Raw genomic sequence first — 57,671 nt, 5'->3', positions numbered from 1 at the left:
TGGGTCGAAGTCCTATACAGTCAATGGACAAGAGAAGACTTCAGATGCTGCTCCTTTCATTGACCAGAATGGACGAACCCAATTACCCGTTCGTGCGGCAGCCGAAGCTTTTGGAGCCATTGTTGGATGGGATCCCGAAGACCAAATTGTAAGCATCTTAAAAGACGGAAAAGCGATCTCTGTACCAGTCGGCGGCTGGGTGATGAATGTTGGCGGAGTATTTTTGCAAATGGATAGCCCAGCTGTCATGAAGGATGGACGTGTCTATTTGCCATTACGAGTCCTATCCGAAGCACTTGGCGCGACAGTTAACTGGGATGCAGAAAATCAAACTGTATATTTGAATTAGTTGGAAGGACTGCCGCTAAGGGCGGTCCTTCATTTTTTTAGAACTAATAATACAACGCATTGACTTTATGACACTTGATACAAGTTTCGTAAAGCAGCCCCCCTTGATATCGGTGATCGCAATCCCTCTGAATTTCATTTACTTCATTTTTTAATTCATCAAGCCGGTTCTGCAATTTACGAATCTCCTCTTCAATCTCTTGGATCTCCATGCAAATAGCCTCCTCGCGGGTTAATTTACTTGTAAATCTTGCCACCAGATTCTTTAAACTCTGCTGCCTTTTCCTGCATACCTTTTTCAATTGCATTCATTGTATCCAGACTGTTTTCTTTCGCATATTCGCGGATGTCTTGAGAGATTCTCATACTACAAAATTTCGGTCCACACATGGAACAAAAATGGGCAGTTTTTGCTCCTTCCGCAGGTAGCGTTTCATCGTGATATTCGACAGCCCGCTCCGGATCCAGGGAAAGGTTGAACTGATCGCGCCAACGGAATTCAAAACGGGCTTTGGATAAGGCATTATCTCTTGTCTGTGCTCCCGGGTGACCCTTTGCCAAGTCCGCCGCATGGGCAGCAATTTTATAGGTGATCACGCCTTCTCGAACATCATTGCGATTGGGCAGACCTAAATGTTCCTTCGGCGTAACATAACAAAGCATCGCTGTCCCATACCAGCCTATCATCGCCGCTCCGATCGCCGATGTAATATGGTCATAACCAGGTGCAATATCTGTTGTTAGCGGCCCAAGGGTATAGAATGGGGCTTCTTGACATACCTCTAACTGCTTCTCCATGTTTTCTTTAATTAGATGCATCGGCACATGTCCTGGTCCTTCCACCATCACCTGGACATCATGCTTCCACGCAATTTTCGTTAATTCACCCAAGGTTTCCAATTCGGCAAACTGTGCTTCGTCATTGGCATCTGCAATCGAACCTGGACGCAGCCCATCCCCTAAAGAGAAAGCCACATCATAGGTTTTCATAATTCCACAGATTTCCTCAAAGTGTGTGTATAAAAAGTTTTCTTGGTGATGATATAAACACCATTGTGCCATAATCGAACCCCCACGGGATACAATCCCGGTTAACCGCTTCGCTGTTAAGGGAACATAGCGTAACAGAACGCCAGCATGAATCGTGAAATAGTCCACCCCTTGCTCAGCTTGTTCGATCAGGGTATCGCGAAAAACTTCCCAAGTCAGATCTTCAGCGACCCCGTTTACTTTTTCTAGTGCCTGATAAATGGGGACAGTCCCAACAGGAACAGCGGAATTACGAATAATCCATTCCCTCGTCGTATGGATGTTTTTTCCGGTCGAAAGATCCATAATTGTATCAGCTCCCCAGCGTGTAGCCCATGTCATTTTTTCCACTTCTTCCTCAATAGAAGAAGATACTGCCGAGTTCCCGATATTCGCATTAATTTTCACATGAAAATTACGCCCAATAATCATTGGCTCTGATTCGAGATGATTAATGTTCGCCGGAATGATGGCCCTCCCTCTCGCTACTTCACTCCGCACAAATTCCGGATCCATCTTTTCGCGGATAGCGATAAACTCCATTTCCGGAGTGATGATCCCCTTTTTGGCATAATGAAGTTGGGTGACATTCTTACCATGTTTTGCCCGCAATGGGTTCCGCTTTAGACCGGGAAACACTTTATGGTTAGCACGGGGATCACTCTGGTCTTGATATCCATTATCCTCCGGTTTAATTTCTCGTCCCTCGTATTCCTCTACATCCATGCGTTCCCGAATCCAAGCACTTCGTAGAGCAGGAAGACCTTTTGTAATATCAACCGAATAACTGGGATCTGTGTAAGGACCACTTGTGTCATATACCCGAACAGGCGGATTTTCTTCTTCACCAAAACTTCCCGTCGTTGGGCTCAACTCAATCTCCCGCATTGGAACTTGGATATCAGATCTTGAGCCTTCCACATAGACTTTTTTACTTCCTGAAAAATTGGACATGATTGAAATGCGATCCTCGTTTAATTGGTTTGTGGACATGCTGAAATCTCTCCTTTTTGGATTATGATTTAAAAAGGACAAGATCTGGAACACCTAACGAAGAAAGCAATAAAAAAACTGGGTCCATTTATAAAAATGGACCCAGTTTGATATGCATATAGATGTCTATACATACATTCAAGAATTCTAACTTCCCTACGCTGGCATGATCCAGATCAGGTCCAAAGGGTCAAAAAACCTCATCGCGTTTTTTTCTCAGCCCAACTCTTTGGACTCCCCTAGTTATTGCTATTAGATTGTGTCTTTAGTATACATCAGTATGTTAAAGATTGGAAGCTCCTTAAAATAATTTATTTGCGATACGAGAGTTTTCTAGAAGCTAGTTTGATAACCTCGACAATTGGAATAATCGAGAAGGAAATAAACAAGACGATTCCCCATTGCTGTAAGTTTAGTGGACTTACCTTAAAGATTGGGTTAAGCCCCGGAAGCAAGATCACGATGCTTTGCAAAAAGGCCGAGATGCAGATTGCCCCAATTAATAATTTGTTCTTAAAGAAACCGATGGAAAAAAGAGATTGACGATTCGAGCGGATATTCAACGAATGACATAATTGAATAAATCCAAGCGTCGCAAAGGCCATGGTTACAGCAACTTCCGTTGAATAATAGCGTAATCCAAGGGAATAGGAAATTAGCGTAAGCAATCCCTGCAAGATTCCTTGATAGATAATACTGCCCCCTACCCCATCCGAGAAAAAGCTGCTATTCGCTTTCCGCGGTTTTTGCTTCATAATGCCTTTTTCTTCTTTTTCTAGACCTAAGGCAAGTGCCGGCAGCGTATCTGTCACTAGGTTAATCCACAAGATATGAATCGGAAAGAGCACCGTCCAACTTAGCATGGTTCCCACAAAAAGAGTAATGATCTCTCCCAGATTCGACGAGAGAAGAAATTGGATCGACTTTTGGATATTTCGATAGATCTTCCGCCCCTCTTCCACGGCAACCACAATGGTAGCGAAATTATCATCTGCCAAAACCATATTTGATGCACCCTTCGCCACATCTGTGCCGGTTATTCCCATTCCGATTCCAATATCTGAGGCTTTCAGAGCAGGGGCATCATTGACCCCATCCCCTGTCATCGCGATTACTTTCCCACGCTTTTTCCATGCCTTGACGATGCGAACCTTATGTTCTGGAGATACACGGGCATAAACCGAACAGCTTTCGATTTGTGTCTCCAGCTCCTGTTCACTCATCTGATCTAGTTCGCTTCCTGTAACCGCGATGTCTCCCTCTTGGTAAATATGAAGCTGCTTGGCAATGGCAAGGGCTGTATCTTTGTGATCCCCGGTAATCATAATCGTCCGAATCCCTGCCCCAATACATTTTTCAACCGCTTTCTTGGCCTCATCCCTCGGTGGATCAATCATCCCAACCAATCCGACAAAAATCAACTGATTCTCGACCTCTTCTGAAGTTAAGATATCTGGCAGGGTATCCATCCTTCGATAAGCCACGGCAAGAACCCGTAATGCCTGATCGGCCATTTGTTTGTTTGCGGAACGAATCTTCTCTGCCCTCGTATCACTGAGTGGTTCCACTTCTTCGCCGATCAATTGATGGGTGCATCTGGCGAGAAGCATATCAGGAGCCCCTTTTGTCATGATCAGGTATCCATCTGAACCATGATGGACCGTTGTCATTAATTTCCGCTCAGAGTCAAATGGAATCTCATTCATTCGTGGAAGTTTCGTTTGGATTTCCTCTATATCCATCCCGCGATCTAACGCAAACATCGTTAGGGCTGTTTCAGTTGGATCCCCAATGAAGGAAACAGACTGATCTTCTGATTTGCTTCGTTTAGAGTCATTACACAAGATCAGAGCGTTCACAAACAGCTTTTTGCTGCTGCCAACCTTTGGATCATACTGCTCTCTTTTTTCAATTGAACCATCAATGAAAACTTCTTGAACCGTCATACGGTTTTGTGTCAAAGTCCCCGTTTTATCGGAACAGATAATTTCTGTACTCCCTAACGTTTCTACAGCGGATAACTTGCGAATAATAGCATTCTTGCTAGCCATCTTCTGTACACCCAAGGCCAGGACAATCGTAATTACAGCCGGCAATCCTTCGGGAATGGCGGCAACAGCCAAACTAATGGAAGTTAGAAGCATGTCCAAATAATCTCTTCCTTGATAGATCCCCGCTACAAAAATAATGAGAGAGATAACCAGAACAGCTATGGTAAGATATTTACTTAGTTCAGCAAGTTTTATTTGCAGAGGTGTCAGTTGATTCTGGCTGCTTGAGAGGTGCTCGGCAATTTTTCCAACCTCCGTGTTCATCCCAGTAGCCGTTACCACTCCCAACCCTCTTCCATAAGAAACACTACTACCAGCAAACACCATATTTCTGCGATCTCCAATCACCAAATTAGACTGATCTAATCGGTTCGTGGTCTTCTCTACGGGGAGAGACTCCCCGGTTAAGGCTGCCTCCTCCACTTTTAAACTGGAACATTCAAGAAGTCTCAGGTCGGCCGGAACGAGGTCCCCTGCATCAAGCCATACTATATCACCAGGTACAAGTGATGATGATTCCACTTGCTGCACATTTCCATTTCTGCGTACTTTGGCATGTGGGGAAGACATCTGTTTTAGAGCCTCAAGCGCTTTTTCGGCCCGATTCTCTTGAACAACCCCCAGAATCGCATTTAACAATACAACAACTAAGATGATTAGCGAATCGGTTATACTATGGGTTAATCCTGAGATCACAGCTGCAATCAGCAGAATGATGATCATGAGATTCTTAAATTGTTCTATGAACTTCTGGAGTAGAGTCTGTTTTTTCTCCTCGACCATCTGGTTCGGGCCGTACAGCTGAATCCGTTTTTGCACTTCCCCCTCTGTTAGCCCTGTTTCAGTGGTATGAAGATTGGTAAGGACAGCGGAAGAATCCAAAGTATAAAATTCTTTTTCTTTCTGAATCACTCATTCCACCCCCTTTTTTCTAATTATTAGCCTATAGATCCGCGAGAGTAAAGTGAAGGAATTAAGAATTGTTGGTGGCGGTATTATAACCGTAGTAAGGAGAAAATTTATATTTATGAATGAGCTTATAGGAACGGACCTTCAAATTAAATAAGTCTTAGATTAGACCGAATCATTCTGTACAAAATAATCATGGTAGGAATAAAATCTTGTAAGTGCTTGGGCATGTTTACGTTATATTCAATCTTCTGATCAGATAAGAGGTGACAGGTGAGAACATGAAGGGTCTATTCATTTGTTGTGTTTGTGCCATTTTCCTTGGAATTTCACCGAAATACAGTTATGCAGAAAAAGAAATTATGATTAATCTTTGGCATCGAACCCTACAACTCGTTGATGATGGAACGGTTATAAAGACTTATCCGGTTGGCCCAGGGGCAAAGGATACCCCTACTCCCATTGGACAGTTCACAGTTATCGAAAAATCCAAAAATTGGGGAAAGGGCTTTGGTACTAGGTGGATAGAAATTAATGTTCCTTGGGGAACCTATGGAATTCATGGAACGAATAAACCCGGTTTAGTTGGAAATTATGTTAGCCATGGTTGTATACGAATGAAGAATAAACACATTGAAGAACTTTATGGTCTTGTTAATGTAGGAACAAAGGTTACGATTGATGGCCCGTTAACAGGCCATAAGGATTTGACTTACCGTATTTTAGTCTTAGGTTCAAAAGGCAGCCTGGTTCAAATCGTTCAGAATCGTTTACAAGCTGCCGGGTATTATAAAGGAATTTGTCATGGGAAATTTGATCGTTTAACTGAAATTGCGGTTTCCCTCTATCAGAAGGATCATCGTCTTCCAATTACTGGGCAAATTTTTTATTCTGATCTATTACATATGGGGATAATGGAATAACAATAATAAAATGATCACGTTCTATTTCAGAAAATGAGGTGCAAAAGCAACTCTTTTAAGATCATTCAACTTTTTACATACTCCCAAAGGCACTTTAGTATCATGTACAAGTGTGTATCCTGAATTAAAAATTTTCTCTGCTGACTCATCATGATGATGTATCTCATTACAGGCCAGACAGTGGTACATTTTGGTTTCTCAGCTCCGCTTTTTTTGACTATTTAAAAACACAAATGTTATTCTATGCTAATATATTAGATATTTCTACAAATTTCATTCGACATTTTTTGCAAAGTTTGTTTTATAAATTGTTTGTTTTATCTAAATAAACAATAGAATGGCTCGTATTCCATATATAAAATTTACTCCTTTAGGCAGAACCTGTTCCATTTTTGGGATAGCCTTAATTTTTTTCTCTCACCTTTACTCGCTTCCGCATGAATTCAATAAAATAGGTAATCAACAAGATCCCTAGAGCCTGCACAAAAACAAATTGGAAGATCATTTCATTTATGTATGTGGCGGTAAACATTTCGGAGAGACTTGCAGTCAGGGAAGAGAAAATAACCGAAAAGCTTACTGCCGTAAACAGCTTTTGTGCAATAGTAAGCTTCGTGTACCAAGGAGATAGAAACGGAAGGATCAAGAAGATTAAAGTAACGGTGATAAAGCTAATATAGACCCCGTCCCCACCTAGCAGGAAACGGTAAGTGAAAACACCAATATACAGCCAAGCGCTGACCCAGTGCCCTCCATATAGTGCAGCCAAAATCAAAGATATCTGCCTTAAATCAAAAAAGAATCCTGGAAAAAACTCAACCGGATAACTCATACAGAGAAATGCTGCGATCATGGCGATGAACGTAACTACCATTTTATTCCATTGTGACTCTAGTTTTCCCTGATCCACCCAAAATACTTTATAAATAAAGAGGGGAAATATTAGGAATAAAACATTAATTAAAAGCTCCTTTACATGCTCCAAAATAACACCTGCTTTCAAATATCGAGAAAGAATGATATTTCTACGCAAATAGTATAACTAGATCTTCTCTATTGCCGTGACTAACATCACAAGCCACCAAATATTATCTGAATATTACCACTGTTAATATGTTAAAATACGTTTGAATTGGATACTATTTGTTAAAAGCTCTAAAGAACTATCCTGAATGTGAAACAAATTTGGTCATATCCCAAGGGGCTGAGCGCACCTTCGAACTGGAAACCAATTTAAAACTATCAGAAGTTGAAGCATTGGCGGATTTTGTGCACAATAATAAGAATATGGCTGCAACAATTGCTAGCGGTTCATTTAAGACAGATGGAATGATCGTCATTCCATGCAGCATGAAAACCTTGTCCGGAATTGCAACAGGATATGCTGACAACCTATTGCTTCGGGCAGTGGACGTCTGTCTCAAAGAAAATCGCCGGGTGGTATTGGTCCCCCGCGAAATTCCCTTTGGTAAAGTTCACATTAAAAATCTAAAGGAAGTTTCCGATCTCGGTTGTACGATTGTCCCCCCGTATTGACCTTCTACAATACACCGCAGACGTTGGAAGATCAAATCAACCATATTATCGGGAAAATCCTGATGCAATTTGGCTTAGATCACAAAAAATTCATGGCATGGAAAGGCGCTGATCTTGAATGAAAAGCATGACAGCAAGTGTAGGAAGCGGTAAATACATCGTGGAAGCGACCGCCGTGTTCTGTGGAAAAGACATCAATATCACCATCGGTGGCGGTGAAAGCTATCACATTGGCGCGGTGGCGATCGCTGAGCCGGGAATTGTGATCACCAACGGAAAAAAGCGATGTGCCACGACAAGCGTGATTTGCCTAATGGATCATAAAGAGGACGAGCTGGCACGCTATGCTGCAAGGCATCTCGCTTCGGTACTAGATTGTGTCGTTACAGTAAGCGCGGGGATCCATATTGATAATATATCTGTTGAGGAGATCAAAATTTTTGACGAAATTTTTAAGCAGTTGATTAACCAACTCGAGAAATCCTTGGCAGCTGGGGATCGGTAGTTGATGGCAGTATACGGTTGCCTACCTTGGTGGACCGTAGATCCGTTAATTCCCGAAAAATAACGGATCCTCGGTTCGCTAAAACCCTTCAATGAAAAGACCGCCAAAATGCACCGTTCATATCTATCATACTCCCTATTTCCTTGAAGGGTATCTTGAAGGTTGGAAATCCTGCTGCGAAGGGAGCAATTTCGTAGGGAAGAAAATAGATGTAGAGGGCTTCATCCTTCACATAGAAGGGCTGATCGACCTTAATTCCCTTGTAGGTATTAGGAAATACATAGGAATATTGTGGATCGTTCTTGATTTGGTTGGCAATGATATCACTAATCACTTTAACGTAATCGCTTCCGGGAATAAATAAATCCCGTAATTGATAAACTTCTCCTGTAACTAAATCGACAGGAGCAAAAACTCTTGAGGGCATCCCATGTGCTGCACCAAACGGAAAATGGTACCCATCCAACTCGAACTCAAGCAGATTTTTCTTAGAAAAGAAAATCGAGAAATCTCCCGTATAACTATAATCAAGTTGTGTATTCGGAGTGATTGGCACGACCTGGGAGAGTTCTTTTAATCTTTGATTCACTTTAGCCTGCGCCGACCTGCTTTGCATTCCTTCTATTTGTGGATAATAGACAAGATAATCTTTGTTCGGCTTATACTTCCCTTCTCTAACAAGCAGACCCTGATGGATCTGAACCACGCTATTTTGTCTCCACACCAATTGACCTGCATAGTTATAGTAAGATACTCGTTGATCCACATCTGCCCGAATTAAATCACCAACAAATGCTAGCGTCCCACTCCCAGGAAGGATAGGTAATTTCCGTGCCACCTGTCCTGTTCGATTGATAAAAAATGTATTTTGATCGGTATTTGCCGATGCATACTCATGGACGTACTCGGAAATCTCTCGGAAGACAAATCCAGTAAGAAAGTGTCCAGCTGTATCTGCCAGCGAATAGTTGGACCCCATATAGGGCCTTTCTTCATCCTTTGGCTTCCCCACAGCTACACGGTCTGATGAAACAAAAAGAATGTCATTGTACTTCGGCTCGATGAGATAATTCCCATTTTTATCGATTAGACCGTATTTGTTTTTGTAATCATTAGATATGTTCACAATCGCCCTGCCATGTTGAAAAGGCTGTGCCCACGTATATTGTGGGGAGATCACTACGGTGCCTGTTTGATCAATATACCCGTACTTTCCATCACTTGTTTGTTTAAAAGGTAACAGTCCGTCACCCAAACTACCGACAAAAGGATATTTATAGGTTTGAAGAATCTTACCCATTGAATCGATCAGCACATATTCTTCGTCCGGTTTTTGAACGGTTGCTCTTCCACTAGTGAAGTCTGTCGCCGATTCATACTGTACAGGAATAATCTCCCTTCCTTGGAGATCTAAATATCCATAAAGATATTTTCCTTCCCGCGTATCTGCAGCTTGTGCCCTGCCCTCCGTATAAGAACCAATATACTCATAGGACTTCGTTGTAATCTCATTTCCCCGCTCATCTATAACCTTGAACTTTCCCTGGTCAATAACTTGGGCCCGCCCTTCAGAAAAAGAACTAATCATCTCATACTTCGGCCGCACAACCCATTGACCAAACACATTCATGAGACCGCTTCGATTGTTTACTTGCACTACGGCAAGGCCGTTCGGCTGAAAGTTCTCGGCTCCATCAAACTGTGGAGGGATAAAAAATCGCCCTTGATTATTGATATACCCCCACTTAACACCCGATGTCGTTCGCACAGAAGCTGGAAAAAGGTAAATCGCTCTCCGCATCATTCACTAACTCCCTATCCATTTTATTATAGATAGCATATGGGACTTTGGGTGGGGGTGTGCCTAGAAAAGGGCTGTTGCTTACGAACTAGTTCGTTCGTTTTGCAACAGCCCCATTTTAATTCGACGCCAACATATTTGTCGGTATGCGATCTAGTTTTACAAGGTCATCCATGGTTTCCCTGGCGATAACAACCTCTGCTTGCCCATCTTTAACAAACACAACAGCTGGTCTAGCGATTCGGTTATAGTTGTTTGCCATGGCATAACCGTAAGCTCCTGTACAGGAAACGGCCAATAGATCCCCTGGGGAAACTGTCGGCAACTTAATATCCCAGATGAGCATATCTCCTGATTCACAGCACTTCCCGGCGATGGAAACCACTTCTTCAGCTTCATCCTTTGCACGATTTGCCAACATCGCTTCATAGCGTGATTGATAAAGGGCAGGACGAATATTATCGGTCATTCCTCCATCAACGGCTACGTATTTGCGAATGCCAGGAATGGTCTTTACTGACCCAATCTTATACAAAGTTGTTCCGGCATCCCCAACAATGCTACGTCCCGGTTCAATCCAGATTTCCGGAAGAGCATAGCCTGCAGTCTCGAACTGCTTCTTCACTTCATCTGTCACTGGAAGGATGTATTGATCAGCCGTTAACGGTGTATCTTCTTCTGTGTAGCGGATTCCAAAACCTCCGCCTAGATTGAGTACTTTAATCTCATAGCCAGTCTCATCGCGAAGGTGGAGTAAAAAGTCTGATAACTTCCGAACAGCTTCGACAAAACCAACAGTCTCAAAGATTTGCGATCCAATGTGGGAGTGAATCCCTAACACGTTATAAAATTCCATTTTCAACGCTTGCTTGATGGCTTCGAGAGCTTGCCCATTATGAATACTGAAACCAAATTTCGAATCTTCCTGACCTGTTGAAATGTATTCGTGCGTATGTGCTGAAACACCAGGAGTCAATCGTAATAGGATATTCACTTTCATACCGCGCTCTTGCCCTAAAGCGTGCAACACCTCAAGCTCGTGAAAATTGTCTACTACAAAGCAGCCAATCCCGGCATCCAAAGCCATTTCCATTTCTTCAATCGTTTTGTTGTTCCCGTGAAAATGGATTCTCTCTGCAGGAAAATCCGCTTTTAGTGCCGTATAAAGTTCCCCGCCGGAAACAACGTCTAGAGATAATCCCTCTTCAGCAGCTAATCTGCACATCGCAAGTGACATAAAAGCCTTACTTGCATAGGCAACCTGATAGGAGAAACCTGATTTTTCAAAGGCTTTCTTATATGCTCTGGATTTTTCCCTAATTAGATTTTCATCGTAAACAAATAATGGAGTACCAAATTTGTTAGCTAAATCTGCGGTATCACAACCACCTATTTCAAGATGGCCTTTTTCGTTAATTCTACTGTTTCCGTGTAAATACATGAGCGTCCTCCCAGAAATCTACGTTTCTATTAGTATTGCGACATATACTGTTCTCGTTCCCAAGGGTGTACGGTCGTACGGAACATATCCCATTCAATTTCTTTTGCTTCCACAAAATGTTCTAAAATATGACTACCTAAAGCCGCTTTGATGACCTCATCTTCTTGTAAGTTCTTCAGAGCATCTGCTAGTGTAGCAGGTAAGTCAATGATCCCATTTTCTATTCGTTCTTGTCTTGTCATTACATAAATATTACGGTCGACCGGTGCCGGTGGGGTTAATTTCTTTTTCACTCCGTCTAAGCCTGCAGCAAGTTGAACGGCCATCGCTAAATAAGGGTTGGCTGACGGATCTACACTGCGAACCTCAACACGAGTACTTAGTCCGCGTGATGCCGGGATTCGAATCAGCGGGCTTCTGTTTCTTGCAGACCAAGCCACATAACAAGGTGCCTCATAACCTGGTACTAACCGTTTGTACGAATTCACCGTTGGATTGGTGACTGCCGTAAAATTAGGTACATGGGCCATAATTCCAGCGATAAAATGTCTAGCTGTATCACTAAGCTGAAGTTCACCTTCTTCATCAAAGAAAGCATTTACCTCATCTTTAAACAGGGATAAGTTACAGTGCATGCCAGATCCATTAATTCCAAACAATGGTTTCGCCATGAATGTAGCATGCAATCCATGTTTGCGGGCAACCGTTTTAACAACCAGTTTAAACGTTTGAATATCATCACATGCTTTCAGAGCATTTTGATACTTAAAATCAATTTCATGCTGCCCTGGTGCCACCTCATGGTGCGACGCTTCGATATCAAAGCCCATCTCTTCAAGCTCTAATACAATATCCCGGCGGCAGTTTTCACCCAGATCGGTTGGAGCAAGATCAAAATATCCGCCTTGGTCATTTAATTCAAGGCTAGGCTTACCTTCCGCATTCAACTTAAAAAGGAAGAATTCAGGTTCAGGCCCCACATTAAAATCTGTAAACCCAAGTTCCTTCATTTCATTTAATACTCTCTTCAAGTTGTTGCGCGGATCCCCTTCAAACGGACTTCCATCCGGATAATGGATATCACAAATCAAACGGGCAACTTTCCCTTTTTCTGCTGTCCAAGGGAAGATAACAAAGGTATCTAAATCAGGGAAAAGGTACATGTCTGATTCCTCAATACGAACGAACCCCTCAATGGATGAACCGTCAAACATCATTTTGTTGCTTAGTGCTTTATCCAATTGGCTAACTGGGATTTCAACATTCTTAATCGTTCCAAATAAATCTGTGAATTGCAAGCGGATAAATCGTACATTTTGTTCTTTAACCATTTCTACAATTTGTTCTTTTGTATAAGATACTTTCATTTGATTTCCCTCCAATTATTTTTTAAGTACTCAACCTACGATTGCTTCACTTATTTAAATTAACTCCCCGTGACAAATATAAACAGCCTCACCCCTTTTCCAAACATGGTTGTCTTCTCCCCATCTGACTAACAAATCTCCTCCGGGAAGATGAACAGTGATAGGTTTATATTTATCAATCTTATTGTTTAACGTGGCGGCCACTACAGCAGCACATGCTCCAGAACCGCACGCCATAGTGATCCCAGACCCCCTCTCCCATACACGGTAATTAATCTCTTGACGGTTGATGACATCAACAATTCCGAAATTAACCCTTTCAGGAAATAGATCCGAATGTTCAATCACTGGACCTATTTTCTCTAAAGGCACTTCACGAACATCATCGACAAACATAATCGCATGGGGATTTCCCATTGAAACACATGTTAAATCATATTCTGCACCGTTAATTCTAAAAGGCTCATTCCTTGTAGTAGAGTCTGGTTCCCCCTTCATCGGCACCATCCCCTTTAATAGGCCAGGTTCACCCATATCCACGTTCACAAAACTTTTTTCATATGTGCCATTTTCCTCAACTTTAACGGTTACAACGCCAGCCAAAGTCTCAATCTCAAAAGTGGTTGTATCAGCATACATATTATCGTAAACATACTTGGCAACACATCGTAAACCATTGCCACATGTCTTTCCTTCTGAACCATCTGCATTGAATATTCGCATTTTGAAATTTGCATGATCTGAAGGTGCAATGAGGATAATCCCATCCGAGCCAATTCCATGGTTTACATTGGATATTTGTCTCGAGAGTTCTTCAAAATCTACATTGTCCATCTGTGATTCCAATAGGTTAAAAAAAACATAGTTATTGCCTAGACCATGCATTTTTGTAAACTGCATCGAATCCAATCTCCTTTTTTTAAAAAGTGTGAGCTAGAATAAGGCTCTTATTTAAAAATAAATTTTGTCTTGCTCAGTCTGGTTTTTACCTCATCCAAAACTTGTTTTTCTTCCTCTATCCCATCCGCCTCAAAGGTAACAGAAAATCGTACATAGTGACCGACATCATCCCATGGAACAGTGGATATTAAATGTTCTAGAATTAAGAATTGGCTAAACTCCTCTGCTGATTGAAAAGCAGGACCATTTTCAACTCCAACCGGTGCCTTAGTATATAAGAAAAAGGACCCTTTTGGTTTTACAGCATCAAAACCGCATTCAGATAAGATCTGTGCCAGCATTTCGTGGCGCCGTGAATATTTTTCAGCCGTTTCTTCCGTTATTTCTGGATGTGCTAGTGCATAAGCAGCAGCTTTTTGAATCGCTATAAACTGCCCTGAATCATTATTATCCTTAATCGTTGCAAAGGCTTTGACGATCTTTTCATTTCCTGCAATAAACCCAATCCTCCATCCTGTCATGTTGAAAGATTTGGAGAGGGATTGAATCTCCACCCCTACATCTTTGGCCCCTGGAATGGATAGAAAACTAAGGGGTTTTTCACCATCAAAGACTAAGGCAGCGTAGGCAGCATCATGAACAACAATGATCTGATGCTTTTTTGCAAACTTGACTACCTTTTCAAAGAAAGCTACATTCGCCACTGCCCCAATCGGGTTATTGGGATAATTTAAATAGAGAAGCTTTGCTTTCTTAAGAACATCTTCCGATATAGAATCAAGATCTGGGAGAAATTGATTTTCTTCCAGAAGAGGGAGACTCACTACTTCACCACCATAGTATTTGGTATGGGTACCTAAAACAGGGTAGCAAGGCGCAGGCATCAAGGTGATATCGCCCGGATTGATGAAGGCTGCTGGAAGCATAGCCAAGGCTGGTTTTGAACCAATCACATGATTTACTTCCGTTTCCGGATTTAGACCGTCTACACCAAAAACTTCTTTCATATAACTAACTGAAGCCTCATTAAATTCCGCGATACCGTTATCGGAGTAAAAACGGTTTTCCTTTTTTCCGGCTTCCTCTGCCAATTTTTTTACTACTCTTTCATCGGCCATAGCATCGGGTTCCCCAACCCCTAAGTCGATCAATTTGACATTTGGATTTGCCTTTGCCGCTGCCCTTTTAGCCCTTTTAATTTTTTCGAACTTAAATATTTCGTCTCGAAGACCAAATTCTGCGCCACCGATCCGATCGGCAAACAACTGTTGGATAAATTCGATTTTTTCCATGTTTGACCTCTCTCTTAAACTTTTATTTCAATCGTTCTATAAAGCATCTACTAGATTGAGCTGCATGATTCGCTTATATTCTTTCGGAATGACTTTTACCCATTTTGGTAGGTTTTCCTTCCAATGATTCAGCATATAAGCTGCACGGGTACTTCCTGTATATTCATAATGATTTTGAACAAGCTGTCTAAGTTTTGCTTTGTCTTCCTCTTCTTCCAAAGGATCCAAGTCGATTAATTCTATATTGCACTGCTTCCGGAAATCTTCTTGATCATCCGCAAATACGTAAGCTATTCCGCCCGACATCCCAGCCGCAAAATTTTTGCCCACAGAACCGAGTACAACCACACATCCGCCTGTCATATACTCACAGCCATGGTCACCGATCCCTTCCACAACTGCTTGAACCCCACTGTTTCTCACACAGAAACGTTCACCCGCAAGTCCGCGAATATAAGCTTCTCCGGAAGTAGCCCCATAAAAGGCAACATTGCCTATAATCGTGTTTTCTTCAGGAACAAAAAGAGAATTTTTAGCTGGAGAAACGATGATTTTTCCTCCGGACAATCCCTTACCAATATAGTCGTTTACATCCCCTTCGAGAGAAAGTGTTACCCCATGTGGCAAGAAAGATCCAAAGCTTTGCCCTGCTGAACCCGTAAATTGAAGATGGATCGTATTCTCCGGCAGCCCTTTTCCACCATATTTTTTAGAAATCTCACTTCCTAAAATGGTTCCAACCGTTCGGTTGACATTTTGAATAGGGAAACTTGCACTTACTTTTTTCTGGCTTTCCAGTGCTGGTCTACAAACTTCTAATATACTTTTATAATCAAGCGAGCTTTCAAGTCCATGGTTTTGTTGCTTCTGATGGTATAAACCGGTTTCGGAAGAAACTGTTGGTTGGTAAAGAATTTTTGATAAATCCAGATCTTTCGCTTTCCAATGAGACTTTGCTTCATCACTCTGGATCAGTAAATCTGTCCGTCCGACCATTTCATTTATTGTACGGAACCCTAATTGGGCCATGATTTCACGTACATCTTCCGCGATAAATCGCATAAATGCTTCTATGTCCTCCGGTTTTCCACTAAACTTCTTGCGCAATTCCGGATCCTGCGTTGCAATCCCAACAGGACATGTATTGAGATGACACTGCCGAACATGCACACATCCCAAAACCACTAAGGCTGTTGTGGCAAATCCATATTCTTCGGCTCCGAGTAACGTCGCCATGACGATATCTCGTCCGGTCATCAATTTCCCATCGGCTTCTAGTACCACCCGATCCCTCAATCCATTTAACACAAGGGTTTGATGGGCTTCTGATAAACCAATTTCCCATGGCGTTCCAGCATGTTTAATGCTTGATCTTGGTGCCGCACCTGTTCCGCCATCATAACCACTTATCAGGATAACGTCTGCTAGACCTTTGGCAACTCCTGTTGCAATCGTTCCTACCCCTGCCTTGGAAACAAGCTTGACACTAATCCGAGCTTTCGGATTTGCATTTTTTAAATCGTGAATTAATTGAGCCAAATCCTCAATCGAATAAATATCATGATGCGGCGGTGGTGAAATTAAACCGACACCTGGAGTTGAACCCCGGACTTCCGCAATCCATGGATAAACTTTATTCCCTGGAAGCTGTCCGCCTTCACCCGGCTTAGCTCCTTGCGCCATTTTGATTTGAATTTCATCCGCGTTCACTAAATAATCACTGGTTACACCAAATCGTCCGGAAGCTACTTGTTTGATTTTACTGCGCCTGGAATCCCCGTTTGCATCCGGGCTATAGCGATCCGGATGTTCTCCGCCTTCCCCAGAGTTACTTTTTCCACCCAGACGATTCATAGCAATTGCTAAGGTTTCATGAGCTTCCTGACTTAAAGATCCATAGGACATGGCCCCCGTTTTAAACCGGCGAACAATGGAATCAACAGATTCGACTTCATCTATTGAAATGCTTGAATTTGTGGTTGTGTTATTAAATTTAAATAGATCTCGAATGAAATGAAGCTGACCCTCATTTGCTTTTTCTGCATATTTTTTATACAACCCATAATCATTCGTTTGGCAAGCCACTTTCAGCATACGGATGACTTCAGGGTTCATGGCATGAGTTTCTCCATTTTTCCGATATTGAAATTCACTTCCTGCATCAAGAGGCCCCTCTTCCTCAGCAAATGCCAATTGATGCCTCATTAATGTTTCTTCTGCAATCGTCTCTAACTTAATCCCGCCTATGGCTGAAGCTGTTCCTGTAAAATACTGATCAATGACTGTTTGATCAATCCCAATGGCTTCAAAAATTTGGGCGCCCCGATAACTTTGAATGGTAGAAATCCCCATTTTTGAAAGAATTTTGACCATGCCATTTGTCGCAGCATTTACGTATTTTCGCACAGCATCAAATGCATCATTTTGTTCGCCAAATTCTCCACTTTCAACCATCTGTTCAAGGCTAACCTGGGCAAGATACGGATTGATTGCATCTGCACCGTAGCCGACAAGCATAGATAAGTGATGAACATCGCGCGCTTCACCCGTTTCAACAATCAGACTTACTTTCGTTCTGGTCCCTTGACGGATTAAATGATGGTGAAGTCCACTGACCGCTAGTAAAGCGGGAATAGGGGCAAATTGACGATTTATCCCTTGATCAGACAAGATAATAAGGGAAACACCTTGCTCGATGGCTTCATCTACTTTCTTAAATAACTGATCCAATGCCAGTTTCAGTTCTTCCTCCCCATTCTTAGCTACGAATAGAATTGGAAAAGTCATTGTTTTTGCAGATTCGTTTTTACGAATCTTAGCCAATTGCTGATTTAAAAGAATGGGAGTTTCTAGTTTTATCCGACTGCAGCTTTCAGCCTTTGCATCCAATAGATTACGCTCGGCTCCAAGATAGGTTTTCGTTGATGTAACAAATTGTTCACGGATCGCATCAATCGGTGGATTTGTCACTTGTGCAAATAGCTGTTTAAAATAGTTGTATAAGAGCTGTGATTGATTGGAAAGGACTGCTAAAGGCGTATCACTTCCCATTGAACTTATAGGCTCTTTTCCCCCTTCAGCCATTGCTCCAAGAACCTTCTTTAATTCTTCTACCGTATATCCAAATGCTTGCTGGTATTTAAATAATGGTAAATCTTCGCTTGTTTCTTCCTCTTGGGGAGATTTTAATTCCTTTATAGAAACTGAATTTTCATACAACCAATGTCGGTATGGGTTTTCCTGCGATATCTTCCCCTTAACTTCTTCATCTGGGATGATGCGCCCTTCCTGTAAATCAACAAGAAGCATTTTCCCCGGACTTAATCTTCCTTTTTCGAGGATCTGATCGGGCTCAATATCGATGACACCGACTTCCGATGCAAAAATTATGGTTCCATCAACAGTTACATAATAACGGGCTGGTCGAAGGCCATTACGATCCTGCATTGCTCCAATTTGAAGGCCATCTGTAAAAGCAAATGCCGCCGGTCCGTCCCAGGGTTCCATTAAATGACTGTGAAATTCGTAAAAAGCTTTTAAAGAATCATCCATGGAATCATCTTTTTCCCATGGTTCGGGAACCATCATCATGGCTGCGTGGGGCAAAGATCGGCCTGCTCGGACTAACAATTCCAGGCAGTTATCAAAAGAAGATGAATCACTTCCATTTTCATCAATAATCGGCATGATATCTTTTAACTTTTGACCAAATAAAGATGATTCCATCCTTTGTTCCCGTGCGCGCATCCAATTGATATTCCCATTCACCGTATTGATCTCTCCGTTATGAATCAACATCCGGTTCGGATGGGCTCTTTCCCAACTAGGAAATGTATTCGTACTGTAGCGGGAATGAACTAGAGCAAAGGAGGATTGATAGGCTTCATTTTGCAAATCCAGATAAAATTTCCCTAATTGATCTGGGGTCAGCATCCCCTTATAGACAATCGTTCTTGCTGATAGACTGGCAACATAAAAGGTTTCATCTTTAGCCAGCCCACTTTCTTGAATCCTTTTCTCTGTTCGCTTTCGAATGATATAAAGCTTTCTTTCAAAGGTTTCTTCGTCTTCAATTCCCTTGCCCTTTCCGATAAACACTTGGCGGATGAAAGGCTGACTTAACTTCGCTGTTTCCCCTAGGCAAGAATCGTTAACAGGAACGGTACGCCAGCCTAGGAGCTCTTGACCTTCCTCTTTTATTACTTGATTCAATACTTCTTCACATTGAGCACTTGTTTTTTCATTTTGGGGCAAAAATACCATCCCCACACCATAGCTTCCTGGTTCCTTCATGCCAAAATGCGAACAATCTATTTGAAAAAATGAATGCGGAATCTGTGTTAAAATACCTGCTCCATCACCGGATCCTGAATCCCCCGCTTGAGCTCCTCGGTGTTCCAACCGACAAAGCATGGAGATTCCTTGCTGTACGGGTTTATGTGAAGCTCCTTCTTTTAAATTAGCAATAAATCCAATACCACAGGCATCATGTTCAAAAGAGGGATCGTAAAGTCCCTGTTTCATCGGTAGTTTATTATGTTGCATACTTTCACCTCTCGTTTTGCATTATTTATCCATTCGAATTAATGCATTTTTCCAATATAACAACGGAATTATTCTTGTTTTTATTGTATTAGTTTAATAACGTTCTTAACAATATCGATTATTTATAAAATTAATCTAATTTTGATATGATTTGTCAAAAAAAGAAGAGCATCTGCCGTTTTCAGCAGATGCTTTTCTATATCACTTCATCTTTTCAATACTTCCGTAATGGGGTATGAAAAACCCCTAATTCTCTGTGAAAATCAGGGGTTTTGGTAATTATCATTCGGCATTTTTCAACTATAAAACTAGCCACTATGGATTAGCAAGTGCGATCGTGTTTCGCTATCCTTGTTCAATGCACCTTATGCTTTAATCAATTTCCAACTAGTGTCTTTTCCTGTTGATGGGCAAGCCGGAAAAGTATCTCCAGCCGCAAGGTCCACTTTTTTACCCCAGCGGTTTTGGTAGCTCCCTTTTTCCTCCGCCTCTTGTCCAGTCGTCCATTCACGTTCCATTCATTTCCCTCCATTTGTATGATATTCATTTATATTTCCCCGTTTCTGGGGCTCTTTATACGAATGAATAAAGGAAATGAATAAACTAGATTCGAAAACCTTACAGAGAAAAACAAGGCTATCGGATTTTTCTAGATCTGCTCCTGTCACCCAGCTCCCTCATATCAGATCCCGGTTGGTTCTGGAATGACCTAAAATCAGACCCCGTAGGATTTTGGAATAGTCTTAGTCCAAACGCAGGCGCCACTGCTAAAATATGGTCGAATAGATCCGCTTGTATGGATTCGTAAACTCCCCACCTCACATCGTTGGTAAATGTATAGATCTCTATAGGAAGACCGTTTTCTCCAGGTGCTAGCTGCCTAACAAGCATGAGCATATTCTGATTGATTCCCGGGTGATTTTTAAGATAGTTCTGGATATAGATCCTAAAAACTCCAATATTCGTAAGTTCTCGACCATTTACTTTATTGGATTTATCTATGTTATTTTCGAGATTGTAAGCTTTTATTTCATCCTCTTTTTCGATGATATAGTCTGATAGGTAATGGATAGTTTTAAAACTCTCAAGCATTTCCTCCGTGCAAAAAACAATGCTGCTTGTATCAATATAGATGGATCGTTTGATCCGTCGCCCACCGGAGTTTTGCATCCCTCTCCAGTTTTTGAATGAATCGGATATGAGTGCATAACTTGGTATCGTTGTGATCGTCATATCCCAATTTTGAACCTTTACGGTGTTTAAAGAAATATCAATAACATCCCCATCCGCGCCATATTTAGGCATCTCAATCCAATCACCAACCCGCACCATATCATTGGAAGTCAATTGAACGCCTGCCACAAGTCCTAATAAAGAATCTTTAAAGACCAGCATGAGAACCGCGGAAAGCGCACCAATACCACTTAATAGGATAAAAGGGCTTTCTCCCATCAGGTTCGCAATGACTACGATCCCACCAATAACGAAAACAAAGATTTTAACGACCTGGATGTATCCTCTTATAGGTTTAACCTTGGATATCTCGTAAGTCCGGTAAATATCATTCATTGCGTTTAATAAGCTGTCAACAACCATTAACCCTACGATAATGATATAGGTACTGGCTCCCTTTTCAATGATATGTTGATAATCTGGAAAGACGGAAGAAAAGTAATAGATGATGATGGCAGGAACCACATGTGAAAGCTTATGAAAAACCTTTTTTTCCAAAATAATATTGTCCCATTTAAAGCTGTTATTGTTGATATAATGGGTTAGTATTTTAATCACTACTTTTTTTGTAATGAAATTGGCCAATATGCTAAGCCCGATTATAAAAATAATCGTCATAAAATGTGCAATATAGCTTGCTATATCGGTATTCACTCCAAATTTCATAAGCTGTTCTATAACTGTTTTCATAATCATCTCTCCTTACTAGTATATCTATCATAGCTCGACGAGATCATTATTCATTATAACAGGGGAAATTACGTGTTTACAATTAAGTTACTAGAATTACAATTATGGGATAACATTAGAAGTGTTCAAGAAGGCTTTGGCCGAGTATGAAAAGGATAAAAGGGCTTTTTCCAACAAACATGGGAAAGAAGCCTTTTTTGTTTTTTACTGGACTATTGAATAGCTTAGTAATTAAATTTTTTTAATTTATTGGTTTTTATTTTGCGTTTTGTTTAGAGTATCAACCACGATCTTTACTACACAAGCAATGAATGTATAAATGGGAAATGAATAGATGTGTCTCCAATTATACATTTGATAAATTCCCATCCAAGTGAGAATTGGTTCTGCTACAAATGAAAATACACCAGATACCAACAAAGAACCGATCATAAATTTTCTCCAACTGTGTCCATATTTTTGGTAAATCAACATAAAACTAACTGGGATGTATGTTAAGTCGAAAGGTAATAGAGGTGGAATGAAGGCCCAGTATAATCGAATAGGATAACCCCAAGCCATATGATTGATGCCAACCATATCAAAAATGAAAGCAATGATTCCAATAATTAAACCAAAGTTTAAAACTAAATGAATTCGTTTTTTATCAACAAATTTGTACCATAATATCCAGAATAATAGTGTAAGTATGAGCAATACCCACCACTGCCAAGTCAGGAAAGCGTGTTCATACCAATATTCAAGATATGCATCCAAAAAATCTCTTCGCAATTCATTGACATCTTCAAATGACGAATTATTTTTCAAAATTCACCCCCTCCTTTCAAATTCGTCCACGCCCTAAAATTAACTGTAATTAAAAACATCTGGTTTTATTATTCGGCATTTTTTGCGGTATTAGACGATATCACCCCATTTTTTATTAGAAAAAATAAAAAGCCCATCAAGGGCCTGATCTTCATTTATGAAAATATGATTTAATTCAATAATGAAATCTTCAAAAAAACTTACTGGCAAAGCTATACCATTCCCCACCAGACAACCAAGAAGGATATAAATGGCAAAGTCAACAAAGACAATACAGTCGAGTACACCGTTGTCAGCACGGCCTTATCCTCATCCCCACTGGTATATCGTGAAAATAAAATAGCAGCCATCATTAACGTTGGCATTGCCGATAGAATCGTGATTAAGTTTTTAATCAGCGGATCAATCGGTGTTAAAGACAGGGCAAACATGGTCAGAATGGGAATGATTAATAACCGCATGGCTAAGGGGAACCCTATTTGCGGATAAAAAAACATTTTTTGTTGCCGAAAAAGCGGTGGAAGCAACATCCCCGTATAGAGCATCGCCAGTGGTGTAACAAGTCCCGAAAGCATTCCCGCCAGTTGCTTTACAAATGCAGGTGGTTCATATCCTATAAAGGCAATAGACAAACCAACTACAATAGCTAAAACGGGTAAGTTAAGCAAAGCTTTAAATTGCCGTATATCAAATCGGGCTCCAGACTGAAGCATAAAAACGACAATTGTAAAAAACACGATGTCGATCCCCGCATCAAAAATCGCTGCTAAAAGTCCTCCTGATGGACCAAAAAGTGTTGTACAAATGGGAATTCCAATAAACCCTGTATTTCCAAAAGCACAAAGAATCGCCATTTTTTTTGCAAATATGCTTTCAAAACGAAACAGCTTCGCAAACATCCAGGATATAAAAAGGGCCAATGTATGGAATACAATGGACAACCCAAATACGATGTATACATGTCGCAATAATAGATCCATAGACTCTGTTTTAAACACACCGTTTAGAATAATGGAGGGTATTCCAATGTTAATAATTATTTGAATTAGAACCTGCTTAGTCTCCTCTGTAATATGTACCTTATAAGCAAACACTGATCCTATTAACATTAATAGGCCCATAACCGTAATGGATGTTACAACAACGCTTATATCCATGGGAGGCGATCTTCCTTTCAATTTCTCCTCTGCTTAACCTTTTATAAATATTTATAAACTATCATACTATCAAAGGGACTAAATGGGGCGTAATAAGTTCGACAAATTCCGACTTCTCGCTTTCAGGTCAATATCCGCTTAAATCTAGGTTCCACATAATTCTCTCCTCTCCCGGACAAACTATTTTGCGGGACTGCGCATTCCCAAATTCAAATAAAGGAGTGAGAGGATATGAGAGAAAACAAGGAACGTAATCGAAATAACGAAGTGGAAAACGATGTGACCGATGCAGCAGACATCGATGCAGGAGAAGCTGTAGGAACGGTTGGCGGTGCGGCTGCGGGGGCTGTAGTAGGGTCGCTGTTAGGCCCCATTGGTACGGCAGCTGGTGCAGTTATAGGTGGTGCTTTAGGAAATCAAGCCGGTGATACCGTGGATAATGCCGATGTTTTGGATCCCGCTGATGAAGAAGAACGTTAAATGGTTAGAGGAGCCAAATTGGCTCCCCCCATCTCTTTATTTTTGCTGTTGTATTTTATCCATCTTAATATTCAGCAAATCTGAAACCGTAATAAATCTGTACCCCCTTTTCTGAAGCTGTGGCAAAATCTCCTTAAGGGCATTAATGGTTTGTTTGCGGTTTCCCCCATGATCATGGAATAAAACAATATCCCCATTTTGAGCATTTTTAACCACTTTTTTAATGATTTTGTCCACACCAGGGTTTGCCCAATCTTTTGTATCATGACGCCAGGACCATAAGACAACCGTATAACCATTCCCTTTTGCCGCATTTACTACTGTCTCATTATAAAAACCACCCGGCGGTCGATATAATTTGGGAACTTGTCCTGTCACTTGTTTAATGATGTTTTCAGTCTTCAATATTTCTTCTTCCAATTCCTTCGATGACATTTTGCTTATGTATCGATGACTATAGGAGTGATTGGCGATTTCATGTCCCTCCAACACTTGTTGGAGAACAATCTCCGGATGCTGCTCTACCTTGTTTCCCGTTACAAAAAAGGTTCCCTTTGCCTGATATTTGCCCAGTAATTTTAATATTTCCGGAGTATATTTAGGATCAGGGCCATCATCAAAGGTGAGACATATTACCTTTTGATTAGTGGGGACCTCCCAGACGATTTCTCCGCGGGATTCATAATAAAAACGTCCTTTTTTTTCGGCTGACGAAGCAGGATGGATCCCCCAGGTTAGGGTTATCAACAAAAGCAGAAGAACGATCTTTTTTTGCCTGGAAATCATGGTTCACTCCTTTTTCCTGTTGTTAAACCACCCATCATTCCTTTATTAATTTATAATTAAAAGATGCCCAGGCAAGAATGTTTTTATTAGGGGGGAATTGGAGTGCGGGGAAGATATCGTAACCTAGATCAAGTGGACCATAACAAAACCATATTAGACATTCTTAAATGGATGCGGGAACGGAGAAAAAAAGCCAAGGATTTATCAAATCCCATCCCGCATACTGAGAAAAAAATGAAGGAACAAATACATTTAAACAAAACGAAAACCTCTTATACGTGGATTGGTCACTCCACCTTTTTGCTTCAAATGAATGGACTCAACATCATGACGGACCCTGTGTTCGGGAAGCGAATGGGATTTCAAAAGAGGTTAACAGAGCCAGGGCTGGAAATCCATGAATTGCCGGAGATCGATATCGTGGTGATTTCACATGGCCATTATGATCATCTTGAATTTCCAAGTTTAAAGATGCTAAAAGGAGATCCGACCTTCTATGTACCGGTAGGGCTCAAGCCCCTTTTTCAAAAACAGGGTTTCTATAAGGTAATTGAAGCCCATTGGTGGGATCGCTTACAATATGATTCTCTTGGCATTTCATTTGTACCCGCCCAGCATTGGACGAGAAGAAATCTATTTGACATGAACACTTCCCATTGGGGTGGGTGGGTATTTGAAACTGGACAGCAGACCTTTTATTTTGTTGGTGATACAGGATATTTTCGCGGGTTTCAGGAAATTGGCCTGCGCTTTGACATTGATACCGTATTTATGCCGGTCGGCGCCTACGAACCGGAGTGGTTCATGGATATTTCGCATATAAATCCGGAGGATGCCATTAAAGCCTTCTTGGAATTAGGGGCAAAAACCTTCGTCCCGATGCATTATGGGGCTTACCGCCTAGCTGATGACACCGGGCCGGAGGCATTACATAGGCTTTACAATGAATGGAAGAGATTAAATTTGCCGGAAGAAAAATTAAAGGTGCTTAGAATTGGGGAAACTTGTTGGCTTAAGGGTTGAGTAAGGACGGGATTATTTATTATTAAGCTTAGGATTTTTCTTTAATTCGCTGATCCCATTTTTCAATTGTTGCAATTGCATTTGAATCTGTTTAAATTGCTCATCCTCAGGTTGGGGTGTGCTTTGCTGATCTGATGGCGGAAGTTGGATCTGCTCTTGGTTTTGATCGTTATTTAATCTACTGGTTTTATCAATAGCAAGAACTACGAAACCAATGGCAATTATCCACAAGCCAATTATTGCTATGTTGTCATCATCGTCAGAAAACATTTTACCCCCTCCCATCAAGCCGTTTTCACATACTCTATTTTTGCTTTAGTTGTTGCTCAAGTTCCCGCAATTCTTGTTGAATTTGCCAAAGCTGAATTTGGATTTGCTGTTTTTGGAATTCCTTCTTTTGTTTTTTCAGTTGTTCTTGAATGTCATTTAATTGATTTTGCATATCATCATTGGCGGTGTTTGATTCGGGTACCGTAATAATGGTAGTTCCAATCGCAGCCATGAGATCCGCTAAGACCGTAACCCAAACCGCTATTGAAATAAGGTCACTGCCGACATCCTGGACATTGTTATTATTTCCCATAACACCCATTCTCCAATGCTTTTAGTTTTATGATATGCACGGACATTGGTTTAGGTATTTATTTATTCAAAGCAAATAGGTAATTGTATTTCGAGGCATGTTTAAGCTCATCGGTGATAATCTCAAACAACATATCGTGATACATTCCTGGCGGCAAGCACTGCCTGATTTTCCGATACTTCTCCACTGCCTTTAATTCTCCAAACAAAGCCTTTTTAATCCCTTCAAGATAGCTTGCAGGACGTTCAAATGATTCTTCGTTTGTGGCAAATACCTCTTGTCCCGTTAAATCCTTATAGATTTTTCGAAACATCCTGTTGTGTTTGCGCTCGTCATCCCTGATCGAGGCGATAATCTCTTTCTCCTCTTGGGTCGGTGCAACCGATATCAGATATTGATAAAAGAGTTCATCTTCCCGTTCACCCTGAACGGCTTCTCTGATAAGTTGAAGTGCAGCTTGTGTGCATTGGGGATAATAACCTATGCCCTGATCTACTGTTTTTTGAACAGGCATATACCCATGATACGGATGTCCATACTGATAATACATTTTCATCGCCCCTTCGAATTGTAATTCTCCATGAGCAATGTATTCAAAAGTTTAAGAATGGGTGATTATCTAGCTTCTGTGGGATGGTCTGCGACCGAAGCGAACGGGGATTGACTCTGGTAGTATGTGCTTACCCCCTCACAAATCCAAAAACCTTTCCCTCATCTCAGCGGTAGGAATCATACAGACTTGTGCTTTGCCAAACCAGCGATAACGATGACGGGCAAAATAACGATACAGTAGATCGCGAAATATTGAAGGGATGATGTGTGCGGGGAAAAGGAGCTTCCATGGTCCTTCCAAATTTTTGGCGATTCGAAGTACAGCCGTAGACATGGTGAAGTATTGTCCGTTTTCAATTAAAATAATAGAGTCTGTGTTTTGGAGTTCTGGTTGGTCGGCCAAAAGACTTTTTGCAACCGTTGATTGCAGCGATGCGAAACGAAAATACCCTTTTCGATCCCGGTTAATGATGAATTGTACAGCTCCACTGCAGAAATGGCAAACCCCATCGAAGAGAATTATCGCTTGGTTTGGTTGATTAGACACGGTGATCGTTCACCTCCCTAAGGACTGTTTTTGCTAAAAAGATTTCTCGTTTCACGTTTTAAGCTGCCTGCTGTGATGAGGTAAACAAGGGTCATTGAAAAGGGTAAGAGTAAAAATGCCGTTTCTATAAAAACATAACCTAAAACTACTGAGATCAAGGCCATGGTAATGGAAAAAAATAAATAAGTTTTACTTTCATAGATCCATATATAAGGGAGAAAATGGGATGCACCCAATAGCCCAATTGCCATTGGAATCCATTCATAGTGCTCCATATAGATGACAATCCATAAGGGCAGATAAAACGCCTGGATTCCCCCGATAATGCCTCCTAATGTGCCTAGTGGATTTTTAGAAAGAAAATTCACTTTACATAAGCGACTGATTAAGATTCCTAGTGGAAAGATGCTGCTAGTTCCAAGTAAATACCAAAGAGCTAAAGTTTTACCCTCCAGGTAAAAACCCAGGACCCCCATCACGAGCCAATACAACGCTCCTGCAAGAAATATAGGATACCCTTTCTGTGCGTCACAAATGAGGTCTTGCTTTAATTGAGATAAGGTCATGTTTTGATAGTTCAAGTCATACTCTCCTTATTGGTCTATGGTTATTTCATTTACAATATCTAAATTGATTTGCTCTTGAAACGTATTCCCTTTGCCATCATTCCAATTGATTTCAAGAATGGACGCCTCATAATCATCCTTCGTCCTCAAGGTCTCATCGTATGAATAAGGCCCGCTAATGGATCCGATATCCTTTACATTTTCCAAAAGGTTAACATATCCTCCTGACGAGCTTGCACTCTTTCCTAAGACAACGACATTTTCATTTCGGTGGTTTCTTTCATACACCTTCACTTCGTAAAAATCGCTTTCCTCCACTTCTTCGGGATCACCTTTGAATGTTAATTCCGCAGTTCCTCGTACGATTATGCTGGGCGTAACGACGATTTTATAGTTCTTTACTTCCCACTTTTCACCGCTGCCATTTAAACTATAGATCGATATCTGTTTACTTTCCTTCGCACCCTTTTCAACAAAGTAAAAGGATCCCCAAACGACGTTTGAAAGGATTAAAAGAATGATTAAGATAGTTTTGGTTTTGGTTTTCATTTTATTACTCCCTTACCGGTATTCCATATTCCCTAGGGTGGGTGAAAATATCTTCATATTCCAAGGTATGAACGACCTTGAATGTTTTTTTAGTTGGATCATACTCGAAAATAACCAATTGTTCCTTACCGGTGCTATGTCCGGTGTCCACTATACCAATGGTATTGGGAGCAATTTGTATAAGCCTGTTGTTACTATCTACATTCACATTTGGCGTCGGTGTTTGTATATATTTCTCTGTAGGCTTAAAGGCAATGATGGCAAGACATATGAGAATTCCTAATAAAATGGCTTTAACAAAATGATTGTTCAAAAGGGGCCTCCTCTTTTTAACTTACTTTTTATGACGATATTCATCCATATAATGTTACGCCAAATATGAGGAGCAATAAAGGAAAAATGTTCGACTAGATTCTAAAGTCCTTCCGACAAAGTAGGCGAAATTTTCCTACAATTATCGAGTTGATGACGTATAATAAAGATGTTCAACTAAACTACTTTTGGGAGGGATTGAATGGGATTTGAAGAAGAGTACCAAGCCTTTTTATTGCGTCACTCGCGGAGCCGAAAAGGAGAACGTTTACGGAGATTAATGGAGGGGCATGGCCCGACTGAAAAGATGTTTCTGGAAAATGTCTGGTGGCCGTTGTTTTCTAATTTTCATTACCTGCATCCGGAATACGAGGTTGCGGATTTCAAGGATGGTAGGAGGTACCTCGATTTCGCCTATATCCGCACGGGTGCGCGAATTTGCTTTGAAATCGACGGGTATGGTCCCCATTTGAGAAATGTGAGCAGATGGCAGTTCTCCGATAACCTTGAAAGGCAGAATCAATTGGTGATTGATGGGTGGGTGGTGATCCGATTTTCCTATGATCAGATCGCTGAATCACCCCGAAGATGTCAGCAAACGACACAGCAAATCATCGGCAAAATTTTAGGACAAGAATTGGATCCATTGGCTCTTTCTCCGATGGAAAAAGAAGTGGTTCGGTTGGCTTTAAGAAAGGAAAGCTCTTTTACACCGAGGGAAATCTGCGAATGGTTGCATATAAGTGACCGGTCAGCAAGAAAAATCCTAGCCGGAATGGCCAAAAAGGGTGCCGTGATCCCATTTGGAGGAAAACAGCGGATCCGTTCTTATCAAATTGGTGAAGCAATCAGGAATAACGGAAAAGTTTTCCGTTAATCAGAAAAAGATAGAGGAAATGGATGAAATAACGGAATTCTTTTCCGTTAACCCCTGCATGGGAAGGTAAATTTCAGCGTTTCTGGCGCGATAGCGGAAATTTTTTCCCTTATTTAATAAGAAAATGAGAAATTGCCACACTTAGCGGAATTTTTTTCCGTTATCTCCGAGTTACTCTCCGAAAACCTCCCAAAAAGGGGGACAAACCAAATCGTCCCCCTACCCTTTCAATGATAACCATGCGACATTTTCCACATGCACGGTGTGCGGGAACATGTCCACGGGTTGAACCTCATGCGTGACGTACCCGCCACCCTCAAGAATGGCCAAATCCCGAGCGAGGGTGCTAGGGTTACAGGAGACGTAAACGATGCGCTCGGGTTTCATGGCAATCAAAGTCTCCAGCAAAGTTTCATCACAGCCTTTGCGTGGTGGGTCGACGACCACGACGTCGGCACGTATGCCTTGGGCATACCACCACGGGATAACCCTCTCTGCTTCACCGACAGCAAATTCCACGTTATCCATATGATTCAAGCGGGCATTTCGTTTAGCATCAGCGATGGCGTCAGGGACGATTTCTACACCATAGACTTTCCGGGCTTTTTGGGCGAGAAACAAGGAGATCGTTCCGATCCCACAGTAAGCATCGATCACCGTCTCACTGCCGGTTAAGCCCGCATACTCCAATGCTTTGCTATACAGAACTTCGGTTTGAACAGGGTTCACCTGGTAAAAGGAGCGAGCGGAAATCGCAAACTGAGTCTCCCCAATATAATCATAGATATAGGGTTCACCCCAGATCACATCGGTTTTTTCCCCAAAGATCACGTTGGTGTTCTTCTTATTTACATTCACGACAATGCTTTTTAACCCATCAATTGATTTCGTTAGTCGATTAACTAACTCTTCTTGATGAGGCAACTGATCCTCATTAATCACGAGAACCAGCATCACCTGCCCTGTCTTGAAGCCAACTTTGGCAATGACATGGCGAAGTTGGCCCTTCCTCGTCTCCTCATTATAGGCCCTAATTCCAACCGAAGCCGCGATTTTCTTGACTTGCTGTACGACTTCATCATTTTTCTCATGCTGAATCAAACAAGCTTCCATATCAATAATCCGGTGGGAGCCTTGGGAATAAAATCCGCCAATCAGCCCACCTTCTTGCTCGCCAATTGGTACTTGAGCTTTGTTTCGATAACGCCAGGGCTCTTCCATGCCGATCGTAGGATGGATGACGGCGTGGTCAATTTTCCCGATCCTTCTCAGATTATCTTCAACGATGCCCGTTTTCTGCCGAAGCTGTTCAGCATAGCTCATATGCTGCAGAGCGCAGCCCCCGCATTGCTCGTAGATCGGACAAGGCGGCTGCACGCGTTCCGGGCTTTCCCGAATGATCTCCAGTAATTTGGCATAGCCGTAATTCTTTTTCAGTTTTAAAACCTTTGCTTTTACATATTCTCCCGGGATAGCTTGGGGCACAAAAAGAGTAAACCCTTCCACCCTGCCGACCCCTGTTCCTTCATGGGTCAAATCGATGATTTCCAATTCTACTTCCTGATTTTTTGCCACCGGGAGGGTCATCTTTTCCTTCATTTCGTTCCACCTATTTCTTTGGCATGATCACTTTGAGATGTTTGGGCAAGGCTGTAAACTCAATCGGAAGTTCACCGCCAAGCTCGCCGTCGAGGTTGATATACACATTTGAAGAGGCTGAAGCCTTTAATTTCTTTGTTTGAAAATAAATCACATCCGGATCTTTAATATGGTCCCCTTTAATAACATGTGTGGCAATCCGCAAAAATTCGGGAAAGGAGGTCTTCTTCAAAATAAGACAGTCAAACTTCCCATCGTAAAGACTTGCACTCGGTGCCAACCTTTCCAAACCACCAACCGAATTGCTGTTAGCAATTAAAAAAAGCATAATTTCTTCATCGATCACCATTTCATCGGTTTCAATTCGCACATGACTTGGACGGATAAAGGGGAGCTTCTCAATGCCTTTGATATAATAAGCCAGTTGCCCCATGATCGTCTTTAACTTGCTGGGAACTTCATAGGTAAGATCGGTTAGAGCGCCAGCCCCTGCAATATTAATGAAGTATTTGTTGTTTACTTTTCCTATATCGATGGGCATAGCTTCTCCACGAACAATCATTTCACAGGATTTCTTAATGTTTCTTAAAGGAAGGCCTATCGCTCTGGCAAAATCGTTCGTTGTCCCAGAGGGAATAATGCCGAGCGGTGGTCGATGGGGTTTTTCAGCCATTCCATTGACGACCTCATAGAGTGTCCCATCTCCGCCAGCAGCTATAATTAAATCAAAACCGTGATTCACGGCAGACTCAGCTGCCTTTGTCGCATCCCCTGCTTTTTTCGTTGCATGACAGGATGTTTCATAACCGGCCCGTTCAAAGTAATCCAGAATCTCTGGCAACTTTCTTTGAAACTCTTCTTTTCCCGACGTCGGGTTATAAATCAAACGCGCCCGTTTCATTCTTATCATCACCTTTGTTTATCCACCTTTATCCGTGCTAAATCATCTGCTTACATGGTGGAAAGTTCGATCAAGCCGAAAGCTGAAAAAAGAGGAGTTCCCTCCTCTTTCCTCTACTTATTTAACTCTTCTTGTAACATTTTATTCACGAGGCCTGGATTTGCCTTCCCTTTTGTTGCCTTCATCACTTGACCGACAAGGAATCCGATGGCTTGGGTTTTCCCTGCTTTAAAATCTGTCACAGATTGAGGATTTGCTGCGATGACCTCGCTAATAATTTTCACGAGTGCCCCTTCATCACTAATTTGTACCAGACCCTTTTCCTCAACGATCTTGGCAGGCGCTTTTCCTGTTTCAATCATTTCTTTAAAGACAGTTTTAGCAATCTTGCTGCTGATTGTTCCTTTTTCCAGCAGATTAATCATTTCCCCTAATCCAGTAGCCGTAATTTTGACATCCTTTAATTCCAACTGGCTTGCATTCAAATGAGCCATTAGCTCACCCATAATCCAGTTCGCCACTGCCTTCGCTTCGGCTCCCGTATAAACTGCTTCCTGGAAAAAGTCCGAAATATCCTTGGATGCAGTAAGTACGGCCGCATCCGCATGCGGAAGTCCATATTCCTCCGTATAGCGCGTTTCGCGGGCGTCTGGAAGTTCTGGAATGGTCGCACGAATACTTTCTACCCACTCCCGATCAATCTTTAGCTTAATCAGGTCAGGATCCGGGAAGTACCGGTAATCATGCGCTTCTTCTTTTCCTCTCATGGAGAGGGTCCGTGCATTGGCATCATCCCAACGGCGAGTTTCCTGAACAACCTTTTCCCCCTTATCGAGGACCTCGGCTTGACGCTGTTGTTCGTATTCAAGACCCCGCTGGACATTGCGGAAGGAGTTCATATTTTTAAGCTCCGCTTTCGTTCCGAAAGCTTCTTGACCAAACGGTCTTAAACTGATATTGGCATCACAGCGAAGAGATCCCTGTTCCATTTTCACGTCGGAAACCTCACAGTATTGTAAGATCGATCTTAGCTTTTCCAAATAAGCTCGTGCTTCTTCCGGCGTCCGTAAATCGGGCTCAGAGACGATCTCAACCAATGGTACCCCCACCCGGTTGAAATCCACCAAAGAAGCATAGCCTCCCTCAGCGTGGACCAATTTCCCTGCATCTTCCTCAAGGTGAAGACGGGTAATTCCGATCCGCTTTTTCTCCCCATTCACTTCAATATCGATCCAGCCGTTTTGACCAATGGGTTGATCATATTGCGAAATTTGGTAAGCTTTTGGTGAATCTGGATAGAAGTAGTTTTTGCGATCAAACTTTGATTCTTCCGGTATGGTGCAATTCAAAGCAAGAGAAGCCTTAATTGCAAATTCCACGGCCCTTTGGTTTAAGACCGGAAGAACCCCTGGATGCCCCAAACAGATCGGGCAGGTATGTGTATTAGGCGGTGCACCAAATTCTGTTGAGCAGCCGCAGAAAATTTTTGAATTCGTTGAAAGCTCGGCGTGAACTTCTAGACCGATAACTGTTTCGTATTTCATCCCATGCATCTCCTTTTCTATAGCTTGGGGCTTGCGGCATGATGTTCTGTATGTTTTTCAAAGGCATGTGCTACGCGCAATACCGTCGCTTCATCAAAGTGCTTACCCATGATTTGCAAACCGATCGGCATACCATTTTGGGCAAATCCGCAAGGCACACTAATCGCTGGAATTCCAGCAAGGTTCACTGGGACGGTACAAATATCGTTAAGATACATAGTAAGCGGATCAGATACCTTTTCCCCCATTTTAAACGCTGTAGTTGGTGCCGTAGGACCAACAATGACATCATATTTAGCAAACAATTGATCAAAATCCTGCTTGATTAAGGTTCTAACTTTTTGTGCCTTTTTATAATAAGCATCATAATATCCGGAGCTCAGGGCGTAGGTTCCAAGCATAATTCTCCGTTTCACTTCGGAACCGAAGCCATGGCTTCTGGATTCTTTATACATCTCAATTAAGTTATCTGCATTGTCCGCGCGAACGCCATATCTTACCCCGTCATAACGGGCAAGGTTTGAAGAAGCCTCGGACGGAGCCAGGATATAATAAGTGGGTACCGCATATTCTGTATGCGGCAGGGAAACCTCTTCCACGATCGCACCTAATCCTTCAAGCACCTTCAAGGCTTCCAGCACACCGTTTTTCACATCTGGATCAATACCTTCGCCTAATAATTCCTTCGGAACCCCTACTTTCAATCCCTTGACTTCGCCCGTTAAAGCCGAGATATAGTCCGGAATCTCTACTTCTGCAGAGGTCGAATCATAGGGATCATGCGCTGCAAGAACAGAAAGCACGTAGGCAGCATCCTCTACATTTTTCGTGATCGGTCCAATGACATCAAAAGAGGAAGCATACGCAACCAAACCGAAACGGGAAACAAGACCATAAGTTGGCTTTAATCCCACCACACCACAGAAAGATGCCGGTTGGCGAATCGACCCCCCTGTGTCTGTTCCCAAGGCAAAGTAGGCTTGTCCGGCAGCAATGGCTGCAGCAGATCCACCACTTGATCCTCCTGGTACATATTCAGGGTTCCATGGATTATGGGTTAGTTGGAACCCAGAATTTTCAGTGGAGCTCCCCATTCCAAATTCATCCATATTGGTCTTACCAATAACAATGGCTTCTGCAGCAGACAACCGGTCCATCGCAGTGGCGTTATAAATCGGATCGTAATTAGCGAGAAGCTTGCTTCCGCACGTTGTTTTTAAATTTTCCGTGACAATGTTATCCTTGATTGCTGCCGGCAGTCCAAATAAAAGGCCCATTTCATCGCCTTTGCCTAGCTGCTCGTCTAATTGTTTAGCTTTCGCCTTCGCGCGGTCCTCATCCAAAGTTAAGAAGGCCTTCACCGTTTCGTCGGTTTCTTGAATCCGCTTGAAAGATGCTTCCACCAGTTCAGAAACAGACATTTCTTTATTGCTTAAAGCATTATGTATATCCATCAATTGACGTTTAAATATCGACACGTTCACTCACCCCCAATTAATCCATGACCGCTGGAACTTTAAATTGCCCGTCTTCTTCATCCGGTGCATTCCGTAATGCTACTTCTCTGTCAATAGAAGGTCTTTCATCGTCTTCCCTGATCACGTTATAAACTTCCATGACATGACTTGTCGGTTCAATCTGCTCTGTATCCAATTCATTGAGCTTTTCAAAAAAGCTAAAAATCGCATTCATTTGTGTTGTATATTGTTCAGCTTCTTCTGCTGTTAAATTGAGTCGAGCCAGGTTCGCAATATGCGCTACCTGATCACGAGAAATCCCACTCATATCCGTCCACCTCCACTAAAATCCAATCATAATTTTTATCATAACAAATTAAAAAGGACCCCGCAATGTGCGGCGCCCCTGCTCTTCAGTTATTCCACAAAAAAGAGAATGCTCAACGCTAAAAGGGAAAAAATCAAACCAATCGCATAGATGACGACGACGGTTTGTCTTTGGGTAAGACCTGTACGAAGCAATCGATGATGCACATGCCTCCGGTCCGCTTTGTAAATAGGCGTTCCAACCACGAGCCTGGAGATAATGACTTGCGCCGTATCAAAAATGGGCACACCTAACACCAGAATCGTGATCAGCAGCGCAATAAAGGTTGCGCTTTTCATTGTTCCATATAGGGAAATGACCCCCAGCATATACCCCAAAAACATAGAGCCTGCATCCCCTAAAAAGATGGAAGCCGGGTAAAAATTATGACGGAGAAATGCCAAGCTTGCCCCGATCATAATGACAGATAATGCAGCGACGTCATATTGTAGCTTAAAAATGGAGATAAAAAAAAGGGTTACTGAGGCAATCGTTGTAATTCCGCTTGCTAACCCGTCTACTCCATCGAGAAAATTAATCATATTGATAAACGCGACGATCCAAATGATCGTCATAAACAAGGCTAAAGGTTCAGGAAAAATCAACAACCCCTGTCCAGACCAGAAATGGCCGATCCCAAAAAACTGAATCCCCATTACATAGGCTAGTCCTGCGGCTGCAACTTGTCCGATTAGCTTTGGCCAGGCAGGAAAGTCCTTTCCCTTTGACTTGTACCAATCGTCGATCAGCCCAACTAAGATCAGCATCAATCCACCCCAAGTAAGAACATAGTGCAGGGATGTACGCGCAAAGAATAAAAACAAAGTGAGAATTGTTCCTATATAAATGGCTACTCCACCAGAAAGCGGAATTGGGTATTGATGAATTTTACGTGCATTGGGTCGATCAACCACCCCAAATTGTACAGCCCATCGTTTGGTGACTGGGATGAGCAGATACACCACAAAGAAAGCAAACAGGCACACAACAAGATATACGATCATGGTATCGCCCTACTTTTGTGTCATCTTTAGCTGTAGTTTCACCAAAACAGGGCGTTCTATAGACAACAAAAAAAGGCAACCCTGCGCTAAATGAGTCTGATTCCTGATACCGTAGGAACTCGCAAATACTCCCAATAATAAACCTTTGTATTTATTGAAATAAATAAGTTAGAAAACAAAACAAATACTGAAGGTGAAACATGAAACCTATTCTATCCTGGGTGCTTATCCTATCTTCAATAGGTTGTTCAGGGCCATTACAGCCTAATCCGGATCCACCTTCTATGGTCCAATCTGTAGATGAAACAGAGCAGAATCGGGTAAGCGTTTCCGACTACAAGACAATCGACAACAGGGTAAACAACGATTTGCCTAAAAAAGGTAAGAACCAAGAAAAAATAATATCGAAGCAAAAGATAATCTTGGATGTGCCAATTATTGAACAAAACCCAGAACTGAAAAATGGTTGCGAAGTAACCAGTTTAGCCATGGTTTTGCAGTATGCTGGAATGAAGGTTGGTAAAATGGAGCTGGCCAAACAAGTTCCAAAAGACAATGACCCCGTTTCCAAAAATAGCAAAGGTGATATCACCCACTGGGGAAATCCAGCGCACGGATTTGTCGGGGACATCACAGGAAAGAATATGGGCTACGCTATTTTTGCCAAACCATTAGAAAAATTAATGGATCGATACCTTCCCAACCGGACGGTAAATTTAACAGGCAAGTCATTTGATACTTTGCTAAACCAAGTTCAAAGCAAAAAACCTGTTTTAGTTTGGACAACGGGTGATTTCAAATCTCCAGATCGCTGGGAATCGTGGACACATGGTAAAGAAAAAATTAAAACCCCATTAGACTTACATGTGGTTGTACTCACTGGCTTTGATTCAAACTATGTCTATGTGAATGACCCATTAACTGGTAGGAAAAATCAAAAGGTAGATAAACAATCTTTTATTCGTTCCTGGAATGAATTAGGGAAACAAGCTCTTTCTTATAAATAAAAAAGGGTCTCTAGTTAGTTATTTACTAGCACCCTTAGCTTATTCGAGGAATTTTGACTAGGGTTTGAACCCTGGTAACACATGAAAAACAGGATCACCTATTGTTGGTCGTATGTAGAAGGCTAAAAGACGATCGATTGTTTCCACGTAAAGGTTAATCTGAATCTCGGGTTCGAAAGCTTCGTCCATTTTTTGCGCCATCAGCTGTGTAAATTGGATGACTTCTGTAAGTGAATCATAATTCGCATAGGCCTTGATGGTTAACTCTAATGGTTTATCATCAAGGAAACGTGCGAGCCCGATTAAACTAGCATATTCTGGGAACGACTTTTGGGCATGGGACTGAAGTTTCTTGAAGTTTTCAGCCAGTTGAGGGTGTTCCTGCTGGATATCCTCACTTGGCAGCAGATAGAAATTCTCCCTTATATCTCTCCATCCCATCGATTTTTGCTGGTTTTCCTGTAGTCCCCAACGGATAAATCTCCCTGGAACCATCGAAGAAGATGGTTCGGTACGATAAATCAGGAAAAGTAAAGGGATGTTCGTCTCTAAAGTGTGAAAGTGGGAGGATACCTCGGCTGCGATGATTTCCCCTTTGGCATGGAGTTCCTCGTCTGTATAGCTAACCGTTGTACCCGATTCGTCTTTATAGCGTGGATTCAGGCTGATGCTTAATACAATGCCAGCCTGTTCCTTTGTTTCTTTGTTAAGATAGTCGTGTTCTAAAACATTTACCAGTTGTGGGTGTTCCTCCTGCCAAGTCTGCAGTTCCTTGCGAGTGACCAGTTGTCCTTCTCGGAAAAGATAGCGATCCGTAGGAAAGCTCTCCTTGGCATATTCCAGCATTCCCCGTTCTAAATGAGCAGCATCGAAGCGTGAATCCATCTGTTTGAGGGTCCCACGAGTCTGATTTGGGAGATAAGGGACCTCACTTTGATAAAACTCCGAGGAAATCTGCAGGGGTGGCGAAGGCTCTAATGTGACGATAGGCACCGAAGTTGGGGGCCGTTGCTGTTTTATCACCTCGAGTGGAGAACAGGCACAAAGAATGCATAGGCACATTAGGATCATAGCTGTTTGCGTAACTTTCAACTTATACCCCCCTTCCCTTTTTATAAAGGACATCCTTTATATTTTATTAGCACTTATATCCGTAATATACCAAAAAAAAGAGAAGAGCACCGCCCGGCGGCCTCTTCCCCCAAAATTATTATCTACGTCTCGCATCTGGCTCAAACAAATTCTTGCCGTATTTCTCTATACCAAATTGGCTAATCATTTTTTGACCCCAAGGGCTTGTGAAGAACCAAATGAGTTCGTTTGCGGTATACGGTTTATCCGTTCCCTTCACTTGGATAATCCCGTATGGATTGAATAATTCCTTATCTTCGTAAACCATATTCACCAAGCCATTTTTGACGGCAAGATAAGTGGCTTCATCAACGATTGTGTAGGCGTCCATTTCATCTGCCATGTTTAAAGTCGCTCCCATTCCTTGCCCCGCAGAAACATACCAGTCACCTTCCGGCTTAATTCCTGCTGCTTCCCATAATGACTTTTCCTTTTTATGGGTACCAGAATCATCTCCGCGTGAGATGAACTTTGCTTGTTGTTCAGCAATTTTTTTCAATGCATCTTTGGCGGAAGGCATATTACGGATACCTGCCGGATCATCCTCTGGACCGACTAAGTAAAATTTGTTGTACATCACGTCAAAAGCTTTAAAACCATATCCCCCAGCTACAAACTCATCTTCAGCTTTGCGGGCATGAACCAATATCACGTCAGCATTTCCATCTTTCCCAAGTTGGATCGCTTGTCCTGTCCCTACTGCTACCACTTTCACCTTCACTTGATAACGCTTTTCAAACTCAGGAAGCATGTAGTCGAGCAACCCGGAATCTTGAGTACTAGTCGTTGTAGCTAGAATAATTTCTTTTTCCTGTTTTACCTTTTCAAAGATCGGATTTGGATTAGCCGCGAGTGCAGATGTTGACATAACTAGCAGCATAGCCAACGTAATCATTATCGATATCATTCGTTTCATACTTGTACGCCCCCTTTAAATAGTGTTTCGCCCAGATGTGAGCAATCGTAGCCTTTTAAATCTTTTAAGCTTTCGGTAAAATCTTGGGAACCAATAAATTCTTGAAAAGCATTCAACAGCTCCTGATTTTCCGGTGTGGATCGCAAAACCAGGTCAAAACTTTCGATTGTTAGCGGGGTAAAAGATAAGCCCAGCTTGTCCGCTGCTGCTTCAATCCCCAACGCCACATCGGCTGTCCCCCTTGCCACGTGTGCAGCTGTCGCAAAGTGATTCCACTCTTCCACCTCATACCCTTGAATATCCTGGGGTGAGAGATGCAGCTTTCCCATGTGGTAATCGAGGAGAAAGCGAGTGCCTGCCCCTTTCTGTCGATTGACGAATCTGACCTCTTTGCGGGTTAGATCCTCCCAGCTGTGGATTCCCTTCGGATTCCCGGGAGGAACAATCAGCCCTTGCGTGCGGGTTGCCAGGTGAAGGACGGTGATGGGCTCATGGTAGAAAATCCGTTCGATGAAAGGTAGATTGTACTGCCCCGACGCAGGGTCCAACAGGTGAATCGCCGCAATGTCTGTTGCCCCACGGTAGAGCATCATCAATCCTTCCAGGCTGCCAATGTATGTAGGCTGAATAAAAAATGGAGCACCCGCTTTTCCCGCGAAGCTTACCAAATGCTCCAGCAAAAAATCATGGCTACCCGCTAATCGCAAAATTTGGGTCGACTTCCCAAGACTAGTCTGGTGGTCACCTCCGATCGTTTGCATATTTTCTTTATAGCGTTCCAACGCTTGCGGATCGATGCGCATCTTGTTGCTCACCCGGTATGCCTGCAATTCGCCCCGCTTAATTAATTCGTAAACGGTATTTTTTGATATTTTTAAGATCTTTGCTACTTCATCGGGTGTATATGCCTGTTCCACCATGTCGCTTCCCCTATGCTAAATTTTAAAAATTATACTATTTATAGTAATCTATCTTTATACATAGTTCAATATGTTTCGTCACGTTTTGTATTGTTTTGTTATGTTTTGTTGGGTTTAGTGTTAATAGACAACGGGGTCTGACCCCGGATCTATGTTAAGCTTAGAAAAAAGGGAGGGATTCTATTGTCCAATAATGGGCTGTTAATTGCGATTGCTGCGGGGATTTTGACCTTTATTATTGCAGGTGACCTGCATCCTCTCGTTGTTACGAATGTTTTATTAGGGCTTATCTGGGGGAAGATGACGGAGAAGAGATGATGAGAAGCCATTTCCACATCAATTAAGAAAATAAAGGAATTTCTTTCCGCTATCTAATTTTTCTGATCTGTAAAGTTATGTTTAACGGAAAGGTTTTCCGTTATTGCCCGTAAAGTGTTTTAAATAAGGCATAAAAAGCTCAATAACGGAAAACTTTTCCGCTACTGAGCTTATTTTCTTGACATTCTCGATCATAACGGAAAAGGTTTCCGCTATCCGCCTCGTAGGGGGGGCTGACCCCCAATCTCCCTAACCTAATAGCTCCAAAAACTCTTCCTCATTGATCACCTTAATTTGCAGCTCCTGCGCCTTCTTCAGCTTTGATCCTGCGCTTTCACCGGCGACAACCAAATCGGTTTTCGCGCTGACGCTGCCGATCACTTTTCCACCGCGGGCTTCAATTTCCGCCTGGGCTTCTTTTCGGCTCATCTTCTCTAAGGTTCCGGTGAGCACAACGGACTTCCCAGCAAATGGGGAGTCTGAAGCGATATCCTCGAGACGTGGACCCTCATACTCGAAATTAACCCCGGCTTCGCGAAGTCTTTCTATCGTTTGCAGGAATTGCTCGTTTCGGAAATACGCAGCAACGCTGTGCGCCATCTTGGGCCCAATTTCATCGATTCCTATTAATTCCTCTTCACTGGCCGCAGCTAATCGATCAAGATGAAGGTAGGTTTGACTCAATGTTTTTGCTGCTTTTGCTCCGACAAGACGGATTCCGAGACCGAACAGCAGCTTTTCTAACGAATTTTCCTTGCTTTTTTCAATGGCATCAAGCAGATTATCCACGGACTTTGCACCCATCCGCTCCAGCTGCAGCAGTTCATCCCGGTTCAAAAAGTAGATATCGGCGACATTTTGGATCAACTGGTGATTAAACAACTGAGTAATCACCTTTTCTCCTAATCCTTCAATGTTCATCGCCCCACGCGAGACAAAGTGGATCATCCCTTCCCGAATATGTGCCGGGCAGGCTGGATTAATGCAGCGAAGCGCCACTTCTTCTTCAAGACGGACCAATTCACTGCCGCATTCCGGACAATCACTCGGCATGCTGAAAGGGACTTCCTCCCCTGTTCTCCGCTCAACAAGAACGCCAACCACTTCTGGAATAATGTCACCAGCTTTTTTCACAATGACCTGATCGCCAATCATCAGTCCTTTTTCACGGATCATGTCCTCGTTATGTAAGGAGGCACGCTTCACGGTAGTACCGGCTAAGCTGACTGGCTGCAAAAGGGCGGTCGGGGTAACGGCCCCAGTACGCCCGACACTGACTTCAATCCCTTCCAGACGGGTGACCGCTTCCTCTGCCGGGAACTTATAGGCTGTTGCCCAGCGGGGGCTTTTTGCGGTGAACCCTAGTTCCTGTTGATGGGCATAACTATTAACCTTTACGACCATTCCGTCGATATCATAAGGAAGCTGTCCTCTTTTTTCCGTCCATCCTTCCACAAAACCGATGACATCTTCAATATCATCGAAAGCCCGCATCTCGGGATTGATCTTAAAGCCCAAATCGCCAAGCAGCGCAAGTCCCTGACTATGGGACTCTACTTCGACACCTTCAATCGAACCGATTCCGTAAATAAACACATCCAACGAACGTTCGGCTGCTAGTTTTGGATCCAGCTGACGCAAGGAACCAGCAGCGACGTTCCGAGGATTGGCGAAAAGTTGCTCCCCCTTCTCCGCGCGAATTCGGTTCAACCTCTCAAAGGCCTTCCTCGGCATAAAAGCTTCTCCGCGCACTTCCAAGCTCAACGGCTGTTTAAGCTTCAAAGGCAAAGAACGTATCGTCTTTAAATTTTGCGTAATATCCTCACCGATCGTTCCATCCCCTCTGGTAGACCCTTGCACAAATAAGCCATTTTCATAGCGCACAGAGATTGCTAGTCCATCGATTTTCAGCTCACAAACATAGCGGGGTTGCCCTGCTGTTATCCCTTGTCTAACCCGGCGATCAAAATCCCGCAATTCCTCCGCATTAAAACTATTTCCAAGGCTGAGCATCGGAATCCGATGTTCCACCTTTTCAAAATACGGCAAAGGCTCCCCACCCACTCGTTGGGTGGGAGAATCGGGGGTTTGAAGCGCGGGGAATTGCTCCTCCAGCTGGATCAATTCCCTTATGAGCTGATCATATTCCTGATCGGTAATTTGCGGATCATCTTTTACATAATAAAAATAATTATGTTGATCAATGATCTCTTTTAAATATTCGATTCGATTTTTGGCTGTTTCCAGATCCATTTAAGCCACCCTTTATATCTTTTTAATTGGTGCAAACTTCGCTAGCAACTTCTTGATCCCAACCGGGGAAGGAAAAGCGATATCAAGCTCGAGACTGTCTCCATCACCTCTGCGGCTGACGACGGTGCCAATGCCCCATTTTCCATGTTCAACCTTATTCCCCACACTCCACTCTTGGGACAGATCTGCCCCTTGTGCGGGCTCCATCCGAACCACTCGTTGGGAAATGCGGGATTCATAAGGCGACCTAGCCGGTGCAGGTTCCTCTCCTTCCAACAGTTCAGCCGGAATTTCTTTTAAAAAGCGGGATGGAGCGTTAATCGTCGTCCGACCATAAAGGGTTCTCATCTGCGCTCTGGTTAGATGGAGGACTTGTTCAGCCCGCGTAATTCCGACATAGGCTAATCGTCTTTCTTCTTCCATTTCCTCTTCATCGGACAGGGAACGAGAATGAGGAAATACCCCTTCTTCCATCCCAATTAAAAAGACAGTAGGAAATTCAAGCCCTTTAGCACTATGCAGGGTCATCAGAATGACCTGATCATTTGGATCGGTTTCGTCGACTTGATCAATATCTGCCACCAAGGCAAGTTCCGTTAAGAAGGAAAGCAGCGATTTATCTTCACTTTTCTGTTCAAAATCCTGTGTAACGGAAAGAAATTCATCAATGTTTTCCATCCGAGCCCTGGCTTCAAGTGTACCTTCCAGTCTGTACATTTCCCGATACCCTGTGCGTTCGATCAATTCTTCGGTCAATTCCGTAACACTCAGGTATTCCTTCATCCCTTCCAGGGCCTGAATCATCATAGCGAATTCTTGAATGGTTTTGCCCGCTTTTCCACTTAATCCGATTTGACCGGCTTCATGAATCGCCCGGTAAAGCGAGATTCCCTGCGCTGCTGCAAAAGAGGAAAGCTTGTCCACAGTGGCCTGGCCGATTCCTCGTTTGGGAACATTAATCACGCGCTGCAAACTGATGTCATCATCGGGATTAGAAATCAAGCGTAAATAGGCTAATACGTCTTTAATTTCTTTCCGATCATAGAACTTGGTTCCGCCCACAATTCCGTATGGTATATTCGATTTAAGAAAGACTTCCTCGACCACACGCGACTGAGCGTTTGTCCTATAGAGGACCGCAAAATCTTGATACTTCTTACCTTCCCGAACACCCTTATTGATCTGGTCAGCAATATAATAGGCTTCCGCATGCTCTGAATCCGCCTCGAAAAACTGAATCTTGCTACCTTCGTCGTTCTCCGTCCAAAGATTCTTTTCCTTTCGCCCGGCATTCCTACGAATCACTTGGTTGGCTGCAGCCAGAATCCGTTTGGTGGAACGGTAATTTTGCTCTAATTTCACAACCGTAGCATTTGGATAATCCTTCTCGAAATTAAGGATATTAGAGATATCTGCTCCACGCCAACGATAGATAGACTGGTCGGAGTCACCTACCACACATATATTTTTGTGCCGATCTGCCAGCATCCTCACAAGCATATACTGAGCACGATTCGTATCTTGATATTCATCAACATGGACATAGAGGAATTTCCTTTGATAGAAGTCCAAAACCTCAGGCATCGTCGAAAACAGTTGAATCGTAATCATGATCAAATCGTCAAAGTCCAAGGCATTATTGCTCTTCAACTTTTTTTGATAGAGCTTGTACACGTCATGTGCCACAGACATAAAAGGATCACCAACAAGGTTTCCAAATCGGTCAGGATCCTTCAACTCATTTTTAGCTGAGCTAATGACAGAAAGAATGGCCCGCGGATCAAATTTCTTCGGATCAATGTTTAATTCTTTTTGGCATTGCTTGATAACCGAAAGTTGATCACTAGAGTCCAGAATGGAAAAGCTTCTGCTGTAACCAAGCCGGTCAATATCCCTGCGCAAGATTCGTACACACATCGAGTGAAAGGTAGAAATCCAGATTTCCTCTGCTGTTGGGCCTGTTAGTGCTGCGATCCGGTTTTTCATCTCTCGCGCCGCTTTATTCGTAAACGTAATCGCTAAGATGGTCCATGGCGGAACCTGCTTTTCCTTAATTAAATAGCCGATTCGCTGCGTTAAGACTCTGGTTTTCCCACTCCCTGCCCCTGCGACAATGAGAAGTGGCCCTTCTGTTGTGACAACCGCATCCCGCTGTTCGGGATTTAGGCCTTTTAACACGTCCGTTTCTCCCACAAAAAAACTCAACTTTCACCTTCCCCTTCCGAAAAGAACATATGTTTTTATTTTATTTTATTTTACCGTATTTTTTACGCTATTCACAGTTTCCAGCGCGGTTTGCAAATTTTCATAGATCACATTTCCGACAATCACCGTATCCGCAATTTCGGCGATTTCCGCTGCTTGCGAGACTTCTTTTATCCCTCCGCCATAGAAAAGCCGGGCTTGCTTCACAACCGAACGAACCGCTCGTAACAGTGCTGGATCGCCGTATGTTCCACTGTATTCAACATATAAAATGGGGAGCTTCACCATTTGGTCAACAAACCTCGCATATGCCTTTGCTTCCTCAATTGTGAGATTTGTTTTCGCTTCTGTTAATTTAGCGGCTTCCGCCTTAGGATTTAAAATAATGTATCCCTCCACAGCCACCTCATGCCACTTGACCAAAGCCCCATAATCCATTAAACCTTCCACGTGCTTACCAACAATCCAATCTGCACTTCCTGCATTGACGACCATGGGAACGAGATATAAATCAAATCCCGGAACCACGGAATCTATATTGGAAACCTCGAGTACACAGGGCAGTGGAAACCGCCGTACCCTGGCCATCAGGTCAATCGTATTATCGTAAGAAACCCCTTGGGTTCCGCCAATCATGATGGCATCTGTCCCCGACTCACATATCGCCTCGATTTGACTGTCATTCAGTTCCTTGTCAGGGTCCAGTTTAAAAACATGCCGCCATTCTTTGATATCCACTTCCTTCGTCCTCCCCATTCGCACAGGATGAATCCATTATACCGAATTCTCTTATGCTAACAAAATGAAAAACCTCCCGTTTTGAACAGGAGGCTAAAGTTTATCCGGAATGATTAGGGATGAAAAATATTCCCTTCTTAGTTACTTATCAAGTTCGGCTACCCGATCTAAGGTTAATTGGTAACCTTCATTTCCATAATTCAGGCAGCGCTTGACACGAGAAATCGTAGCAGTACTGGCGCCTGTTTCCTCTTCGATCTGATTGTACGTGAATCCTTCACGCAGCATTCTGGCAACTTCTAGACGTTGGGCCATAGACTTGATCTCGTTAACCGTACACAAATCATCAAAAAAGACATAACATTCGTCCATCGATTTCAGCGAAAGAATAGCTTTAAACAACTGCTCTAATTCTTTTCCTTTAATCTTATCCAATTGCACTGACTTTCACCTCTCTTAAAATGGATGGGTTATATTTTTGTGATCCTTCTATCCACTATCCCATAGGGTCAGCTTCTACTTTCACAAGAAAGGGCTCGTGTTTATGTTATTATCTGCGATGTTGTACCACGTTAAAATTTTCAAGGAATAAAGTGTACAATTATAATATATGCGATAGGCTTCTATTTTGCAATAGGAATCAAAGGGAGGCGTGACTGAGAGAAGGGGAGAGTGGTTAAAGGGGCGAGCCAAGTGGGGGTAACCTGGAACTGTACGGGCAGAGGATCCGCTATAATGATGACCAAATGCTCATTGGAAATTGGGAGACCGGTCATTATCGGGGTTATGATGACCAAAATACCCATTGGAAAAAGTAAAAACGGTCATCATCAGGGTTATGATGACCAAAATGCCCGTTGGAAAAAGTGAAAATGGTCATCACCGAGGTTATGATGACCAAAATGCCCGTTGGAAAAAGTGAAAATGGTCATCACCGAGGTTATGATGACAAAATACTCATTGGAAAAAGTGAAAATGGTCATCATCAAGGTTCTGTGACAAAAACTCCAATTTTCAGGAGATGCCGGACCGTGGTTCCGACTATTCCACCACCACAGCCTCCTGTAACCCTGGCTTGTCCGGAATAACGTTAATCCAAGTGTTCCCCGGGAACCATTTCACCTCGGCTCCGTCGTCCTTAGAGTATGCGCGGATAATGCCATCTTTCATCTCCCACTTAATCGGTTGAACTTTCCCCCGCTGAAGCAACATTCCCTCGCCGGGCCCAAACAAATTGATGTCTCTGCGCCCCTCATTATCAATAATGCGATGGGGGGCTTCAATGATCATGACATTGACCGCGGTTAACTGTTTTTTGGTGGTAAGGTCCAGGTGCGGCTCTCCGTTCGTGAGGCGCTTGTAGTTTTTTGCAGCCGCATCATACTCATAACTTGCATTGTACCCTTCGGAATAACGAATCTTTACGATATTTCCAGCATCGCCAGAAACATCGGCATCCTCCGCAGCAAAATCCAACTTGGGGATTTCCCCTTCTTCACGGAATCCTAATGCTTTTGCACCATCCCAAATTTTCGTTAAATCGGTATATAAGTTATGCGGGGGTTTGCGGAAGCTTTCGCGCCAAAAATAGCCGCCGCCATTATAAATTTCGTCTAAATGGGCCATCCCTTTTCCTTCCAAAGTGGATAGGGCCGCCGGACTTCCCCCAGCATGTACCATGATCGCATCCAATCTGCCGCCAAGATCCACATAATAGGACCGAATACTGCGCACAGGCCCAATGACTTCAGGTTTCTCACTATGATAGATGGCAACAAATCTGGTAATCCAACCCTCAGCCAGGATCTCATAGACTAGGTCGGCTTGATCCAGACCGGATTGCGGGCGGGCCTGTGGGGCATTGTTTACCATCACCATAATCGTTCGTTTGGGCAATTCTTCATCGGTCCCCATCCCTGTTAAGGGGGCCGTATATTTAAACGTTTTTTCCACCTCAGGCGGATTTTGAGTCTGCTGCTGCTCCTGCTTTCCAGATGGCTGTTCCTGATTGTTCGGTAGATCTGGTGTTTTCCCTCCCATACAGGCTGTTAAAGTGAACGCGAGTACAGTGGGTAGAGCCCATTTTATGATTTTCATCCATTTCGCCTCTCCTTCTTTGCCCTATGTTTTCGACAAAAACACCCTATTTCCTTCCATTCAATCAGGTTTTCCCAGTATCGTTTTTTCTAATAAACAAACAATAAATCTATCCGAGGGAGGGATGAAAATGAAAAAGAATGTTGGTTCGATGGATGCTTTTTTCCGTATCACCATTGGCTTATTCGGACTTGCCTGGAGCGTATCCAGCATGGTACATAGACCAGACAAGACCTTTCCAAAGTTTATTGCTCTTACTTCAGCGATGAAGGTGACGGAGGGGATTACTCGTTTTTGCCCCGGACTTGCCCTATTTAACGTAAATACGATTCCGGAGAAAGAGTCGAGGCGGAAAGTTCCTTATGGAACCGTTAAATTTGCCCGAACAAAAATAGAACCCCCGCATTCTTCCGAAGAAGAAAGGGGGGAATATAGATAATGGGACCCGCATTTTGGGAATGGATCGGTGACCATCTATTCACCGTCGTCGGAACCGTTGGTTCACTCGCAGTCATTGTCTATCTATGGGCTCAATTTGGGAGCCGCAATAAAGGACGTTACAAATCCTGATTATCTTAAAGCCTTCAGAGCAATATCCTTGCGATAATGGGCACCTTCAAAAGAAATGTGTTCCACCGCCTGATAGGCCTTTTCTCTTGCTTGCTTAATTGAACCACCAATGGCTGTTACGCCAAGCACCCGACCGCCATTGGTGACAATTTTACCTTCCTGGAAGGCTGTACCCGCATGAAAGACCACTGCATCGCCAGCGGCAACCGAATCAAGACCGAGAATTTCCTTCCCTTTTTCATAAGAACCAGGATATCCGCCAGAAGCCATGATCACACATACTGCGGCACCATCTTTCCACTGAATGTGCAATTGCTCCAATTCACCGGAAACCCCTGCAATAAAGATATCCATCAGATCGGTCTGCAACAATGGCAATACAACCTGGGTTTCAGGGTCGCCAAAACGTGCATTGTATTCGATGACCTTCGGCCCGTTTTTCGTAATCATCAATCCCGTGTAAAGAATCCCTTTAAAAGGAACCCCTTCACTATCCATCGCTTTTACCGTGGGGAGCACAATCTCGTCCATAATTTGCTGAATTAACTCCGCAGACATTTGGGGTACAGGAGAGTAAGTTCCCATTCCGCCCGTATTTGGTCCTTTGTCTTGATCAAAAACCTGTTTGTGATCCTGAGAAGGGATCATGGGTTTCACCGTTGTGCCATCCACAAAGGAAAGAAGAGTAAGCTCTTCGCCCTGCAGAAATTCCTCAATGACAACCTTTGCTCCTGCTAGACCAAGTGATTCATCAAGCATCATGTCTTTTAAAGCCGTCTCTGCTTCCTCAAGGGTCATCGCGACGACAACCCCTTTTCCTGCAGCAAGCCCATCAGCCTTGATGACGATCGGTGCACCTTGCTGCTGAATATAAGCCAAAGCTTCCTCGTACTGGGTAAATGAAGCATAGGCTGCGGTTGGAATCTGATATTTCTGCATCAGGTTTTTCGCAAATGTTTTACTGCCCTCAATGAATGCTGCTTCTTTGCGAGGACCAAATACAACAAGCCCCTTTTCTTCAAATTCATCGACGATGCCATTTAAAAGAGGCTCTTCAGGTCCGACAAAAGTGAGGTCTACTTTGTTGTCCTTGGCAAAAGCCGTCAATTTCTCGAAATCATTCACCCCAATTGGGACACATTCAGCATGTTCAGCAATCCCCGCATTTCCAGGGGCACAATAAATCTTTTCTACCTTCGGGCTTTGGGATAGCTTCCAGGCAATCGCGTGTTCACGCCCGCCGCTCCCAACAATTAATACCTTCATGGAATCCTCCCAGAACTAATGTTTAAAATGACGATTACCAGTAAACACCATCGCAATGCCATGCTTATTCGCTTCATCGATGGAATCTTGATCACGAATCGATCCACCTGGTTGAATGATCGCAGTGATTCCAGCCTTTGCCGCCTCTTGCAGGGTATCCGGCATTGGGAAAAAGGCATCAGACGCAAGCACACTCCCTGCGGATTTTTCTCCTGCTTGCTCAATGGCAATCTTTGCTGAACCCACACGGTTCATCTGACCTGCTCCAACTCCTACGGTCATGAAATCTTTCACCAAAACAATAGCATTGGACTTCACATGCTTGACTACTTTCCAGCTAAATAAAAGCTGTTCGAGCTCTTCATCAGTTGGTTTCCGCTCAGTAACGACCTTCAAATCTGCAAGTTCCGCTTGCTTACGATCCTCTTCCTGGATCAACACGCCTCCTTGAACGGAGGACAAACGCAAACTTGGGTTGCCTTCATTTTTCAACTCACCTAGTTTAAGGAGACGAAGGTTTTTCTTTTCTTTCAAGACATCCAATGCATCCGGTTCAAAATCTGGAGCCATAATGATCTCTAAAAAGAGCTCTTTCATTCGAAGCGCAGTTTCCCGATCAATCACACGGTTGGCTGCAATGATTCCGCCAAAAATAGAAACGGGATCCGATTCATAGGCCTTCTGATAGGCCTCAAAAATCGTTTGACCTGTCCCCACTCCGCAAGGATTCATATGCTTCACTGCAACCACTGCCGGTTGGTCGAATTCCTTAACCAACTGCAATGCCGCATCTGCATCATTAATGTTATTGTAGGAAAGCTCTTTACCGTTCAATTGCTCGGCTGTGCTTAAAGTGCCAGCTTTTGCTAATGGCTCCTTATAGAAACCTGCTTTTTGATGAGGATTCTCCCCATAACGAAGCGACTGCACCTTTTCGAAGGTAACCGTTAATTGATCTGGCCATTCTTCCCCTACTTGTTCAGTGAGGTAATTGGAGATCAAGGCATCGTAAGCTGCTGTATGGCGGAAAACTTTTGCTGCTAGACGGCGACGGGTTTTAAGACTAGTATCCCCACCCGCTTTCACCTCTTCAAGAATCGTAGGATAATCCCCTGCATCTACGACAACGGTGACAAAAGCGTGGTTTTTCGCAGCAGAACGAAGCATGGTTGGGCCGCCGATATCAATATTTTCAATCGCGTCCTCATAAGCAACATTCTCTTTGCTAATGGTTTCTTTAAAAGGATAAAGATTCACCACAACCAAATCGATGGGCTGGATCTTTAACTCTTCCAACTGTTTTTGGTGCTCTTCCTTGTCACGAATGGCAAGCAGTCCGCTATGAATGTTAGGGTGCAAGGTTTTTACACGCCCATCGAGAATCTCTGGAAAACCGGTGACCTCAGAAATACCCGTAACCTTTACTCCTTGCTCTTTTAGAAGTTTCGCAGTACCCCCTGTGGAGATAATCTCTACACCTAATTCCACTAATTCCTTAGCAAAAGGAACGATTCCCGTTTTGTCTGATACACTGATTAATGCTCTTTTCACTGCACTCCCACCTTTCTGCCTATAAGTTTCACTTTTCCTTCTTGTACTAATCGCACAACTTCAGGCAATAATTGATGTTCTTGTTCTTGAATTCTCTTTGTCAGCGTTTCTCGGGTATCCCCCTCCAAAATGGGTACCACCCTTTGGGCGATAATCGGTCCGGTGTCCATTCCAGCATCGACAAAGTGGACGGTAACTCCGGTTACTTTCACCCCATATTCTAGGGCTTGGCCAATGGCATCCTTACCGGTAAAAGCAGGAAGAAGGGATGGATGTAAATTAATGATTCTCCCTTGATAAGCCTCTAACAGGGTATCCCCGATCAATCTCATATAACCGGCCAAGATGATCCACTCCACTTGTTTTTTCTTTAATTCCTGCAAAATGACTTGCTCGTAAGCCAACTTGTCAGCATGCTGCTTAGGCTGAAAAGAAAAAACAGGAATGGATTCCTGTTCTGCCCGACCCTCAACCAAGGCTCCGGGGCGATCGCAAACCAATAGAGCTACCTCTACACCAGGCAGTTTGTCGGCCCGAATCGCCCCCATCATGGCGGAAAAGTTGGAGCCGGAGCCGGAAGCAAACACAGCGATCTTCATTATTCATTCCCTCCGACAATCCGAACTTCCTCATCACCCTCTTGGATCGAACCAATGACATAGGCTTGTTCCCCAAGTGCTTTTAGTTTATCTAACAAAGCATCCTTATTTTTTGAATCGGCAACTAAAACCATGCCAATCCCCATATTAAATGTCCTAAACATATCGTAATCGGAAATCGAGCCCTTTTCCTGGATCAGGTTAAAAATCGGAAGAATGGACCAGGTTCCCTTTTGAATTTCCGCTTGCAAGCCTTCTGGAACAATTCTTGGGATGTTATCGTAGAATCCGCCGCCTGTCATATGCACCAAACCGTGTAGAGGGATTTCCTCTAATACGCTTAGAATGGACTTAACATAAATGCGGGTAGGCTCTAACAGGACGTTTCCAAGCACCTGATTGTCTAGCTCTTCCATGCGGGAAGTAAGGGATAATTTGTTATCCTCCAAAAGAACCTTTCTGACCAAGGAAAACCCATTGCTGTGAACTCCGCTTGAAGCAAGACCGATTAATACGTCTCCTGCTTTCACCGCAGATCCATCAATTAGTTTCTTTTTGTCAACCATTCCAACCGAGAAACCAGCAATATCGTATTCGCCATCTGTGTACATCCCTGGCATTTCAGCCGTTTCACCGCCGATTAAGGAACAGCCGGCCTGTTCACAGCCGTCTGCAATGCCTTTCACAATCATTTCAATCTTCTCCGGAACGACCTTGCCACAGGCTAAGTAGTCCAGGAAAAACAGTGGTTCCGCTCCTTGCACAACAATGTCATTGACACACATGGCAACAGCATCGACACCGATCGTGTCATGCTTGTCCATAGCAAAAGCCAGCTTTAATTTGGTTCCCACACCATCTGTACCGGAAACAAGGATGGGTTCCTCATATTTTTTCAAATCCGGTTGGAAAAGGGCACCGAATCCCCCAAGACCCGTTAGAACCTCCGGACGAAAAGTCCTTTTTACATGTTTCTTCATTCTTTCTACAGCTTCATTCCCTGCATCTATGTCAACACCCGCGTGGCGGTATGCATCACTCATCGTCTCTGCCCCCTGACTACGACTTGCTTAGGCTTTCGCAGTGGTTTTCACTTTCACTTTCGTCTTCAATCTCTTCATAAATTTCCGTTGGATATTGTCCGGTAAAGCAGGCCAGGCAATGTCCATTATTCGGATGGTCGGAATTTCTCCCTGTTCCCCTCATCAGTCCATCAATCGATAAAAAGGCCAAGCTGTCAGCTCCAATAAATTGCCGCATTTCTTCAATGTTCTTCTTCGCTGCAATCAATTCGGCGCGAGTTGATGTATCGATCCCATAAAAACATGAATTCATGACCGGCGGTGAACTGATTCTTACATGGACTTCTTTCGCCCCTGCATCACGTAGCATCTGCACAATCCTACCGCTTGTCGTTCCCCGAACAATCGAATCATCAATCATCACGACTCGCTTACCTTCCACGACCTTACGGACGGCGCTTAGCTTCATCCGCACACCTTTTGCCCGCAATTCCTGACTAGGCTGGATAAAAGTTCTCCCCACATAGCGGTTTTTGATGAGCCCTAGCTCATAAGGAATTCCTGTCGCTTCGGCATAACCAATGGCTGCAGAAATGCTGGAATCGGGTACACCTGTCACCACATCTGCCTCTACTGGGGCTTCTGCGGCCAACTCTCTGCCCAAGCGTTTTCGTGCCGTGTGAACATTGATTCCGTCTATATCACTGTCAGGTCTGGCGAAGTAGATATATTCAAAAGAACAGATGGCCCGCTGCGTATTCCCGGATACTCTCTCCGAGCGGAGTCCGTCTTCATCGATCACAACCATTTCTCCAGGTTCCACTTCGCGTAGATAGGTGGCCCCAACAATATCAAAGGCACAAGTTTCCGATGAAACAACATAGGCATCACCAAGCTTCGCCAAAGAAAGTGGGCGAAGTCCATTCGGGTCAAGCGCGACGATCATTTTCTTTTCCGTCATGATTAGCAGCGCATAAGCCCCTTTTATCATCCGCAAGGATTCTTTGACAGCTTCTTCGATTTTGTCATAGCCGGAACGGGCAATTAAGTGTGCAACCACTTCCGTGTCGCTTGTCGTTTGAAAGATCGATCCTTGGCGTTCCAACTGATGTCTTACTTGTTTGGCATTCACCAAATTCCCGTTGTGGGCTAAAGCCAAATTCCCATGGCTGTATTTAAAAATAAGCGGCTGTGCATTCTCGATTTTGCTTTCCCCTGCCGTTGTATAGCGAACATGGCCAATGGCGATATGTCCTCGAAGATGATCCAGTTCATCGTTGCCAAAGGCCTCGGTTACCAGTCCCATTCCCCGATGGTAGGAGAAGTTTTTCCCATCTGATGCACAGATTCCAGCAGATTCCTGTCCGCGGTGTTGAAGCGCGTGAATCCCGTAGTAAGTAAGCTGAGGGGCATCAGCATGGCCGAATACCCCAAATACCCCACATTCCTCGTTTAGTTTGTCCCAAATTACGTCATCAAACATGGGATCGCATCCTTCCAGGCCGCTTTCAATGTTGAGAGAGGCTGATTTATGATTTCAGAGTTATTTAATCGAATAACTAAATTTTCTCCCGTGACTTTACCAAGTTCTGCGATTGTTACTCCTGCTTCCGATGCCAAACCCTTCACTTTTTCCACATGATCGGGTGCAACGGAAAGCAAAATCCGTGATTGAGATTCACTAAATAATGTAAGATCCGCACGAAGCTCCGTATCCAACTGAATTTCCGCACCCACGTTTCCATCGATACAAGATTCAGCCAAGGCAACGGCAAGACCCCCTTCGGCAAGATCATGTGCGGACTTGACCAATCCTTCGCGAATGGCCTTAAGAACGGTCGCTTGGATAGCCTTTTCTTTTTCCAAATTGATTTGTGGCGGACGTCCTTCGATCCGACCCAAGACTAGCTTTTGATATTCAGATCCGCCGATTTCCGCCTTGGTTTCCCCGAGCAGCAGGATATGATCACCTTCAGCTTTGAAGTCCTGAGTTGTGATATGATCCATGTCTTCGATCAACCCGACCATTCCGATGGTTGGTGTTGGATAGATCGCAACACCGTTTGTTTCATTGTAAAGACTGACGTTACCTCCGATTACAGGTGCTTCCAACTGTCGGCAGGCTTCACTGATCCCTTCTGCTGCCTGCTCTATCTGCCAGAAGATTTCCGGCTTTTCCGGACTCCCGAAATTCAAGTTATCGGTGATCGCTAATGGAAGTGCTCCGGAACAAACCACGTTCCGTGCTGCCTCGGCAACTGCAATTGCTCCGCCTTGGTATGGATCAAGGTAAACATAACGGGCGTTGCAATCGGTAGTCATCGCTAAGGCCTTACGAGTGCCGCGAATCGCCAACACCGCTGCATCGGATCCAGGCATGACCGCTGTATTTGTACGAACCATGTAATCATATTGATTGTACACCCATTCCTTGCTGGCAATGGTTGGTGAAGACAACAGTTTCAATAATGTATCTGCATAGTCTTTCGTTTCTTCGATTTCTGTTGTATCGAGCCCTGCAAATTGCTCATAATAAGCAGGAACTGCGGAAGGTTTGTGGTACACTGGCGCATCCTCTGCCAATTTATCAACTGGGATTTCTGCAACCACTTCGCCTTTGTGCAATAGGCGGAGCTGATCGTCATCTGTTACACGGCCGATAACAACGGCATGCAATCCCCATTTCTCAAAGATTTTATAGACTTCTTCCTCTGTGCCCTGCTTTACAACAACAAGCATTCTCTCCTGGGATTCGGAAAGCATCATTTCATATGGGGTCATTCCCGTTTCACGTTGCGGCACCATATCCAGATCTAATTCAATCCCGTTCCCAGCCTTACTTGCCATCTCTGAACTGGAACTGGTTAGTCCCGCTGCACCCATATCCTGAATCCCCACGACATATCCAGAACGGATCAATTCAAGGGTAGCTTCAAGCAACAGCTTCTCCATAAATGGATCTCCCACTTGAACAGCTGGGCGCTTCGCTTCAGATTCTTCACTGAGTTCCTCTGAGGCAAACGTTGCTCCATGGATCCCATCTCTTCCTGTTGAAGCCCCAACATAGATCACAGGGTTACCAATCCCTTTGGCTACGCCTTTTTGAATTTCGTCATGATTGATTAACCCGACACACATCGCATTCACCAACGGATTTCCTTCGTAGCTAGGGTCAAACATAACTTCTCCCCCAACCGTTGGAATCCCGATGCAATTTCCGTATCCAGCAATCCCGGAAACTACATTTTCAAATAGATATTTTGTTTTTGCGTTATCGAGTTCACCGAAACGAAGGGAATTGAGCATCGCAATTGGTCTAGCCCCCATTGAAAATACGTCGCGGATAATCCCCCCGACGCCTGTCGCAGCGCCTTGATAGGGCTCGATCGCTGAAGGATGGTTATGGCTTTCCATCTTGAAAACAACCGCCTGGTTATCGCCAATATCGACGATCCCAGCCCCTTCCCCAGGACCTTGCAGAACGCGCGGACCCTTTGTCGGGAACTTACGTAGAACAGGCTTGGAATTTTTGTAGCTGCAGTGTTCAGACCACATGACGCTAAAAATCCCGATTTCTGTATAATTTGGCTTTCTGCCCATAATTTCTAATACTTTTTCATATTCTTCGTCGGTTAAACCCATTTCACGGTAAACCTTTTGTTCCTGGATTTCAGTAGGAGTAGGTTCTTTATGCTGCACCGTTACGTTCCCTCCAATACTTTAGAATCGAAGTAAACATCCGTTTTCCATCTTCAGAACCTAACCATTCATGTACAGCACGTTCTGGATGCGGCATCATGCCAAGGACATTTCCCTGCTCATTGATAATTCCAGCAATCTCATCAATAGAGCCATTTGGATTAAGACCCTCATAACGAAAGACGATCTGGTTGTTCTCCTGTAGTTTCTTCAGGGTTTCCGGATCACAATAATAATTTCCTTCGCCATGTGCGATTGGAATTTTAATCATTTCCCCTTCTTGATAGTCAAGGGTAAAAGGAGTGGAATTGGATTCTACTTTTAGATCCACGTACTTACAGTGGAATTTAAGGGATTGATTTCGGCGCAAAGCCCCAGGCAGCAAGCCGGCTTCCGTTAATATCTGAAATCCGTTGCAGACCCCAAGCACGAGTTTCCCTTCTGCTGCGGCTTTTTTCACAGACTCCATAGCAGGTGCTAAACTAGCCATCGCTCCCGTACGGAGATAATCCCCATAAGAAAAACCACCAGGAATCAAGATCACATCATATTTCGAAAGATCGGTTTGAGTATACCAAACATAATCAACAGGCTGTCCAAGACAATCCTCTACAGCCTTATACATATCTACGTCACAGTTGGAACCAGGAAATACGATTACTGCAAAATTCATGTTTAGACCTCCTGCAGTTCATAACGATAATC

General features: G+C 43.3%; 56 protein-coding genes and 1 riboswitch (2 of these 57 cut by a window edge). Of the genes, 12 read left to right on the top strand and 44 right to left on the bottom strand.

Going from position 1 to position 57,671, the window contains the following annotated elements; genetic code table 11:
* Positions 1-349: the 3' end of a copper amine oxidase N-terminal domain-containing protein gene (locus J2Z37_RS00570; RefSeq protein WP_209807881.1), read on the top strand. Its footprint begins 1,964 nt before the window's first position; 349 of the gene's 2,313 nt are visible here — the last part of the coding sequence; its start codon lies beyond the left edge, outside the window; its stop codon occupies positions 347-349.
* A 43-nt stretch (positions 350-392) separates the two neighbouring features.
* Here the strand turns inward: J2Z37_RS00570 and J2Z37_RS00565 are convergent, their stop codons facing one another.
* The 3 genes from J2Z37_RS00565 to J2Z37_RS00555 all read right to left on the bottom strand — a co-directional run bounded on the left by J2Z37_RS00565 (position 393) and on the right by J2Z37_RS00555 (position 5,333).
* Positions 393-560, bottom strand: a complete 168-nt coding sequence (locus tag J2Z37_RS00565; RefSeq protein ID WP_209807880.1) for a serine protease — start codon at positions 558-560, stop codon at positions 393-395.
* Positions 561-585: 25 nt separating this feature from the next.
* Complete coding sequence (thiC, locus tag J2Z37_RS00560) at positions 586-2,370, bottom strand: phosphomethylpyrimidine synthase ThiC (RefSeq protein ID WP_209807878.1); 1,785 nt, start codon at positions 2,368-2,370, stop codon at positions 586-588.
* 136 nt (positions 2,371-2,506) lie between these two features.
* Positions 2,507-2,621: riboswitch (TPP riboswitch) on the bottom strand.
* A 60-nt stretch (positions 2,622-2,681) separates the two neighbouring features.
* Complete coding sequence (locus J2Z37_RS00555; protein WP_342453756.1) at positions 2,682-5,333, bottom strand: calcium-translocating P-type ATPase, SERCA-type; 2,652 nt, start codon at positions 5,331-5,333, stop codon at positions 2,682-2,684.
* 278 nt (positions 5,334-5,611) lie between these two features.
* Between J2Z37_RS00555 and J2Z37_RS00550 the strand changes: the two genes are divergently transcribed.
* Positions 5,612-6,253: a L,D-transpeptidase family protein gene (locus J2Z37_RS00550; RefSeq protein WP_209807876.1), complete on the top strand. Its 642-nt coding sequence runs from the start codon at positions 5,612-5,614 to the stop codon at positions 6,251-6,253.
* 403 nt (positions 6,254-6,656) lie between these two features.
* On the opposite strand, the gene J2Z37_RS00540 is transcribed toward J2Z37_RS00550, so the two are convergent.
* Positions 6,657-7,163 carry a LytS/YhcK type 5TM receptor domain-containing protein gene (locus J2Z37_RS00540; RefSeq protein ID WP_209807869.1) on the bottom strand — a complete coding sequence of 169 codons (507 nt, stop codon included), beginning with the start codon at positions 7,161-7,163 and terminating at the stop codon, positions 6,657-6,659.
* A gap of 233 nt (positions 7,164-7,396) precedes the next feature.
* Here J2Z37_RS00540 and J2Z37_RS00535 point away from each other — a divergent pair, with 233 nt between their 5' ends.
* Complete coding sequence (locus tag J2Z37_RS00535; RefSeq protein WP_209807867.1) at positions 7,397-7,789, top strand: UbiX family flavin prenyltransferase; 393 nt, start codon at positions 7,397-7,399, stop codon at positions 7,787-7,789.
* A gap of 118 nt (positions 7,790-7,907) precedes the next feature.
* Entirely contained in the window at positions 7,908-8,294 is a 387-nt protein-coding gene (lpdD, locus tag J2Z37_RS00530) for a prenylated flavin chaperone LpdD (protein WP_209807860.1), read from the top strand.
* A gap of 88 nt (positions 8,295-8,382) precedes the next feature.
* Here lpdD and J2Z37_RS00525 read toward each other — a convergent pair whose 3' ends face one another.
* The 10 genes from J2Z37_RS00525 to J2Z37_RS00480 all read right to left on the bottom strand — a co-directional run bounded on the left by J2Z37_RS00525 (position 8,383) and on the right by J2Z37_RS00480 (position 23,527).
* Entirely contained in the window at positions 8,383-10,095 is a 1,713-nt protein-coding gene (locus J2Z37_RS00525; protein WP_245203467.1) for a WG repeat-containing protein, read from the bottom strand.
* 118 nt (positions 10,096-10,213) lie between these two features.
* A complete protein-coding gene (gene lysA / locus J2Z37_RS00520; protein WP_209807856.1) occupies positions 10,214-11,536 on the bottom strand; it encodes a diaminopimelate decarboxylase in 1,323 nt (440 codons plus the stop codon).
* Positions 11,537-11,565: 29 nt separating this feature from the next.
* Complete coding sequence (gene glnA, locus J2Z37_RS00515; RefSeq protein ID WP_209807854.1) at positions 11,566-12,903, bottom strand: type I glutamate--ammonia ligase; 1,338 nt, start codon at positions 12,901-12,903, stop codon at positions 11,566-11,568.
* A 54-nt stretch (positions 12,904-12,957) separates the two neighbouring features.
* Entirely contained in the window at positions 12,958-13,812 is an 855-nt protein-coding gene (gene dapF, locus J2Z37_RS00510; protein ID WP_425340297.1) for a diaminopimelate epimerase, read from the bottom strand.
* A gap of 38 nt (positions 13,813-13,850) precedes the next feature.
* Entirely contained in the window at positions 13,851-15,095 is a 1,245-nt protein-coding gene (locus tag J2Z37_RS00505) for an LL-diaminopimelate aminotransferase (protein WP_209807845.1), read from the bottom strand.
* 36 nt (positions 15,096-15,131) lie between these two features.
* A complete protein-coding gene (gltB, locus tag J2Z37_RS00500; RefSeq protein ID WP_209807843.1) occupies positions 15,132-19,640 on the bottom strand; it encodes a glutamate synthase large subunit in 4,509 nt (1,502 codons plus the stop codon).
* Positions 19,641-20,005: 365 nt separating this feature from the next.
* Positions 20,006-20,158, bottom strand: a complete 153-nt coding sequence (locus tag J2Z37_RS00495; RefSeq protein ID WP_209807841.1) for a YjzC family protein — start codon at positions 20,156-20,158, stop codon at positions 20,006-20,008.
* A gap of 118 nt (positions 20,159-20,276) precedes the next feature.
* On the bottom strand, positions 20,277-21,563 hold the full coding sequence (locus J2Z37_RS00490) for a mechanosensitive ion channel family protein (RefSeq protein WP_209807840.1): 1,287 nt from the start codon (positions 21,561-21,563) through the stop codon (positions 20,277-20,279).
* A gap of 246 nt (positions 21,564-21,809) precedes the next feature.
* The gene (locus J2Z37_RS00485) at positions 21,810-22,370 is read right to left on the bottom strand and encodes a CBO0543 family protein (protein WP_209807838.1); all 561 of its coding nucleotides are present in this window, start codon (positions 22,368-22,370) and stop codon (positions 21,810-21,812) included.
* A gap of 212 nt (positions 22,371-22,582) precedes the next feature.
* Positions 22,583-23,527, bottom strand: coding sequence for an AEC family transporter (locus J2Z37_RS00480; RefSeq protein WP_209807836.1), 945 nt, complete (start codon positions 23,525-23,527; stop codon positions 22,583-22,585).
* Positions 23,528-23,758: 231 nt separating this feature from the next.
* On the opposite strand from J2Z37_RS00480, the gene J2Z37_RS00475 reads away from it, so the two are divergent.
* On the top strand, positions 23,759-24,007 hold the full coding sequence (locus J2Z37_RS00475; RefSeq protein ID WP_209807834.1) for a DUF6861 domain-containing protein: 249 nt from the start codon (positions 23,759-23,761) through the stop codon (positions 24,005-24,007).
* A gap of 36 nt (positions 24,008-24,043) precedes the next feature.
* Here J2Z37_RS00475 and J2Z37_RS00470 read toward each other — a convergent pair whose 3' ends face one another.
* Positions 24,044-24,793 (bottom strand): polysaccharide deacetylase family protein, encoded by a 750-nt coding sequence (locus J2Z37_RS00470; protein WP_209807832.1) that lies wholly within the window; start codon positions 24,791-24,793, stop codon positions 24,044-24,046.
* A 102-nt stretch (positions 24,794-24,895) separates the two neighbouring features.
* Here J2Z37_RS00470 and J2Z37_RS00465 point away from each other — a divergent pair, with 102 nt between their 5' ends.
* On the top strand, positions 24,896-25,816 hold the full coding sequence (locus J2Z37_RS00465) for an MBL fold metallo-hydrolase (protein ID WP_209807830.1): 921 nt from the start codon (positions 24,896-24,898) through the stop codon (positions 25,814-25,816).
* Between the two features lie 12 nt (positions 25,817-25,828).
* Here J2Z37_RS00465 and J2Z37_RS00460 read toward each other — a convergent pair whose 3' ends face one another.
* The 7 genes from J2Z37_RS00460 to J2Z37_RS00430 form a co-directional block, all read right to left on the bottom strand.
* The gene (locus J2Z37_RS00460; protein WP_209807828.1) at positions 25,829-26,086 is read right to left on the bottom strand and encodes a hypothetical protein; all 258 of its coding nucleotides are present in this window, start codon (positions 26,084-26,086) and stop codon (positions 25,829-25,831) included.
* Between the two features lie 34 nt (positions 26,087-26,120).
* Positions 26,121-26,399 (bottom strand): hypothetical protein, encoded by a 279-nt coding sequence (locus J2Z37_RS00455; RefSeq protein ID WP_209807826.1) that lies wholly within the window; start codon positions 26,397-26,399, stop codon positions 26,121-26,123.
* A gap of 58 nt (positions 26,400-26,457) precedes the next feature.
* A complete protein-coding gene (locus J2Z37_RS00450; RefSeq protein WP_209807824.1) occupies positions 26,458-26,949 on the bottom strand; it encodes a ferritin family protein in 492 nt (163 codons plus the stop codon).
* Positions 26,950-27,087: 138 nt separating this feature from the next.
* On the bottom strand, positions 27,088-27,498 hold the full coding sequence (locus J2Z37_RS00445) for a thiol-disulfide oxidoreductase DCC family protein (RefSeq protein WP_209807822.1): 411 nt from the start codon (positions 27,496-27,498) through the stop codon (positions 27,088-27,090).
* Between the two features lie 17 nt (positions 27,499-27,515).
* Positions 27,516-28,079 (bottom strand): DUF7010 family protein, encoded by a 564-nt coding sequence (locus J2Z37_RS00440; protein WP_209807821.1) that lies wholly within the window; start codon positions 28,077-28,079, stop codon positions 27,516-27,518.
* Between the two features lie 12 nt (positions 28,080-28,091).
* A complete protein-coding gene (locus J2Z37_RS00435; protein ID WP_209807819.1) occupies positions 28,092-28,613 on the bottom strand; it encodes a hypothetical protein in 522 nt (173 codons plus the stop codon).
* 4 nt (positions 28,614-28,617) lie between these two features.
* Positions 28,618-28,926 (bottom strand): hypothetical protein, encoded by a 309-nt coding sequence (locus tag J2Z37_RS00430; RefSeq protein WP_209807818.1) that lies wholly within the window; start codon positions 28,924-28,926, stop codon positions 28,618-28,620.
* Positions 28,927-29,127: 201 nt separating this feature from the next.
* Between J2Z37_RS00430 and J2Z37_RS00425 the strand changes: the two genes are divergently transcribed.
* On the top strand, positions 29,128-29,802 hold the full coding sequence (locus tag J2Z37_RS00425) for a DNA-binding response regulator (protein ID WP_209807817.1): 675 nt from the start codon (positions 29,128-29,130) through the stop codon (positions 29,800-29,802).
* A 219-nt stretch (positions 29,803-30,021) separates the two neighbouring features.
* On the opposite strand, the gene rlmD is transcribed toward J2Z37_RS00425, so the two are convergent.
* From rlmD to J2Z37_RS00395, 6 genes are all read right to left on the bottom strand, one after another.
* On the bottom strand, positions 30,022-31,401 hold the full coding sequence (gene rlmD, locus J2Z37_RS00420; protein WP_209807816.1) for a 23S rRNA (uracil(1939)-C(5))-methyltransferase RlmD: 1,380 nt from the start codon (positions 31,399-31,401) through the stop codon (positions 30,022-30,024).
* A 10-nt stretch (positions 31,402-31,411) separates the two neighbouring features.
* The gene (locus J2Z37_RS00415) at positions 31,412-32,302 is read right to left on the bottom strand and encodes a diacylglycerol kinase (protein ID WP_209808880.1); all 891 of its coding nucleotides are present in this window, start codon (positions 32,300-32,302) and stop codon (positions 31,412-31,414) included.
* A 113-nt stretch (positions 32,303-32,415) separates the two neighbouring features.
* Entirely contained in the window at positions 32,416-33,855 is a 1,440-nt protein-coding gene (gatB, locus tag J2Z37_RS00410) for an Asp-tRNA(Asn)/Glu-tRNA(Gln) amidotransferase subunit GatB (RefSeq protein ID WP_280922135.1), read from the bottom strand.
* A gap of 8 nt (positions 33,856-33,863) precedes the next feature.
* On the bottom strand, positions 33,864-35,300 hold the full coding sequence (gatA, locus tag J2Z37_RS00405; RefSeq protein ID WP_245203514.1) for an Asp-tRNA(Asn)/Glu-tRNA(Gln) amidotransferase subunit GatA: 1,437 nt from the start codon (positions 35,298-35,300) through the stop codon (positions 33,864-33,866).
* Positions 35,301-35,340: 40 nt separating this feature from the next.
* Positions 35,341-35,631 (bottom strand): Asp-tRNA(Asn)/Glu-tRNA(Gln) amidotransferase subunit GatC, encoded by a 291-nt coding sequence (gatC, locus tag J2Z37_RS00400; RefSeq protein ID WP_209807812.1) that lies wholly within the window; start codon positions 35,629-35,631, stop codon positions 35,341-35,343.
* An 89-nt stretch (positions 35,632-35,720) separates the two neighbouring features.
* Positions 35,721-36,674 carry an MraY family glycosyltransferase gene (locus tag J2Z37_RS00395; RefSeq protein WP_209807810.1) on the bottom strand — a complete coding sequence of 318 codons (954 nt, stop codon included), beginning with the start codon at positions 36,672-36,674 and terminating at the stop codon, positions 35,721-35,723.
* A gap of 200 nt (positions 36,675-36,874) precedes the next feature.
* Here J2Z37_RS00395 and J2Z37_RS00390 point away from each other — a divergent pair, with 200 nt between their 5' ends.
* Positions 36,875-37,681 carry a C39 family peptidase gene (locus J2Z37_RS00390; RefSeq protein ID WP_209807807.1) on the top strand — a complete coding sequence of 269 codons (807 nt, stop codon included), beginning with the start codon at positions 36,875-36,877 and terminating at the stop codon, positions 37,679-37,681.
* Positions 37,682-37,738: 57 nt separating this feature from the next.
* Here the strand turns inward: J2Z37_RS00390 and J2Z37_RS00385 are convergent, their stop codons facing one another.
* From J2Z37_RS00385 to J2Z37_RS00375, 3 genes are all read right to left on the bottom strand, one after another.
* Positions 37,739-38,773: a CamS family sex pheromone protein gene (locus J2Z37_RS00385; protein WP_209807805.1), complete on the bottom strand. Its 1,035-nt coding sequence runs from the start codon at positions 38,771-38,773 to the stop codon at positions 37,739-37,741.
* Positions 38,774-38,891: 118 nt separating this feature from the next.
* Positions 38,892-39,728 (bottom strand): ABC transporter substrate-binding protein, encoded by an 837-nt coding sequence (locus J2Z37_RS00380; protein WP_209807804.1) that lies wholly within the window; start codon positions 39,726-39,728, stop codon positions 38,892-38,894.
* A complete protein-coding gene (locus J2Z37_RS00375; RefSeq protein ID WP_209807803.1) occupies positions 39,725-40,648 on the bottom strand; it encodes a substrate-binding domain-containing protein in 924 nt (307 codons plus the stop codon). The genes J2Z37_RS00380 and J2Z37_RS00375 overlap by 4 nt, the downstream gene beginning before the upstream one ends.
* A 183-nt stretch (positions 40,649-40,831) precedes the next feature.
* Here J2Z37_RS00375 and J2Z37_RS25695 point away from each other — a divergent pair, with 183 nt between their 5' ends.
* On the top strand, positions 40,832-40,966 hold the full coding sequence (locus J2Z37_RS25695) for a hypothetical protein (protein WP_280922134.1): 135 nt from the start codon (positions 40,832-40,834) through the stop codon (positions 40,964-40,966).
* A gap of 249 nt (positions 40,967-41,215) precedes the next feature.
* Here J2Z37_RS25695 and ligA read toward each other — a convergent pair whose 3' ends face one another.
* The 4 genes from ligA to J2Z37_RS00355 all read right to left on the bottom strand — a co-directional run bounded on the left by ligA (position 41,216) and on the right by J2Z37_RS00355 (position 46,603).
* The gene (gene ligA / locus J2Z37_RS00370) at positions 41,216-43,219 is read right to left on the bottom strand and encodes an NAD-dependent DNA ligase LigA (protein ID WP_209807802.1); all 2,004 of its coding nucleotides are present in this window, start codon (positions 43,217-43,219) and stop codon (positions 41,216-41,218) included.
* A gap of 12 nt (positions 43,220-43,231) precedes the next feature.
* A complete protein-coding gene (gene pcrA / locus J2Z37_RS00365; RefSeq protein WP_245203466.1) occupies positions 43,232-45,424 on the bottom strand; it encodes a DNA helicase PcrA in 2,193 nt (730 codons plus the stop codon).
* Positions 45,425-45,469: 45 nt separating this feature from the next.
* Positions 45,470-46,162, bottom strand: a complete 693-nt coding sequence (gene pcrB, locus J2Z37_RS00360; protein WP_342453755.1) for a heptaprenylglyceryl phosphate synthase — start codon at positions 46,160-46,162, stop codon at positions 45,470-45,472.
* Between the two features lie 141 nt (positions 46,163-46,303).
* Entirely contained in the window at positions 46,304-46,603 is a 300-nt protein-coding gene (locus tag J2Z37_RS00355) for a YerC/YecD family TrpR-related protein (protein WP_209807800.1), read from the bottom strand.
* Positions 46,604-46,897: 294 nt separating this feature from the next.
* On the opposite strand from J2Z37_RS00355, the gene J2Z37_RS25690 reads away from it, so the two are divergent.
* Positions 46,898-47,032, top strand: coding sequence for a hypothetical protein (locus J2Z37_RS25690; RefSeq protein ID WP_280922133.1), 135 nt, complete (start codon positions 46,898-46,900; stop codon positions 47,030-47,032).
* A gap of 171 nt (positions 47,033-47,203) precedes the next feature.
* Here J2Z37_RS25690 and J2Z37_RS00350 read toward each other — a convergent pair whose 3' ends face one another.
* A complete protein-coding gene (locus tag J2Z37_RS00350) occupies positions 47,204-48,259 on the bottom strand; it encodes a DUF3048 domain-containing protein (RefSeq protein ID WP_209807799.1) in 1,056 nt (351 codons plus the stop codon).
* A gap of 130 nt (positions 48,260-48,389) precedes the next feature.
* On the opposite strand from J2Z37_RS00350, the gene J2Z37_RS00345 reads away from it, so the two are divergent.
* Complete coding sequence (locus J2Z37_RS00345; protein ID WP_209807798.1) at positions 48,390-48,698, top strand: YgaP family membrane protein; 309 nt, start codon at positions 48,390-48,392, stop codon at positions 48,696-48,698.
* Complete coding sequence (locus J2Z37_RS25685; protein ID WP_280922132.1) at positions 48,698-48,829, top strand: EYxxD motif small membrane protein; 132 nt, start codon at positions 48,698-48,700, stop codon at positions 48,827-48,829. The genes J2Z37_RS00345 and J2Z37_RS25685 overlap by 1 nt, the downstream gene beginning before the upstream one ends.
* Here the strand turns inward: J2Z37_RS25685 and purD are convergent, their stop codons facing one another.
* The 8 genes in view from purD to purS are tightly spaced (at most 46 nt apart) and all read right to left on the bottom strand, a layout consistent with a single transcriptional unit that may run on beyond the window.
* Entirely contained in the window at positions 48,830-50,095 is a 1,266-nt protein-coding gene (purD, locus tag J2Z37_RS00340) for a phosphoribosylamine--glycine ligase (RefSeq protein WP_209807796.1), read from the bottom strand. It lies immediately after the preceding gene.
* A 15-nt stretch (positions 50,096-50,110) separates the two neighbouring features.
* Positions 50,111-51,646 (bottom strand): bifunctional phosphoribosylaminoimidazolecarboxamide formyltransferase/IMP cyclohydrolase, encoded by a 1,536-nt coding sequence (gene purH, locus J2Z37_RS00335; protein WP_342453754.1) that lies wholly within the window; start codon positions 51,644-51,646, stop codon positions 50,111-50,113.
* Positions 51,643-52,245 carry a phosphoribosylglycinamide formyltransferase gene (gene purN, locus J2Z37_RS00330; RefSeq protein ID WP_209807794.1) on the bottom strand — a complete coding sequence of 201 codons (603 nt, stop codon included), beginning with the start codon at positions 52,243-52,245 and terminating at the stop codon, positions 51,643-51,645. Before purN ends, purH begins: the two co-directional genes overlap by 4 nt.
* Entirely contained in the window at positions 52,245-53,288 is a 1,044-nt protein-coding gene (gene purM / locus J2Z37_RS00325; RefSeq protein ID WP_209807792.1) for a phosphoribosylformylglycinamidine cyclo-ligase, read from the bottom strand. Before purM ends, purN begins: the two co-directional genes overlap by 1 nt.
* A 16-nt stretch (positions 53,289-53,304) precedes the next feature.
* Entirely contained in the window at positions 53,305-54,750 is a 1,446-nt protein-coding gene (purF, locus tag J2Z37_RS00320; protein WP_209807790.1) for an amidophosphoribosyltransferase, read from the bottom strand.
* Complete coding sequence (purL, locus tag J2Z37_RS00315; protein ID WP_209808877.1) at positions 54,735-56,909, bottom strand: phosphoribosylformylglycinamidine synthase subunit PurL; 2,175 nt, start codon at positions 56,907-56,909, stop codon at positions 54,735-54,737. The genes purF and purL overlap by 16 nt, the downstream gene beginning before the upstream one ends.
* 46 nt (positions 56,910-56,955) lie before the next feature.
* Positions 56,956-57,639 carry a phosphoribosylformylglycinamidine synthase subunit PurQ gene (purQ, locus tag J2Z37_RS00310; RefSeq protein WP_209807788.1) on the bottom strand — a complete coding sequence of 228 codons (684 nt, stop codon included), beginning with the start codon at positions 57,637-57,639 and terminating at the stop codon, positions 56,956-56,958.
* Positions 57,640-57,641: 2 nt separating this feature from the next.
* Positions 57,642-57,671 carry the end of a phosphoribosylformylglycinamidine synthase subunit PurS gene (gene purS / locus J2Z37_RS00305; RefSeq protein WP_209807787.1) on the bottom strand. Its footprint extends 219 nt past the window's final position, so the window shows 30 of its 249 coding nt (coding positions 220-249); the start codon falls outside the window, past its right edge; it ends in the stop codon at positions 57,642-57,644.

It is taken from the genome of Ammoniphilus resinae (genome assembly GCF_017873965.1).
Lineage (GTDB): Bacteria > Bacillota > Bacilli > Aneurinibacillales > RAOX-1 > Ammoniphilus_A > Ammoniphilus_A resinae.
The sequence above is the reverse complement of the archived record's forward strand: the minus strand, read 5'-3'. Positions and strand labels throughout refer to the sequence as shown.

What these genes read in the sequence shown, in the direction of transcription:
- J2Z37_RS00565 (WP_209807880.1), bottom strand. Translation starts at nt 560, where the DNA reads ATGGAGATCCAAGAGATTGAAGAGGAGATTCGTAAATTGCAGAACCGG.
- thiC (WP_209807878.1), bottom strand. Translation starts at nt 2,370, where the DNA reads ATGTCCACAAACCAATTAAACGAGGATCGCATTTCAATCATGTCCAAT.
- J2Z37_RS00550 (WP_209807876.1), top strand. Translation starts at nt 5,612, where the DNA reads ATGAAGGGTCTATTCATTTGTTGTGTTTGTGCCATTTTCCTTGGAATT.
- lpdD (WP_209807860.1), top strand. Translation starts at nt 7,908, where the DNA reads ATGAAAAGCATGACAGCAAGTGTAGGAAGCGGTAAATACATCGTGGAA.
- J2Z37_RS00525 (WP_245203467.1), bottom strand. Translation starts at nt 10,095, where the DNA reads ATGCGGAGAGCGATTTACCTTTTTCCAGCTTCTGTGCGAACGACATCG.
- lysA (WP_209807856.1), bottom strand. Translation starts at nt 11,536, where the DNA reads ATGTATTTACACGGAAACAGTAGAATTAACGAAAAAGGCCATCTTGAA.
- glnA (WP_209807854.1), bottom strand. Translation starts at nt 12,903, where the DNA reads ATGAAAGTATCTTATACAAAAGAACAAATTGTAGAAATGGTTAAAGAA.
- J2Z37_RS00505 (WP_209807845.1), bottom strand. Translation starts at nt 15,095, where the DNA reads ATGGAAAAAATCGAATTTATCCAACAGTTGTTTGCCGATCGGATCGGT.
- gltB (WP_209807843.1), bottom strand. Translation starts at nt 19,640, where the DNA reads ATGCAACATAATAAACTACCGATGAAACAGGGACTTTACGATCCCTCT.
- J2Z37_RS00495 (WP_209807841.1), bottom strand. Translation starts at nt 20,158, where the DNA reads ATGGAACGTGAATGGACGACTGGACAAGAGGCGGAGGAAAAAGGGAGC.
- J2Z37_RS00490 (WP_209807840.1), bottom strand. Translation starts at nt 21,563, where the DNA reads ATGAAAACAGTTATAGAACAGCTTATGAAATTTGGAGTGAATACCGAT.
- J2Z37_RS00480 (WP_209807836.1), bottom strand. Translation starts at nt 23,527, where the DNA reads ATGGATATAAGCGTTGTTGTAACATCCATTACGGTTATGGGCCTATTA.
- J2Z37_RS00475 (WP_209807834.1), top strand. Translation starts at nt 23,759, where the DNA reads ATGAGAGAAAACAAGGAACGTAATCGAAATAACGAAGTGGAAAACGAT.
- J2Z37_RS00470 (WP_209807832.1), bottom strand. Translation starts at nt 24,793, where the DNA reads ATGATTTCCAGGCAAAAAAAGATCGTTCTTCTGCTTTTGTTGATAACC.
- J2Z37_RS00460 (WP_209807828.1), bottom strand. Translation starts at nt 26,086, where the DNA reads ATGTTTTCTGACGATGATGACAACATAGCAATAATTGGCTTGTGGATA.
- J2Z37_RS00455 (WP_209807826.1), bottom strand. Translation starts at nt 26,399, where the DNA reads ATGGGAAATAATAACAATGTCCAGGATGTCGGCAGTGACCTTATTTCA.
- J2Z37_RS00450 (WP_209807824.1), bottom strand. Translation starts at nt 26,949, where the DNA reads ATGTATTATCAGTATGGACATCCGTATCATGGGTATATGCCTGTTCAA.
- J2Z37_RS00435 (WP_209807819.1), bottom strand. Translation starts at nt 28,613, where the DNA reads ATGAAAACCAAAACCAAAACTATCTTAATCATTCTTTTAATCCTTTCA.
- J2Z37_RS00425 (WP_209807817.1), top strand. Translation starts at nt 29,128, where the DNA reads ATGGGATTTGAAGAAGAGTACCAAGCCTTTTTATTGCGTCACTCGCGG.
- rlmD (WP_209807816.1), bottom strand. Translation starts at nt 31,401, where the DNA reads ATGAAGGAAAAGATGACCCTCCCGGTGGCAAAAAATCAGGAAGTAGAA.
- J2Z37_RS00415 (WP_209808880.1), bottom strand. Translation starts at nt 32,302, where the DNA reads ATGAAACGGGCGCGTTTGATTTATAACCCGACGTCGGGAAAAGAAGAG.
- gatB (WP_280922135.1), bottom strand. Translation starts at nt 33,855, where the DNA reads ATGCATGGGATGAAATACGAAACAGTTATCGGTCTAGAAGTTCACGCC.
- gatA (WP_245203514.1), bottom strand. Translation starts at nt 35,300, where the DNA reads ATGGATATACATAATGCTTTAAGCAATAAAGAAATGTCTGTTTCTGAA.
- gatC (WP_209807812.1), bottom strand. Translation starts at nt 35,631, where the DNA reads ATGAGTGGGATTTCTCGTGATCAGGTAGCGCATATTGCGAACCTGGCT.
- J2Z37_RS00395 (WP_209807810.1), bottom strand. Translation starts at nt 36,674, where the DNA reads ATGATCGTATATCTTGTTGTGTGCCTGTTTGCTTTCTTTGTGGTGTAT.
- J2Z37_RS00390 (WP_209807807.1), top strand. Translation starts at nt 36,875, where the DNA reads ATGAAACCTATTCTATCCTGGGTGCTTATCCTATCTTCAATAGGTTGT.
- J2Z37_RS00380 (WP_209807804.1), bottom strand. Translation starts at nt 39,728, where the DNA reads ATGAAACGAATGATATCGATAATGATTACGTTGGCTATGCTGCTAGTT.
- J2Z37_RS00375 (WP_209807803.1), bottom strand. Translation starts at nt 40,648, where the DNA reads ATGGTGGAACAGGCATATACACCCGATGAAGTAGCAAAGATCTTAAAA.
- ligA (WP_209807802.1), bottom strand. Translation starts at nt 43,219, where the DNA reads ATGGATCTGGAAACAGCCAAAAATCGAATCGAATATTTAAAAGAGATC.
- J2Z37_RS25690 (WP_280922133.1), top strand. Translation starts at nt 46,898, where the DNA reads ATGATGACCAAATGCTCATTGGAAATTGGGAGACCGGTCATTATCGGG.
- J2Z37_RS00350 (WP_209807799.1), bottom strand. Translation starts at nt 48,259, where the DNA reads ATGAAAATCATAAAATGGGCTCTACCCACTGTACTCGCGTTCACTTTA.
- J2Z37_RS00345 (WP_209807798.1), top strand. Translation starts at nt 48,390, where the DNA reads ATGAAAAAGAATGTTGGTTCGATGGATGCTTTTTTCCGTATCACCATT.
- J2Z37_RS25685 (WP_280922132.1), top strand. Translation starts at nt 48,698, where the DNA reads ATGGGACCCGCATTTTGGGAATGGATCGGTGACCATCTATTCACCGTC.
- purD (WP_209807796.1), bottom strand. Translation starts at nt 50,095, where the DNA reads ATGAAGGTATTAATTGTTGGGAGCGGCGGGCGTGAACACGCGATTGCC.
- purN (WP_209807794.1), bottom strand. Translation starts at nt 52,245, where the DNA reads ATGAAGATCGCTGTGTTTGCTTCCGGCTCCGGCTCCAACTTTTCCGCC.
- purM (WP_209807792.1), bottom strand. Translation starts at nt 53,288, where the DNA reads ATGAGTGATGCATACCGCCACGCGGGTGTTGACATAGATGCAGGGAAT.
- purF (WP_209807790.1), bottom strand. Translation starts at nt 54,750, where the DNA reads ATGTTTGATGACGTAATTTGGGACAAACTAAACGAGGAATGTGGGGTA.
- purL (WP_209808877.1), bottom strand. Translation starts at nt 56,909, where the DNA reads ATGGGTTTAACCGACGAAGAATATGAAAAAGTATTAGAAATTATGGGC.
- purQ (WP_209807788.1), bottom strand. Translation starts at nt 57,639, where the DNA reads ATGAATTTTGCAGTAATCGTATTTCCTGGTTCCAACTGTGACGTAGAT.